50 protein-coding genes, 1 tRNA gene and 3 pseudogenes (1 of these 54 running past the window's edge) are annotated in these 57,671 nt (G+C 57.5%); 31 read left to right on the plus strand and 23 right to left on the minus strand.

Translation table 11 applies throughout. From position 1 onward, the window contains the following. Positions 1-72 precede the first annotated feature (72 nt). The 3 genes from ABD890_RS23245 to ABD890_RS23255 all read right to left on the minus strand — a co-directional run bounded on the left by ABD890_RS23245 (position 73) and on the right by ABD890_RS23255 (position 2,332). A tRNA-Ile gene (locus ABD890_RS23245) sits at positions 73-146 on the minus strand. Between the two features lie 858 nt (positions 147-1,004). After that, positions 1,005-1,400: a hypothetical protein gene (locus ABD890_RS23250; RefSeq protein ID WP_345095095.1), complete on the minus strand. Its 396-nt coding sequence runs from the start codon at positions 1,398-1,400 to the stop codon at positions 1,005-1,007. Positions 1,401-1,402: 2 nt separating this feature from the next. Further along, positions 1,403-2,332 carry a metal-dependent hydrolase gene (locus ABD890_RS23255; RefSeq protein WP_345095097.1) on the minus strand — a complete coding sequence of 310 codons (930 nt, stop codon included), beginning with the start codon at positions 2,330-2,332 and terminating at the stop codon, positions 1,403-1,405. A gap of 228 nt (positions 2,333-2,560) precedes the next feature. On the opposite strand from ABD890_RS23255, the gene ABD890_RS23260 reads away from it, so the two are divergent. After that, positions 2,561-3,274: a DUF6946 family protein gene (locus ABD890_RS23260; RefSeq protein WP_345095099.1), complete on the plus strand. Its 714-nt coding sequence runs from the start codon at positions 2,561-2,563 to the stop codon at positions 3,272-3,274. A gap of 479 nt (positions 3,275-3,753) precedes the next feature. Here the strand turns inward: ABD890_RS23260 and ABD890_RS23265 are convergent, their stop codons facing one another. The 5 genes from ABD890_RS23265 to ABD890_RS23285 form a co-directional block, all read right to left on the minus strand. Further along, positions 3,754-3,957 (minus strand): hypothetical protein, encoded by a 204-nt coding sequence (locus ABD890_RS23265; protein WP_345095101.1) that lies wholly within the window; start codon positions 3,955-3,957, stop codon positions 3,754-3,756. Between the two features lie 365 nt (positions 3,958-4,322). Further along, on the minus strand, positions 4,323-4,661 hold the full coding sequence (locus ABD890_RS23270) for a hypothetical protein (protein WP_345095102.1): 339 nt from the start codon (positions 4,659-4,661) through the stop codon (positions 4,323-4,325). 207 nt (positions 4,662-4,868) lie between these two features. Then, positions 4,869-6,245, minus strand: a complete 1,377-nt coding sequence (locus ABD890_RS23275) for a HEAT repeat domain-containing protein (RefSeq protein WP_345095104.1) — start codon at positions 6,243-6,245, stop codon at positions 4,869-4,871. A 184-nt stretch (positions 6,246-6,429) separates the two neighbouring features. Further along, complete coding sequence (locus ABD890_RS23280; RefSeq protein WP_345095107.1) at positions 6,430-6,669, minus strand: hypothetical protein; 240 nt, start codon at positions 6,667-6,669, stop codon at positions 6,430-6,432. Then, entirely contained in the window at positions 6,670-7,305 is a 636-nt protein-coding gene (locus ABD890_RS23285) for a hypothetical protein (RefSeq protein WP_345095108.1), read from the minus strand. 213 nt (positions 7,306-7,518) lie between these two features. Here ABD890_RS23285 and ABD890_RS23290 point away from each other — a divergent pair. The 6 genes and pseudogenes from ABD890_RS23290 to ABD890_RS23315 all read left to right on the plus strand — a co-directional run. Further along, a pseudogene (locus tag ABD890_RS23290) lies at positions 7,519-7,791 on the plus strand (integrase core domain-containing protein); the annotation flags it as partial. Beyond that, a complete protein-coding gene (locus ABD890_RS23295; protein ID WP_345095110.1) occupies positions 7,788-8,636 on the plus strand; it encodes a leucine-rich repeat domain-containing protein in 849 nt (282 codons plus the stop codon). The pseudogene ABD890_RS23290 and the gene ABD890_RS23295, both read left to right, overlap by 4 nt. A 297-nt stretch (positions 8,637-8,933) precedes the next feature. Next, positions 8,934-9,185 (plus strand): annotated as a pseudogene (locus tag ABD890_RS23300) (integrase core domain-containing protein); the annotation flags it as partial. A 115-nt stretch (positions 9,186-9,300) separates the two neighbouring features. Next, entirely contained in the window at positions 9,301-9,966 is a 666-nt protein-coding gene (locus ABD890_RS23305) for a toxin-antitoxin system YwqK family antitoxin (RefSeq protein ID WP_345095112.1), read from the plus strand. A 239-nt stretch (positions 9,967-10,205) separates the two neighbouring features. Beyond that, a pseudogene (locus ABD890_RS23310) lies at positions 10,206-10,451 on the plus strand (integrase core domain-containing protein); the annotation flags it as partial. 1,264 nt (positions 10,452-11,715) lie between these two features. Further along, positions 11,716-12,300 (plus strand): hypothetical protein, encoded by a 585-nt coding sequence (locus ABD890_RS23315; RefSeq protein ID WP_345095113.1) that lies wholly within the window; start codon positions 11,716-11,718, stop codon positions 12,298-12,300. A 160-nt stretch (positions 12,301-12,460) separates the two neighbouring features. Here ABD890_RS23315 and ABD890_RS23320 read toward each other — a convergent pair whose 3' ends face one another. From ABD890_RS23320 to ABD890_RS23335, 4 genes are all read right to left on the minus strand, one after another. Then, positions 12,461-13,135: an O-methyltransferase gene (locus tag ABD890_RS23320; RefSeq protein ID WP_345095115.1), complete on the minus strand. Its 675-nt coding sequence runs from the start codon at positions 13,133-13,135 to the stop codon at positions 12,461-12,463. A 150-nt stretch (positions 13,136-13,285) separates the two neighbouring features. Further along, positions 13,286-14,050, minus strand: a complete 765-nt coding sequence (locus tag ABD890_RS23325) for a hypothetical protein (RefSeq protein WP_345095117.1) — start codon at positions 14,048-14,050, stop codon at positions 13,286-13,288. A 32-nt stretch (positions 14,051-14,082) separates the two neighbouring features. After that, a complete protein-coding gene (locus tag ABD890_RS23330) occupies positions 14,083-17,256 on the minus strand; it encodes an efflux RND transporter permease subunit (RefSeq protein WP_345095118.1) in 3,174 nt (1,057 codons plus the stop codon). Between the two features lie 9 nt (positions 17,257-17,265). Further along, a complete protein-coding gene (locus ABD890_RS23335) occupies positions 17,266-18,510 on the minus strand; it encodes an efflux RND transporter periplasmic adaptor subunit (RefSeq protein WP_345095120.1) in 1,245 nt (414 codons plus the stop codon). Positions 18,511-18,949: 439 nt separating this feature from the next. On the opposite strand from ABD890_RS23335, the gene ABD890_RS23340 reads away from it, so the two are divergent. Then, a complete protein-coding gene (locus tag ABD890_RS23340) occupies positions 18,950-20,497 on the plus strand; it encodes an efflux transporter outer membrane subunit (protein ID WP_345095122.1) in 1,548 nt (515 codons plus the stop codon). 431 nt (positions 20,498-20,928) lie between these two features. On the opposite strand, the gene ABD890_RS23345 is transcribed toward ABD890_RS23340, so the two are convergent. Beyond that, the gene (locus tag ABD890_RS23345) at positions 20,929-21,366 is read right to left on the minus strand and encodes a hypothetical protein (protein WP_345095123.1); all 438 of its coding nucleotides are present in this window, start codon (positions 21,364-21,366) and stop codon (positions 20,929-20,931) included. A 79-nt stretch (positions 21,367-21,445) separates the two neighbouring features. Then, positions 21,446-22,513, minus strand: a complete 1,068-nt coding sequence (locus tag ABD890_RS23350; protein ID WP_345095126.1) for a DUF1559 family PulG-like putative transporter — start codon at positions 22,511-22,513, stop codon at positions 21,446-21,448. Between the two features lie 651 nt (positions 22,514-23,164). Between ABD890_RS23350 and ABD890_RS23355 the strand changes: the two genes are divergently transcribed. Together ABD890_RS23355 and ABD890_RS23360 are read left to right on the plus strand one after the other, a co-directional pair. Then, positions 23,165-24,262 (plus strand): DUF1559 family PulG-like putative transporter, encoded by a 1,098-nt coding sequence (locus ABD890_RS23355; protein ID WP_345095128.1) that lies wholly within the window; start codon positions 23,165-23,167, stop codon positions 24,260-24,262. 162 nt (positions 24,263-24,424) lie between these two features. Continuing rightward, complete coding sequence (locus ABD890_RS23360) at positions 24,425-24,922, plus strand: hypothetical protein (protein WP_345095130.1); 498 nt, start codon at positions 24,425-24,427, stop codon at positions 24,920-24,922. 104 nt (positions 24,923-25,026) lie between these two features. Here the strand turns inward: ABD890_RS23360 and ABD890_RS23365 are convergent, their stop codons facing one another. The 4 genes from ABD890_RS23365 to ABD890_RS23380 all read right to left on the minus strand — a co-directional run bounded on the left by ABD890_RS23365 (position 25,027) and on the right by ABD890_RS23380 (position 27,779). Next, positions 25,027-25,884 carry a zinc-binding metallopeptidase gene (locus tag ABD890_RS23365; protein WP_345095132.1) on the minus strand — a complete coding sequence of 286 codons (858 nt, stop codon included), beginning with the start codon at positions 25,882-25,884 and terminating at the stop codon, positions 25,027-25,029. A 135-nt stretch (positions 25,885-26,019) separates the two neighbouring features. Next, a complete protein-coding gene (locus tag ABD890_RS23370; RefSeq protein WP_345095134.1) occupies positions 26,020-26,223 on the minus strand; it encodes a hypothetical protein in 204 nt (67 codons plus the stop codon). Between the two features lie 157 nt (positions 26,224-26,380). Continuing rightward, complete coding sequence (locus tag ABD890_RS23375; protein WP_345095136.1) at positions 26,381-27,406, minus strand: DUF1559 family PulG-like putative transporter; 1,026 nt, start codon at positions 27,404-27,406, stop codon at positions 26,381-26,383. A gap of 142 nt (positions 27,407-27,548) precedes the next feature. Continuing rightward, complete coding sequence (locus ABD890_RS23380) at positions 27,549-27,779, minus strand: hypothetical protein (protein WP_345095138.1); 231 nt, start codon at positions 27,777-27,779, stop codon at positions 27,549-27,551. A gap of 214 nt (positions 27,780-27,993) precedes the next feature. Here ABD890_RS23380 and ABD890_RS23385 point away from each other — a divergent pair, with 214 nt between their 5' ends. Then, the gene (locus ABD890_RS23385; RefSeq protein WP_345095140.1) at positions 27,994-28,776 is read left to right on the plus strand and encodes an AraC family transcriptional regulator; all 783 of its coding nucleotides are present in this window, start codon (positions 27,994-27,996) and stop codon (positions 28,774-28,776) included. Between the two features lie 58 nt (positions 28,777-28,834). Here ABD890_RS23385 and ABD890_RS23390 read toward each other — a convergent pair whose 3' ends face one another. After that, positions 28,835-34,177, minus strand: coding sequence for a HEAT repeat domain-containing protein (locus ABD890_RS23390; RefSeq protein ID WP_345095141.1), 5,343 nt, complete (start codon positions 34,175-34,177; stop codon positions 28,835-28,837). 290 nt (positions 34,178-34,467) lie between these two features. Here ABD890_RS23390 and ABD890_RS23395 point away from each other — a divergent pair, with 290 nt between their 5' ends. The 6 genes from ABD890_RS23395 to ABD890_RS23420 are packed head-to-tail and all read left to right on the plus strand — an operon-like array spanning position 34,468 to position 39,844. Further along, positions 34,468-35,325 (plus strand): hypothetical protein, encoded by an 858-nt coding sequence (locus ABD890_RS23395; RefSeq protein ID WP_345095143.1) that lies wholly within the window; start codon positions 34,468-34,470, stop codon positions 35,323-35,325. Between the two features lie 51 nt (positions 35,326-35,376). Then, entirely contained in the window at positions 35,377-36,279 is a 903-nt protein-coding gene (locus ABD890_RS23400) for a hypothetical protein (protein WP_345095146.1), read from the plus strand. Then, the gene (locus tag ABD890_RS23405; protein WP_345095148.1) at positions 36,269-37,216 is read left to right on the plus strand and encodes a hypothetical protein; all 948 of its coding nucleotides are present in this window, start codon (positions 36,269-36,271) and stop codon (positions 37,214-37,216) included. The genes ABD890_RS23400 and ABD890_RS23405 overlap by 11 nt, the downstream gene beginning before the upstream one ends. Continuing rightward, entirely contained in the window at positions 37,206-38,066 is an 861-nt protein-coding gene (locus ABD890_RS23410; RefSeq protein WP_345095150.1) for a hypothetical protein, read from the plus strand. The genes ABD890_RS23405 and ABD890_RS23410 overlap by 11 nt, the downstream gene beginning before the upstream one ends. Further along, positions 38,056-38,940 (plus strand): hypothetical protein, encoded by an 885-nt coding sequence (locus ABD890_RS23415; protein WP_345095152.1) that lies wholly within the window; start codon positions 38,056-38,058, stop codon positions 38,938-38,940. The genes ABD890_RS23410 and ABD890_RS23415 overlap by 11 nt, the downstream gene beginning before the upstream one ends. Beyond that, complete coding sequence (locus tag ABD890_RS23420) at positions 38,924-39,844, plus strand: hypothetical protein (RefSeq protein WP_345095154.1); 921 nt, start codon at positions 38,924-38,926, stop codon at positions 39,842-39,844. Before ABD890_RS23415 ends, ABD890_RS23420 begins: the two co-directional genes overlap by 17 nt. Before the next feature lie 23 nt (positions 39,845-39,867). Here ABD890_RS23420 and ABD890_RS23425 read toward each other — a convergent pair whose 3' ends face one another. Continuing rightward, positions 39,868-41,226 carry a tetratricopeptide repeat protein gene (locus tag ABD890_RS23425; protein ID WP_345095156.1) on the minus strand — a complete coding sequence of 453 codons (1,359 nt, stop codon included), beginning with the start codon at positions 41,224-41,226 and terminating at the stop codon, positions 39,868-39,870. Between the two features lie 213 nt (positions 41,227-41,439). Here ABD890_RS23425 and ABD890_RS23430 point away from each other — a divergent pair, with 213 nt between their 5' ends. The 3 genes from ABD890_RS23430 to ABD890_RS23440 all read left to right on the plus strand — a co-directional run bounded on the left by ABD890_RS23430 (position 41,440) and on the right by ABD890_RS23440 (position 44,489). Further along, positions 41,440-42,495 carry a leucine-rich repeat domain-containing protein gene (locus ABD890_RS23430; protein ID WP_345095158.1) on the plus strand — a complete coding sequence of 352 codons (1,056 nt, stop codon included), beginning with the start codon at positions 41,440-41,442 and terminating at the stop codon, positions 42,493-42,495. Positions 42,496-42,896: 401 nt separating this feature from the next. Then, the gene (locus tag ABD890_RS23435) at positions 42,897-43,562 is read left to right on the plus strand and encodes an ankyrin repeat domain-containing protein (RefSeq protein WP_345095160.1); all 666 of its coding nucleotides are present in this window, start codon (positions 42,897-42,899) and stop codon (positions 43,560-43,562) included. Positions 43,563-43,826: 264 nt separating this feature from the next. Further along, positions 43,827-44,489: an ankyrin repeat domain-containing protein gene (locus tag ABD890_RS23440; protein WP_345095162.1), complete on the plus strand. Its 663-nt coding sequence runs from the start codon at positions 43,827-43,829 to the stop codon at positions 44,487-44,489. A gap of 143 nt (positions 44,490-44,632) precedes the next feature. Here ABD890_RS23440 and ABD890_RS23445 read toward each other — a convergent pair whose 3' ends face one another. Continuing rightward, positions 44,633-46,159: a hypothetical protein gene (locus tag ABD890_RS23445; protein WP_345095164.1), complete on the minus strand. Its 1,527-nt coding sequence runs from the start codon at positions 46,157-46,159 to the stop codon at positions 44,633-44,635. Positions 46,160-46,570: 411 nt separating this feature from the next. Here ABD890_RS23445 and ABD890_RS23450 point away from each other — a divergent pair, with 411 nt between their 5' ends. From ABD890_RS23450 to ABD890_RS23460, 3 genes are read left to right on the plus strand one after another with little or no spacing between them, the layout of a single operon-like run. After that, positions 46,571-47,968, plus strand: a complete 1,398-nt coding sequence (locus ABD890_RS23450) for a tetratricopeptide repeat protein (RefSeq protein WP_345095166.1) — start codon at positions 46,571-46,573, stop codon at positions 47,966-47,968. A 28-nt stretch (positions 47,969-47,996) separates the two neighbouring features. Beyond that, positions 47,997-48,431 carry a hypothetical protein gene (locus ABD890_RS23455; protein ID WP_345095168.1) on the plus strand — a complete coding sequence of 145 codons (435 nt, stop codon included), beginning with the start codon at positions 47,997-47,999 and terminating at the stop codon, positions 48,429-48,431. Positions 48,432-48,491: 60 nt separating this feature from the next. Then, positions 48,492-48,767, plus strand: coding sequence for a hypothetical protein (locus tag ABD890_RS23460; RefSeq protein ID WP_345095170.1), 276 nt, complete (start codon positions 48,492-48,494; stop codon positions 48,765-48,767). A gap of 34 nt (positions 48,768-48,801) precedes the next feature. Here the strand turns inward: ABD890_RS23460 and ABD890_RS23465 are convergent, their stop codons facing one another. Next, positions 48,802-49,242 (minus strand): hypothetical protein, encoded by a 441-nt coding sequence (locus tag ABD890_RS23465; protein ID WP_345095171.1) that lies wholly within the window; start codon positions 49,240-49,242, stop codon positions 48,802-48,804. Between the two features lie 216 nt (positions 49,243-49,458). On the opposite strand from ABD890_RS23465, the gene ABD890_RS23470 reads away from it, so the two are divergent. The 3 genes from ABD890_RS23470 to ABD890_RS23480 all read left to right on the plus strand — a co-directional run bounded on the left by ABD890_RS23470 (position 49,459) and on the right by ABD890_RS23480 (position 52,328). Then, a complete protein-coding gene (locus ABD890_RS23470; protein WP_345095173.1) occupies positions 49,459-49,926 on the plus strand; it encodes a hypothetical protein in 468 nt (155 codons plus the stop codon). A gap of 40 nt (positions 49,927-49,966) precedes the next feature. Further along, positions 49,967-51,643: a GMC oxidoreductase gene (locus ABD890_RS23475; protein ID WP_345095175.1), complete on the plus strand. Its 1,677-nt coding sequence runs from the start codon at positions 49,967-49,969 to the stop codon at positions 51,641-51,643. A gap of 181 nt (positions 51,644-51,824) precedes the next feature. After that, positions 51,825-52,328 (plus strand): hypothetical protein, encoded by a 504-nt coding sequence (locus ABD890_RS23480; protein ID WP_345095177.1) that lies wholly within the window; start codon positions 51,825-51,827, stop codon positions 52,326-52,328. A gap of 6 nt (positions 52,329-52,334) precedes the next feature. On the opposite strand, the gene ABD890_RS23485 is transcribed toward ABD890_RS23480, so the two are convergent. Beyond that, positions 52,335-52,850 (minus strand): hypothetical protein, encoded by a 516-nt coding sequence (locus tag ABD890_RS23485; protein WP_345095179.1) that lies wholly within the window; start codon positions 52,848-52,850, stop codon positions 52,335-52,337. Between the two features lie 247 nt (positions 52,851-53,097). Here ABD890_RS23485 and ABD890_RS23490 point away from each other — a divergent pair, with 247 nt between their 5' ends. From ABD890_RS23490 to ABD890_RS23510, 5 genes are all read left to right on the plus strand, one after another. Continuing rightward, entirely contained in the window at positions 53,098-54,399 is a 1,302-nt protein-coding gene (locus tag ABD890_RS23490) for a WG repeat-containing protein (protein WP_345095181.1), read from the plus strand. Continuing rightward, positions 54,399-55,208 (plus strand): hypothetical protein, encoded by an 810-nt coding sequence (locus ABD890_RS23495; RefSeq protein WP_345095183.1) that lies wholly within the window; start codon positions 54,399-54,401, stop codon positions 55,206-55,208. The genes ABD890_RS23490 and ABD890_RS23495 overlap by 1 nt, the downstream gene beginning before the upstream one ends. A 162-nt stretch (positions 55,209-55,370) precedes the next feature. Next, positions 55,371-56,219 (plus strand): leucine-rich repeat domain-containing protein, encoded by an 849-nt coding sequence (locus tag ABD890_RS23500; RefSeq protein ID WP_345095184.1) that lies wholly within the window; start codon positions 55,371-55,373, stop codon positions 56,217-56,219. Positions 56,220-56,249: 30 nt separating this feature from the next. Then, positions 56,250-57,101 (plus strand): leucine-rich repeat domain-containing protein, encoded by an 852-nt coding sequence (locus tag ABD890_RS23505; RefSeq protein WP_345095186.1) that lies wholly within the window; start codon positions 56,250-56,252, stop codon positions 57,099-57,101. Between the two features lie 19 nt (positions 57,102-57,120). Continuing rightward, positions 57,121-57,671, plus strand: the 5' portion of a protein-coding gene (locus ABD890_RS23510) for a leucine-rich repeat domain-containing protein (protein WP_345095188.1). It continues 292 nt past the right edge of the window; 551 of the gene's 843 nt are visible here — the first part of the coding sequence; its start codon is at positions 57,121-57,123; the stop codon falls past the right edge of the window.

Here is a 57,671-nt window from a genome sequence, read left to right on the forward strand (position 1 = left end):
ATCCCAGAACGCAAAACGCCCGCAAATTACCGGGCGAAGCGAAACTTAGCGAATCTACGCAAAATAGAAAGGTAGGCCAGGCAGGACTCGAACCCGCGACCAAGGGATTATGAGTCCCCTGCTCTAACCGACTGAGCTACTGGCCCAAGGTGTTTGACAGCAAGTGCTTATGACGACCGCCAGGTGACCTGGGAATCGCTTTCTACGCCCGATTTTACGCCTGTACACTATCTCCCTAAGTTGGGAAGTGGACAGAAACTGCTCTAAAATCGACCGAAAGTACTGCGTCAAGGTTCTAAGTCTACCGGCGAATTGCCATCTGAACCATACCCGGCTTTCCTTCTCGTTCTTCGTGTGCCTGGGCGATGGGGAAAGCAGATCGCCGCAGGTATTTTAGCTGCTTTGGAGGCTGGCGACGTTCGGATGCCGCACCATTCCAGGGCACTCGCGATTACACTCGATGAGAGAAAGATCCGGAAGAGAATGTTTCGTGGGAATGGTTGCCAGTTGGCACTATCTCAATCTGGACGGCTGAAAGGAAAGAGTGCCGCTGAAGTCCTTTCTTAAATCGATCGACCGCTCGTTCAACCAATAGAGTTATTGGAATCATGGCTATCGCACGGAACATCGTCGCTGGCAGGATAGGCCCCGATGACGAGCACATGATTTCATTCGTGAATACTCACGATGTCATGAAGAACAGACCTGAATCCCAACCAGGCAATGACGAAACTTCTGGTGGCAATCGTGCTGAGACACTCGAGAACGCTACTGATTTGAAATCGACTTCAGGCGACCAGGGTCACGCCTGATTTCATCCGCGTTTTTTAGTGCTGCTGCTATTTCTAAATCACAGCTAAGATTAACGCGAACATGAAGAAATCCAACGATTCACCTTCTTAGCAGACAGGCACGGATGTAAACGCCGTGCCAATCTTTCTCGCGCGGACGATCTTAATCGCTCGTACCTTCAACGTTCCCTTGATGCTCCACGGCAACTTCGTTTATTCGCGGCCGTGAAGCTGGTCCGGTGCTGGTCGTTCTGGATCGCGGCCGCGGCGACCGGTCCCGATGCCGTGGTACGAAGGTAGCCGAATCGAATAGACCAGCACGCCGATCGTCAGCGGCACGACCAGCCACATTGCGTGCAGCACATTCGTTCCGCTGATCAGGCATAGTCCGACCAGCGCGACGAAGCCGCCGGCCCACACCAGTTCCGGTTTGCGAGGAATGCGGAACACATTGCAAAACAGAAAGAAGTGCCCCAGCACAAACGGCATCAGCCACGCCAATGGGCCGATCAGGCCCAGCGCGAAGATGGTCGCCGCGGCGCAGATCGCGATCGCCAACGCATCGGTCATCGAAAAGCGAAATCCGTGGGTTGGCCAGTGCCGAGGCATCGCTACACTTCCCACTCGCTGCGAACGATCTGTCCGGCTGCATCGACCTGACAGGTCCACGTGCCGAACCGCGTCGCGTAGTTGCGGATCCGCAAGTCACGACAGACAAACGTCGTGTGCCCGTTTTCGGTTTGCTGTTCGACGGCATGATAAAACGTCGAAAGGTCGCGCATCGCTTGCCAGGGTGGAAGTTCTCCGACGGTGCCGGGCATGGCATCGTCGAGTAGCGGAATGCGTTGCACGTCTCGCTCTTCACCCCGCCACAGATCGAGCGTTGACGTCACGCAGGCCTCGCCCCAATCGCGGCAAACCAGAAACTGCCATGGAAGCCAGGTCGTCGGTATCACAGAAATGCGCGGAGGTGGCCGATCGCCCGATGGTTCCGACATCGATACGGCAAGTCGGCGTGCCCGCGCAGCGATCATTCCACGTACGGGGATCATCAGCAGCATGCCTGCGACATAGCCACCGGAGATCCATGCCAGCCAGGTTCCGTTCCCCCACGACCATGCTACGAGCGACAAGCCGATCAGCGTCCAGAGCAGCATCGGCAGATCGATGAAGAAGATCCAGTCGAGCGCCATCCTGCTTCGCTGGAACGGCCAAGCCCAGCGAACCCCGTACGAGTTCGTCAGGTCGAGCCCCACATGCATTACCATGCCGATTGCGATGCCCAGCAGCAGTAGGCTCCCCTCTGCCTGCGAGGCATTCCACAAACCAGCCGCCGCCAGACTAACAAACGCGACGGCTGCGACCGAATGGGTGTACGTTTGATGAAATCGAATGAATGCCTGTTTGCCGCCCAGCCGCGAGAACGCGTCGAGGTCTGGCGCGACATTCCCCAACACCACGCCGCAAGCCAGCTCTGGCTGCCAGGCCAATAGCCCCGCCGCCGAAGTCGCCCCAATCAAAGCATGCGTCACGATGTCCATCCCTGCATCGTACGCGAAAGATCTCGTTTGGGCGCCGGTTTGGTCAAAGTGGGACGCGATGGATGTGGGGCGATTTTTGTTGGTATGACGTTAACGCGGAACGTATGATCGGAACTTCTCGCCGTTGCGTTAGCATTCGTAGCATAGAAGCTATGTTCAACGACCGCAGCCCCTTCAAACCCCACAGGCCCCAGCATGCAAGTTCACGTCGGCTCGCCAAAACCATGCATGACTGTTCAGCAAGCGATTTCGAAACTCGCCCCAAGCGAACTGAATCGCCCGACCGTCTCGACGATCCCGATGCTCGACTTGATGATCCACCATGAAGACCAATTTCAAGAGATCATCGAAGAGCTAGGCATGGGCAAACCTGATTGCCTGACTCTGGAATACACAGCCGGGCCATTTGCTGGTCGTGGCACGGCATCCCACACTGATGTCATGCTGCAGAATGCTGAGCAGTCGCTGGCGATCGAAGCGAAGTGGACGGAATCGATGTATGAAACGGTTGAGAATTGGCTTACCGGCGCTAAAGGCGAAAACAAATCCAAAGTGCTGCAAGGCTGGTTTACGCAGCTACGCCACTACAGTTTTCCTGTTGACTACCAGAAACTCATTTACCAAATGGTGCATCGTGCAGCCTCAGCCGCCGAAGCCGGAGCTTCTCCAGGCATGGCCTATTTTCTCTTTGAGGTGGAAGGATTCAGCTCAGGGGCTTCTCAAGATGCAATTCAGTATGAGCTAAAACGCCTCCGCACGTTTTTACCTGCCTCGTTTCGACTCCATACGGTTAAGGTCCATTTAGAACCAGCGAAAGCTTACGAGACAATCCGCGGACTTGAACCTGGAGATAAAAAGACCTCTGAGTCAATAGTTTCAAGGCTGCAGCGCAAGGCAAAGCTATTCACACTTAAACATTACAACGTAACATCAGTTGAATAGTCATTTCGAGGCACGGACAGCGGCTTACAACGGACGTTGGAACGCATGTCCTCCTCTGATCGATAAGTTAAAAAAAGAGATTACCGTTCTCGCGACCAGCATGACAGCAATCGAGATGAAGAATGACATTCAAATCCGTCCAACACCAATACGATCAAGGGAGGTTAACCTCCCTTGACGCCATCTGCAAAATCCTTCGAACGCTCGATCCAGAGCGAGTCGACGAGTTGGCGGATCTCGGTAGCGAACTGGCTTCAAAGCTTCGTCAATTCACCCAGACCTTCGATCCGCACTTGCGGTCGACAGGAGAAATGCCAACCGAGGAACAAGTAACTCTTGTTAGACGTTGGTATCAACAACACGACAGAAACGAGATCGGCTGAAAGGGGAGAGAGAGCTGGCTGGTGTTCTCCAGCAATGACGAATACCAGCTTGGAATCTTGGGTATGCACTTTTTGGAAAGCCGCGTAGGTAAATCGCTAGCCAACAATAGCCCAATCTGTCCATGTCAGCAAAACGGCCGGGAATGATCGAACACGCTTGCCGACAAGTTCGGAGAGTCTCTTCTTGGCGTGCAGACCGCAGACAAATTCTTTGACGACATATTTCGCTCCGTCGTCGGACTGAATCACAAGCGTAAAGCAAGGGCCGGTGTTCGGAATGATAATACGCGCTTCTGGCATGACAGAGGGTTCGATTCTACAAATGACTCCTCGGAATTCGGGCACTTTGATGAATTCATCAAGGGTCATCACCTGCGCTACGGAATTGCCTCCACCTCTTGCCGATACTTCGCTTCTCGGCGTCTCGCGTAAACGCACCTTCGGTTCTGCGTTCCACCCAAGGAGCATTATGAAAGCTACACAGACAAAGCACAGTGATGTAGTCGCGAAAGAGAACCTCGCCAATTGATTAACTTTCACCGCTAGAACTCCCACGGAAATTCGCTGCGTAAGTCAGATCGAGCCGCGTTCGGCGATTCGGTAACCACGCACTGGCCACCATCGATATCGGGGTCGCATTTTAGATGTACCAGCCTGCCGGGGGCTTAGGCAATTCCAAGTGCTTTCTTCCATTCACCCAGCAAGCCAACTTGGATCATGCTGTCCGGTTTCCCGCCCTTGATCCGTCCGACGTACGTTTGGTCCAGAGTAAAGCTAATTTCCAAGTCGGTTTGTCCGGACAATTTCGTCATTGCATCCACGATCGCGGTCACTTCTTCCAGATGCCGTCGATCGACGTCCTTGGGTAAATCGGCTCCGAATGGTGGAAGTGCCGTGTAGATCTCCAAACTGCCGCCAATCCATCGTACTTCGCCATCATTTTCGTCTGCCAGCGTCGGTGGCCCGATCACCCATGTCCGACTTTTAGACAGCGTGGTGACCACGGTTCGCATTTGATGCCACAGGTCATCGCTCAAATTCCGTCCGCTTGCATAGAAGCAAAACGTCGATCTGGGGTGATTTGTCTTTACGCGTTGCTCCATGTCCTATCGATACCTTCTGACGATGAACACTAAAGGTTATCCCGCTTCAAGGACCGGGCCGCTAAGGGGACGCACCTGAAGCTAGTGCATCGTGGTTGTTCTGGTTTCTCACTTCCTTCCATCCTCTTCCGCTTCCCCTTGCGAAATCTGCTGAACCGCAGCCTCCGCAGCTTCTCTCACCCAGTCGTTTTCTTCCTCTTGGGCTATTTCCTTCAGGCGGGGAAGGGCAGTGGACGCTTGCTCTTTCAGGTTGCCCAGCGCGACGGCGGCGGCGTGTCGTACGAAGATGCCGAACGCGATATCGTTGTCATCCAACGCAGCGATGTAGGCATTCAGGAGCTGGGGTGAAGGATTGGGGAGTGCTCCTAAGCTTTCAATGACACACGACCGTACCAGCGCGTCTTCGTCTTTCAACGACTTTAGCAATCGCGATTTGGCCGTCTCTGGGGAAATCGAGACGATTGCTTTCACAGCTTGAAAACGAACCATGGTTTCTGGATGCCGGAGCGCGTCGTCCAGGACAGGCAGCGCTGCTTCCGCCTGGGGCCCCAACTTGCCTAACGCCTCCGCGGCTTCCTCTGGGACATCGGTGGCACTTTCGTCATCTTGAACGGCCGCGATCAAATGGTCGACCGCTCCCTTTGAATCGCCGTCGAGCCTGGCAATGGCAAACGCCGCAGCGACGCGGACGAGCGGGTCCGAATCGCCGCTCATCATCGGGCGAAGCTTCACCAGGGCAACCTCTGCTTCTTTGCCCATGCCTGCCAGGGCCAGCGCGCTGTCGTATCGGACCGGGCGTGTACCCGCCGCATCGGGTGCATAGTAATGCCAACGGTTCTCCTTGTCGTCCAGCAGTTCGACCAGGCGAGGAACGTTCCGCGAGCCTGCTTCGCCGAGCTCTCCGAGTGCCTGGATCGCCGCCGCGCGGACATCGGGCGATGCGTCGTTCAGGGTAGTCCCCAGTACCAAAGCCAAGGCCTGCGGATCTTTCTGAACGGAAACGATCGCCGCGACCGCTTCCAATCGAATCGCTTTGTCCGGGTCACCGAGAAGTCGCTCGAGTGTCGGCAGGGCGTCCGCCGCGTCCTCTTCCATTTTCGATAGCGAGCGAATCGCAAGTTTGCGGACGTCTGGGTCCTGGCTGCGATTCAGGCATTCGCAAATCGGCACCACCGCAGGCTTGCCGATCTCGGCCAACGCCTCGACTGCCGTTGTTCCCACCGTGTCGACTGGGAACGTAATCGGGACGTAATCAGGGATAAAAACCGCGCGGCGGTCATCGGCCAAAGAATCGACCACCGTCTGAATGGCGAGATCGGAAGTTGGTTTCCGCAGCCCAATCGCGCTGATGGCTTCGGCGCTCTTGATCGCGTCTTCGCCTTGCACGATCGCAACGAGATCTTCCAGCGAAGGCTGCGGGGCCTGGGCGAAAGTCTCGACACGGCATGCCAGGATGACAACGACAAGGATCAGCAGGAATCGCATTGGGGATCGACGACCTTGGCGACGGAACGGCGACGTTCGACGCGCCGCTGAAGTGATGGGGCTAATGAGTCAGACGAGCCTATTGTTGTCCAATTTTCGGTCGCGGACAAATATTTAGGAGGGTTCGAGAAACCAGCCGACGAGCGGACGCTTCCGATCGAAATGCAGTCGTTGCCGAAATGCGTTACTCGCTGTGATCGTCCGTCCATCCTTGGATTGCCAATTCGACATGCGACCGGAAGCTGGCGATGTCGTACGACAACTTGCGTTTCTTCAGTTTCACCGCCAAGGCATCGACCGCCGCCAGCAGTTGCTTGCCAAGGAATGCACGCTGCTCGGCCACCGGCAGCTCGGCGAAGTCGCGGTGGAGGTAGAGGTCTGCGTAGAACGCCTTCTGTTTTGCGTTGAACGCCCCGACCTTCAATCACGAATGCGCTTCTTCCGCGGAATCGGGACGGTGGAGGGTGAAGTAGAACTTCTCGATCGCGTCACCATAGGCCTCCGGCGTCATCGTCGCGCGAAGATGCTCGGCCAGTTCCTTCCGCAACGAAACAACCGATCGCGCGGCGTCCGAACGGCCGCAGGAGACTCCCATCACGATCGGCATTTGGCGCCGATAGTTTCTCTGCGACGGAAGCGAGTCACGGTCCACAATCGGATATTCTTTTCCGGCGTTCTGCTGCCAGTCGATGGCAGGCCGATCGGGAAAATCGGGACTGGGGCGAAATTCTGGATTCCAAATCGTCCAGCCTGCTTTCCGCTTGGACCATCTTGCGAGCTGGAAGCGATATTCGTTTTGAGCGGTAACGAATCTCGTTTCCCAGCAGTCGCCATTGAAGTGGCTGATGGCGTCAACAGGCTCGCGATCGTCCCATCCGATAATCGCAAGGGCCTCACAAACTCGAACGGCCGCGGCCCACTGGTCGGCGTCCGAATATTCGATCAGTTGATCGAATCTCGCCAGCAACTCCGCCCGAACTTCGTCCCCGTTCCGCGATTCCAGAAACGCCGATAGCTCGTCGATCGTTTCCAACGCCAGGATTGTTTCGACAATGCTCATGAATTCGTTTCGATTCGCCCAACGATGTAGAGGTTCCTGCGCACAACCAGTGCATAACACCAGCTTCGCATCTTACGTGTGCCACTGGCCAGTGAGAAGAGAGCAGAAGCTTCACCGCCTAGTGGCGTTTCACCACGATGCTCTACGGCAAGCAGGAAGAAGCCGCGTTGCCTAGCTCACTCGCCCAGCGTGCGGTACGTGATTTCGTGACAGCTGGGGGGAGTCGAGGTGAACACGTTGTACATAGAGCCTGGCTGCCCGTGGAAGATTGGCTACATCGAATTTTTTAACGGGAAGCAGCGAGATGAGTTGCTCGAGGCAGCTGAGTTGATCGAACAGTGGCGCGTCGAGTACAACACGGTACGCCCGCACAGTTCGCTGGGGTACCGTCCACCAGCACCGGAGGCAGTTCTTCCAGGGGAAGATCGTGGAAGACGATCACTTAACGACTGGTTTCATGCGTGGGAACAGGTCAGGAGTGCATGATGTTGCATATTTCGCTTAGAAGTAAAGTTGTGTTGTTCATTTTGCTTTCTGTTTTAGGATGCATCTGTGCTGTATTGAGTGCCAATGTTGTCAAGCATGATGACCATGACGCCGCTCAAATGCTTAAGGAGGATGGGTTTCTTGTGATGTACACAACTTCAACAGATGCATTCGGATTTTCCAGAACCCGAATCACGGGACTTGAGCTGCATTTGCCGGACTTTCGTGGGAAGATCGAAAATGGTCGAGCCCTAATTAACGGTACGCCAGCTATGGAGGCAATCCAGCTCTGCCAACATCTGTATACTTGTGATTTAAGTAATTCCGATGTGACTTCCAATACAATTGGCAAGATGACGTCAATCTCCAAGCTGCGATTGCTGGATCTCACCAGCACATTAGTTGATGACGAGTTATTGGCGTCCCTGCGGTCAAACGAAGTGCTTAATGAGTTGCACTTGGATTACACATTGATAACAGATGAAGGGCTTGCCCAGCTCCAGAACAGTCAAACGCTTGAAAAGCTAATTGTTGGGGGCCAGTTTGTATCCGGGAGATTCCTTGCAGCATTGAAGGGCAACCAATCGATTCGGATATTGATCGTGTACGATTCCCAAATAGATCCGGAACTCCTCAAAATACTTCCGGACACCGCAATCGAGACACTTGTTCTCAGTTGCAAGCCTTCGGAGATACCAGTGTCGGCTATTGTCAAGTCGAGTGTGACATGGATTAACATAAATTGGGATGAGCCACTTGATTCTGCAGACAAAGCTGCCAAAGCAAAAATGAAGAGTGCCAAGCCTGGATTAGAGGTCTTCGCTGGCCCACGCAACACGACCTAACTCATGGTGGCCTGCTATCAAATTCCTGATCCATTCGTCATGAAGTCTTCCAGCCGATTTCGGCAAGGAGATTTCGACGATGTCAATCAAGAGACGGCTGGCTGCCTGGCACTGGCAACACCTCACACCAGCATCGCATCTTACGTGTGCCACTGGCCTCTGGCCAGTGAGAAGTGGGCAGATGCTTTACCGCCCAGTGGCGTTTCACGACGATGCTCTACGGCAAGCAGGAAGAAGCCGCGTTGCCTAGCTCACTCGCCCAGCGTGCGGTACGTGATTTCGTGGCCGCTGGGGGGAGTCGAGGTGAACACGTTGTACATAGAGCCTGGCTGCCCGTTGAAGATTGGCTACATCGAATCTTTCAACGGGAAGCAGCGAGATGCGCTGCTCGATCGAGAGATCTTCGCCACGCTGCTCGTGGCAAGAGTGTTGATCGTACAGTTGCGAGTCGAGTACAACACGGTACGCCCGCACAGTTCGCTGGGGTACCGTCCACCGGCCCCGGAGGCCATTCTTCCAGGGGAAGCTTCCTTGAAGACGATCACTTAACGACTGGTTTCATGCGTGGGGGCAGGTCACACTGTTTCGCTCGCAGGAGTAACATACAATGATTTCAAGGCGCCGCTGGGCATCGTCCTGTGGCATGTTAATCGTAGCCCTAGCGATGTCCTGCGATTATCCTGCGGGACATTCACAAAATCAATTTAGCGTGTCTGCTGATGCAGAAGGACATGAATCGTATTTTCCCGCCACGATTGTCTATGCTGGAGAGTTATGGGAACGCCGGGACAGTACATTGCGTCGGTGTGAGTATGGCATTGAGTGCTATTATGGCAGTGTCCGAGAATCTACGCGCTCCTTGCGCGTGCTATCTGGGGATGATAGGTCGTATATTCGGTGGAGCTATAGAGTATACTCGCGGCAATCGCAAACGGGCATTAGGATCCGGGAAAAGATACTGTTTGTCGACAGAGATGATCAAGGAACTGAGATTGCTTGCACGGACGGCGAATTGATTGGCCCCATGCGCAGATTTTATTGTGATGGCACAGTCAAGTATGAAGGCGAGGCATGTTTCGGCGAGAAGAATGGGATTGGGCGTGGTTTTTATCCAGATGGCACACTTTGGTGGGTTGGCATCCATAACCGAGGAGAGTTTGTGGTGGAGTCTCGTGATCCTCCTGTGTTTTACACTGAGGATGGATTGATCGATGACCAAGTAGACACTGCTGAGGAGATGCTTGAAGAATTAAAACGATGGCACAATCTGCGATCAGAAGGAACGTGTGAATCGATGCAAGAGTTTGCGATGCGGATCGAGAAACAATAGTTATTTATATTACGCCGGAGTTCGACGGCTTGAGCGGCTGGCTGGCACTGGCAACACCTCACACCAGCATCGCATCTTACGTGTGCCACTGGCCTCTGGCCAGTAAGAAGCGGGCAGAAGCTTCGCCTCCCAGTGGCGTTTCACGACCATGCTCAACGCATTGCAGGAAGAAGCCGCGTTGCCTAGCTCACTCGCCCCGCGTGCGGCAGGTGATTTCGTGGCCGCTGGGGGGAGTCTAGGTGAACACGTTGTACATAGAGCCTGGCTGCCCGTTGAAGATTGGCTACATCGAATCTTTCAACGGGAAGCAGCGAGATGAGCTGCTCGATCGAGAGCCCTTCGATACGCTGCTCGAGGCAAATGTGTTGATCGAACAGGGGCGCGTCGAGTACAACACGTTATGCCCGCACAGTTCGCTGGGGTACCGTCCACCGGCTCCGGAGGCAGTTTTTCCAGGGGAAGCATCCTTGAAGACGATCACTTAACGACTCGTTTCACTCGTGGGGGCAGGTCACGATTGGCAGCGACAACATTGCATATGGCACAACCAAGTGAGTGATATTAGATCACGCAACAGTGTGGGTAAGGATTTACCCTGGACTAAGGCCTGTGCTGTATATCACAGGTGGGTGCCGGATCTAACAAAAGGCGCGGTCGCGTTTTGAATATGCAATATATACCGTGGGCATGCACGTCAGTCGTTACTCTGTGGGGTGTTTATGCGTAGCGCGCATATCCTTCATGGTATCCTGTCCAGCGACTGGAGTAGCAATATTGATGCACACATTGGCGAACTTGCGGACGTTCTAGAAATCGAAGGGGAGTGCCTTGATCACAGCCTTCCTAGCCTAAACCTTGTTGAGCAACGGATAGTTAACAATTGGTCGGGTAGGAGTTTCTACGATCAGCGGAAATACCTGTTTTCGCCATTGCTGGCCTACACGGGAGAAATCGTACGTCGAGCATTGGACGGAGAGTGGTTGATTGAGAACGATAGTGAAACCAACACGCTAGTGCCTTGGGTGGTTGATAAATTTTCGCGTAGATATTATTTGCTCGGAATTCTGGACCCATTCGATCCTTCTGGGCCTAACATCCAGTACTTGGGATTGGGGGCAATGGTTAGACTCATTCCCAAGTGTCCCGTGGAGGATTGTTAGTACTGACGTAGTTCCCAGCTTTCGACTGGGAACTATAAATAACCAGTAGCAATGGTGGCCTGCTATCAAATTCCTGATCCATTCGTCATGAAGTCTTTCAGCCGATTTCGGCAAGGAGATTTCGACGATATCAATCAAGAGACGGCTGGCTGGCACTGGCAACACCCCACACCAGCTTCGCATCTTACGTGTGCCACTGGCCTCTTGCCAGGGAGAAGTGGGCAGATGCTTCGCCTCCCAGTGGCGTTTCACGACGATGCTCAACGCATTGCAGGAAGAAGCCGCGTAGCCACACTCACACTCCCAGGGTGCGGTACGTGATTTCGTGGCCGCTGGGGTGGCCGTCCCGGGCCATCGGTTGGCTCAAAGAATCTCGCCGTGTCTTCGTTGGGTACGACAAACGAACGTCGTCCTAACTAGACTTTGTGCAGGTCGCTGCCATGCGTCGACTGTTGCTGTATGTTTAAGGGAAAGTGCCTAGTGGCACGCATGGAACGATTCGCCTTTTTAGCAGCGCGGATCTAGAACGCGTTCTTCCGTCCTAGTGTCGATTTGCGCTGCACCTCCTGTTTAGTGATTATCAACAGACATGAATACCACTGATTTCTATGGTGATGCTGACAGGTGTTTTGACATGCAAGACTATTCAGGCGCGGTTGCATTCCTTCGACGGGCCATGATGAGTTCAGAGCCTAGTCTTGAAAGCGTTGCGAAGTATTCCAGTGTTGCCCAGGAGGAGCGGGTTGCATTTATCCATTCCCTGACTTTGCAGTTTCCCGATTCGTTTGAATGTCACTATGCATATGCAAACGCGCTTTCGAGGACCTATCGTCGAGAACAAGCGAGCGATTTTATTACAGCACTCATGGCATCTGATCAGTGGCCTGACTTGCGATGTCAAATCATGCTTAGATCACTCCGTTTTGAATGTTCAATTCGTCTCAAGGATGCTAATCTGGCAATTGAAGATTTTCAAAGCATCCTTCAGCTTGCAAGCAGTCGCAAAGCTCTTGCTGGTTTTCGAAAGATTCTTTTCAAGCGCATCGCATCTATGGGGCATGTCGCGGACTCTACTATTATTTTTGAACTTTCAAAATCAGAGGATCTTCATGACGGGGAATCAGAGTTTCTTCGCGTTAAATCGCGAGAGCTAGAACTGCTTTCCCAATTCTAGAGGCACAGTGCCGAGGTGAAGCACCTGGCCAGACTCAAAGTCCTGTACCGCTAGGACGCCACTGGCCTCTGGCCAGTAAGAAGCGGGCAGAAGCGTCACCTCCCAGTGGCGTTTCACGACCATGCTGTAAGGGAAGCAGGCAGAAGCCGCGTTGCCAAGCTCACTCGCCCAGGGTGCGGTACGAAATTTCGTGGCCGCTGGGGTGGCCGTCGCGGGTTGTTTGGATGGCGGACGACGCGTAGCCGTGGGCTGGGTTGCGGACGTAGCTCAGGTACGTTTCGATGCCGTCGTGATCGGTGTTGTCGGCGGCGATGATCGCGCCGGGGCGGAGGTGCGGTTCGACCACTTTCAGCACGTCCAGGTACATCTCTTTCGCCCCGTCCAAGAACAGAAAGTCGACCGACTGGGGCATATCGTTCTGCAGCGTCTCGTAGGCGTCGCCAATGCGGAACTGCACCAGTTCCACCAGGCCGGCGTCGCTCAGGTTTTGCCGGGCCCGGGTAATCTTCTCAGGCTCGAACTCGGTCGTGATCAGTTGCCCGCCGCCGTTGTCTTGCAGCCCGGCCGCCAGGAAGATCGTGCTGATTCCCATGCTGGTGCCGAACTCGACGATGTTACGCGATCGCGATGTGCGGACCAGCGTGTACAGCAGCTTGCCGAACTCAGGACCGATCGCCATGTAAACGTGCCGCAAGGCATGGAACAGCTCGCGTGATCCGCGCGGGTAAGGTGGCTGCGGTCCGCCAGCGCGCGGCGAAAGAGGCGACTTTTCGGCGTCGGCATACAAGTCGTTCAGCAACCGTTGGATGCGAGGGGAAGTGATCGTACAGGTCACGAAGTTGGCTCCTGGCTGGCGCGTCGTGGGCGTGGCGTGGAAGGTTATCCCTTCTATTCTTGCAATGCGTATTCCCGCGGTGAACCAGACCATCGGGTGTCCCATTTTTCGCCAGAACCACCCTAAAGAGGAGCGATGGATCGGCTGTGCTCACTCCGGCTTGGTCCGGTGCAACTTTTCCCACGAATGGGCCGCTTCGTCGCGGACCACGGTGTCGACGTGCGTGCTTAGAGATTGCAGCATCTCGCGGGAAGCGTCGGTGTCGATCTCGCCCAGTGCTTCGGCGACGTTCGCCATCGGACTGGGAACCAGACGCGCTTCCGTCCAGAACTTCGCAGTCCAATCCCAGGCAATCGCCGGGGACCAGCGGGCCACGACCGGCAACAGTTGGCTGGCCAGGTAAACCTTGTCGGCAGCCAGGGCTCGCTCGATCGCCGCGACGACCTCAGGCAGCAACTGGGTATAGCCGCTACGGGCCAACGCGTTTTTCAGGTCCGAGCGAAAGTCGCATTCGCCGTACAACGCCAGCAACTTGGAATAGATCCGCCGCTGGTCTTCTTCACGGCGGGGTGATTCCCCGAGCATTTGAAACAGGTGAACCGCTTCGGTCAATTGATCGAAGACGTCGTTGTCGCCGTAGATTGAATGCCGCACTTCGACGCCATGCTGGTCGATCCGCTGATCAATGAGTTGCTCGAGCGTTTCGAGCCCTGCGTCGAAGCCCCACGCCGCCAATACCCGGGCCGCTTGCTTGCGGGCTTCCCAGTCTTCGTGCGAGAGCGTCTTGAGCAAGATCTCGACCCGCGTTTCCGACGGCGCATCGAGCAGTTGCACTTCCTCCAGGCCGATGACTTCGCCCTCGTCGTCGCAGTACAAGGCCGCGTAGATCAGGCTTTCAGGATCGTCCCATTGCATCAGCTGAAAACCTTCCGTCGCGGCGGGGGCGACTAGTGATCCGACTTCGGCTCGTCGTCCGATTCGGAAACGAACGGGCGGAAGTACCAGCGTTTGATCGCTCCGAGCGTCTGCCCCACGTCGTCGGCGGCAAGTTGGGCACATGGGATGAGGAACAATGTTACCACCGTGGCGAACATCACCCCGAACGCCAGCGACGCCGCCATCGGAATCAGGAACTGAGCTTGCAGCGACTTGTCCATCAGCAGCGGAACGAGCCCGACAAAGGTGGTCACCGAGGTGAGCATGATCGGGCGGAAACGACGGGCGCCCGCTTGTAGCGCCGCTTCTTTCAAGCTGGCTCCTTCCGCACGCTTCTGGTTCACGTAGTCGACCATCACCAAGGTATCGTTCACGGCGACGCCTGCCAGGGCCAGCATACCAAACACCGACAGATACGACGGCGTGATATCCATGAAGATATGGCCGAGCAGGGCACCGATGATCGCGAACGGCACCGCCAGCAACACGAAGAAAGGCTGCCCCATCGACTTGAGCGCGATCGCCAGCAAACCATACAGCACGAAGGCCAACAGCCCTGAGCCGATCAGCGTCATCCGCTGGGCGTCTTCTGCTTCGGCGACATAGCCGACGTATTGATAACTGAGGTGATGTTCCTGGCACAGCTCGTGGATCTTGGGGGAAAGCTGATCGGCGATCGCCAAGATATCGACCGCCGCGTCGACCGGAGCGGCACCGACGCGGAGGATCTCGGCACCGTTCTTCCGTTCGACCGAAGAAGGGGCCTGGGTGAAGACGACGTCGGCGATTGTCGACAGCGGAACATCCGCCCCGCGCGGGGTGCGGACACGCATCTGTTCGAGCGTGTGCAACGTTTCGCGCTGCTCTTGCGGCAGACGGACCATCACGCGGATGCTGTCGATACCGCGCTGCATTCGCTGCGCTTCCGCCCCAAAGAACGACTGGCGAACTTGCTGGGCGAGCAACTGCTGCGTCAAATCGAGCTCGGCCGCTTGTGGCTTTAACCGCAGTTCCAGTTCGTCTTGGCCGTAGTTGATGTTGGCCCAAACGGTGCCGAACTCTTTGTATTCCTGCAGCATCGCTTTGATCTGCCGGGCCACCTCGGCCTTCTCAGGCGACATCGGACCGCGGAGCTCGATGTTGAGGTTCTCGTTGTCGATGTTCCGATCGCGGCTGATGCTCGAATCAGATCGAATGCGGAACTCGGTCGCTTCCGGGATCGGGCCAATCAGTTCGTTCCAACGTGCCGAGAGATCGCTGTTCTTCGGACCGCTCGCACTTCGCAGCGACGGGGCGAGGACTTCAAAGGTGATCGCCCCGCGCGACTTGTCGAAGCTTTGATGGATCCGCGCGGCGCCGACGATCTTCGAGATATTCAGCACCAGCGACTTGCCGGTCCCTTCGTCGATGAATTCGCGCTGGACCTGCAGCAAGGCGTCTTCGATCCGCTTCATGTAGCGGGCGGTCGTCTCGATCGAGGTATCGTCCGGCATGTCGAGTTCGGCCGAGATCCGCTGCTTTTCAACCGACGGATACGCGACGAACTCCATCCGGCCGCTCAGGCAATAGCCGGCCATCAGCATCATGCAAGTCGCGAACAACGCCAGCACCGACATGCGATGCCGCACGGCAAACACCAGGGCTGGCTGATAGGCATGCTCGATAAAGTATTCCAGACCGTCGGCGATCTTGGTTTGCACCCGGGTGATCGGGTTGTCGTGCGGGATCGGCCGGAGATGCTTCAAGTGAGCCGGCAAGATCAGCTTCGATTCGATCAGCGAAAAGAAGAGGACTGGCGCCACGATCGGAGGCACCTGCGAGGCGAAGTCGCCCCAGCTTCCCTCGAAGAACAACAACGGTATGAACGCGACCATCGTCGTCAACGCACCGAAGGTGACCGGAATGGCGACTTCGTGGGTACCTTCGATGGCCGCTTCGAGTGGAGGGAGCCCCTCCTTCATTTTCAGATAGACGTTTTCGCCGGTGACGATGGCATCGTCGACCACGATCCCCACCACGATGATGAAGCCGAACAAGCTCATCACGTTGGCGGTCACGCCGAAAAACGGCATCAGCAGCACCCCCCCCGCAAAGCCAACCGGAATGCCTGCCACGATCCAGAACGCCAGGCCTGGCCGTAGAAATAAACCGAGCAGCAGCATCACCAGCAGGCTACCTTGGACCATCGATTCGATGAGGGTCGACAAGCGGCCGCGGATTTCGACCGACTCGTCATCCCAAATGAACAGCTCGATCCCTTCGGGGAAGCGTGTTCGCGCGTTGGCGACGTACTCGTGCACTTTGTCCGAAATGTCGATCGCGCTTTCCTTGCCGGTGCGCAGCACTTCGACAAACAGGGCAGGGCGGCCATTGAATTCGACGATCTTCTCGCCTTCCTCGAAACCATCGTTGATGGTTGCCACATCCCCCAGCAGCACGTCGGAACCATTCGACGCACGGATCGGAATGGCGGCGAACTCGGATTCAGAATAGGCCTGACCGCGCGTTCGCACGATGAACGTTCCGCTGGCACTTTCAATCGAACCGGCGGGCATATCGACCGAGAACTGCTGAATAGCGCTGGTCAAATCTTGCAGGCTCAAGCCGTACGCCAACAGCTTGGCAGTATCGACTTCAACGCCGATCTCGTATTCGCGATCGCCTTGAACCTGGGCGCGGCTGACGCCTGGTAGGGTGATGACATCTTCTTGCACTTGGCGAGCCACCTCGCGCAGCTCGTGCGGGGAAAGGTGCCCGGTCACGGCGATGCTCAGCACTTCCCACCAGTTGGAAGAGTCAGGAATCGAGATCTGCGGACGTTCGGTTTCGTCAGGGAAGGTGGTGATGGTGTCGATGCGGGCCGAGATGTCTTCCATCAACTCCCGCAGGTCGCTGCCCGGTTCCGCTTCGACCCAGATGCTGCCGTTCCCCTGGCGACCATGGGCATTGATGTTCTTGATCCCCTCGGTCCCTTCGAGCGCTTCTTCGATCGGAATCAGGATCGCTTGTTCGACGTCTTTCGCGGTACCACCACGATACGTCATTTCGATCCGGACATATTCCATCGTCCGCTCCGGCGAGACTTCCAGCGGGATGCGAAAGTAAGCCGTGTAGACGCCTGCGACCAGCAGCGCAAGCATCATGAAGTTGGCGGCAATTCCGTTAGTGGCAAACCAGCGAATCATAAGGGCGCGTTAGTTGGTGGCTTTGGTATCGTTTTCGTTCGAAGTCGACTCGGCGATAGAAATCGACGGATCGGCCGACGGGATAATCTCGATCTTGGCACCTTTCGGCGTGAAGGCCATCGGCGTCGTGGCCAGCCACATGCCAGGCGGGATCACCGAGGCCGGCACGATCACCTTCTCGGCGTCGGACCAGACTGCGTCGATCTTCATCGGCAGCAAGGTTTGATCTTCCTGGTTCACCAGAACGATCTGATCGAGTTGTCGCACCGCCCCGCGCGGCAGTGCCACCACATCTTTCAACGTTTTGCCGGTAATCGAAGCGATCACCGGCTGTCCAACCCGCAGGGGGCGTTTCTTGGCTAGTCGGCCGAAGGGATCTTCGACCCGGGCAATCGCGAACAAGTCGCGCGAGTTCTCGTCGAGCACCCCTTCGGTCCGGACGATCTTCCCTTCCCAAACGGTGTCGCTCCCTTGCAGGATGCCATCGCGAAGCTCGACCACCAGGGGAGCATCTTCGGAAAACTCCGGCAACTCGAGGAAGGCTCGCTGCTCGCCTGAGATCGGCAAACGGATCTCGACGTAATCGACCGCGAAGACTTCGCCCAGCGGCGTGTTGGCACCAGCCAACTGACCGATACCGATTTGCTTGGTCATCACGCGTCCGTCGAACGGAGCGATGATCTTCGTCCGCCTCAAATTCAACTTGGCGGCTTCCACGGAGATCTCGGCGAGCGAGACGTTGGCTTCGGCCTGATCTTTACTGGCGGAAGCCGTTTCGACTTCGCCTTGCGAGACGGCGTTCGATTCAACCAGCCTTAACTTGCGTTCGTGCACCAGCCGGGCCAGTTTCAGGTTCGACTTGGCGGCGTCCAGTTCCGACTCGGCGACGGCCAGGGCGGTTTCGTAATCGGTCGGGTCGATTTCAACCAGCACGTCACCTTTCGAGAAGTACGCTCCCACCTCGAACGACGGACTGATCTGCGCCACGGTTCCTGAGACCTGGGCGGTCAGGGTCACCTGGTTGTGGGCCTGCACAACCGCGTGCGTGTGAACCACGACCGGATAGTCGGTGCTGTGCATCTCTTCGACGCGCGACCGCAGCAAGACCTTCTTCGGTTCTTGTCGGGGTGGCTGTTCGATCTTGGCCGAAAGGAGCTGAAAACCGACGACACCAGCCGCCAGAATCACGCACGGAATCGCCAGCCGCAGCAGCAGTCCTAGAAGGGAGAAAGATTTGTGTGAGGACGTTGTCATATATCAAGAACCAGGTTGGATCGCTAACAGCAGGATATCGTCTGAAGGAGGGGAGCCGTCAGTCAGGCAGCCTCCCCAAAAATTATGATTCATCGGGGCGGCGGGTGGGTATTAAATCTGTGGAAGTTGGGTAGGTGTTCTTCGATCGGAAAGCTTGATCTCCCCTGCGTTCGGGCCAGCGGTTGCCCACAGCAAGTGCCAGCGACGACTCTGCCGGTCGTTCGGGTCGTATCAAGTGTAAGGAGCCATCGGCCAGTGTCGCGTTAAGCTGTTCCGGCATACCGGGATTGATTGTACCACTCGCACCGGATCCTCCGATGGCTTGGCAAGTGCGGTCTGTTCCTGTGTTGATGGTTTTCCGAGAAATATGATGCGAAGAGTTCGAAGCCAATCCGCAAGCCGCTTCCACCTTTGGGGGTTGTCGCTGGCTTTTGCGTCGATGGGATTCGCCGCCTCGGGATGCACCACGAGTCCGCGACAATGGATCGCCAACGGATTCAAGGTGGGTCCCAACTACTGCACACCGGTCGCCGATGTCGCCCCTGACTGGATCGATGCCAACGACAAACGAGTGATCAGCGACCCGGTCGACGCCACCGCCTGGTGGGCGACATCGTTCAACGACCCGGTGCTGAACCAACTGGTGACCGAGGCCTATTCGCAGAACCTGACCGTGCAGCAGGCAGGCGCGCGTATTATGCAGGCCCGCGCCCTGCGTCAAATCGCGGTCGGCAATGTCTTTCCGCAGCAACAAGCGGTCGGTGCCGATTACTCGCATAACTTGACCACGGGAAGCGGTTTCGACCGGCACTTCAGTTCGTGGCGAGGGCAGTTCAGCCTGGCGTGGGAAATCGACTTCTGGGGGCGTTATCGCCGCGCGGTCGAAGCAGCCGACGCCGACCTCGACGCCGAGATGTACAACTACGGCGATGTGGTCGTGACGCTGGTGGCTGACGTCGCTTCGAACTACATCGATATCCGCACGCTGCAAACGCGGTTGGAATTGGTCAAGTTGAATGTTGAGAACCAACGCAAAACCTACGAGCTAACTGAAATTCGTTTCCGCAACGGCGAATCGAGCGAAGTCGACGTCCAGCAGGCCAAGTCGAGCCTCGTGCAAACCGAAGCTTTGGTGCCCCAAGTTGAAATCACGTTGCGGCAAACGCAAAACCAACTGTGCGTCCTGCTGGGCAGGCCACCGGAAGACATCGACGCGATGCTCGGCGTCGGGATCATCCCGGACGTCGCCCCGGAAATCGTTCTGGGCATTCCAGCCACCACGCTGCTGCAGCGTCCAGACGTTCGTCGTGCCGAACGTGATCTGGCCGCACAAAGCGCGTTGATTGGTGTCGCCGAATCGGAACTGTATCCACACATTACTCTGTCAGGAACCGTCGGCCGCAGCGCGAACCAGTTCAAGGACTTGTTCCGCGCTGGGTCTGGGTTCGGATCGGTCGGGCCTTCGGTCGACTGGAACATCTTGAACTACGGCCGCATCAGCGGACGCATCGAGTTCGAGGATGCTCGTTTCCAGGAATTGTTGGCCATCTATCGCCAGTCGGTGCTCGATGCCAACCTGGAAGCCGAAAACGCGATCGTTCAGTTTCTCAAATCGCAGGAACAACTTCGTCTGCAGTTGGAAGCCGCCGAGGCCGCCGACGAGACCAACCGGTTGATCACCTTGCAATTCGAGGAAGGGGAGGAAATCGACTTCAACCGTGTCTTTAGTGTTCAAAACACCAAGACCCAGCAGGAAGTTGCGGCCGCCCAGGCAAAAGGTACCGTCGCCCAAGGGGTGGTCTCGATCTATCGAGCCCTGGGTGGTGGCTGGCCGTCGCCTTACCTGACGCAGCCTTATCCATATGTGCCGGAGCCAGTCGACCCGCCCATGGTTCCGGAACCAATCGACGCGCCGCAGCCTAACGAGCCGCTGCCGATGATCGATGCCGTGCTAGAGCAACCGGTCGATAACGGAACCGATAACTAACGGTCTCGCTACGACTTCCGTCGCGTCGTCACCATTCCGGCGCGCGTGCGCATCATTTCATCGTCACACGAAATTCTGGCCGGTTCAAGCCTTTTCGTTTCTGGACCTGCCCCCCAACGCAAGGGAACTTTGGGCAAGCCCTAGAGGGCAATGCGCATTCCGCCGTGACGAGGGCCATTCGTTCTCGCCTTAGGGGCAAAAACTTCGGAAAAAGAATATTCCAAGCGATTTCGCGCTGCCCCCCAACTGCATGGTCAAGCCGCCGCGAAAAGGACTTCACATCGAAGCCCTTCAATGCGTTGGACCGAAGCGGCCAACGCTGCCCCAAGAATGCATGAAGGCGATCGCAGTCCAGTGGGGGCTACGATCGCCTCGGGAGTGTGTCGCGAAAGGGCTTTTCGAGTGGGGGAAGCGTTCGCTTCTGGGTCGGGTTAGTCGACCAGGTCGAGCGTCAGTTCGTGCGGACCATCTTCAGTCACTTCGGCCGTCAGTCCCGACTTGATGAAGTCGGAGTACTTGGCCGGAACGTGGAAGATCGCCTCGCTTCGAAGGATGCGGTTGCCGGTCGGATCGTTGGGGTCACTTTCCGAGATCAACTCGCTTTTGTCGACCGCCACTTGGTAACTGCCAGCGAACACGCCGTCGCCAGCTTCCAGCGTTCCCATGTTGGCAACGCCGTTGCTGTCGGTCAGACCATTGGCGTAGGTTCCTCCGTCACTGACGAAGATCACCACCGCTTCCGAAATCGGAGCACCGTTGTAATTCACGGTGACATGAAAGGGAATCTTGCCTGGTTCCAGCGATCGGCCACAGCCCACCAACGAAACCAACAGCACCACCGCCATCCCCACACACGTTTGTCGCATCATGGAATTCTCCTTGCCAGCTTGCCATGGCCGAAAAGCGACCGGCCAGCGAACGCCAACCGGTCGAGGGTAGGGGGAAGGCTTAGTTGTTATAACTCACCGCTTCGCCGGCCGACTTCGTGCTCATGGCACCCCACACACCGTAAGGGCTGGCCGATCCGGTGTCGGGATAGCCGCGATAGCCGGAACCCTGGTTACCGGTGTCGACCGTTTCGGAAATGAACCGCACCGAGCCATCCATCAGGCCAACATTGACGCCGCCTGGGTGATAACTGGTTGGCGACAGCAGATACTGGCTGCCACCATGGCTGGTTCCGTCCGAGATCAGCACCGAGTTCGGAGGCGTGGCGGCCATCACGGCGGTGAAGAGGATCGCCCCATCCCATGCCCGGAAGCCACGCAGCGGCTGGCTGCTGAAGACGCCGACCGTCGAGATGTATTCCTTGGTTTGCTTGTTCAGCAGCGGCGTCAGGGCGACTGGGTACCAACTGGTCGAACCAGGCTTGGTCACCACCGCGCCGTAGCTGCGATTGCTTTGCGGACGAACCCCTTCCGAGATCCCCATCGTATTGCTGGTGCCGTCGGTGATCGACGACATCTTCGACCAGGCGTCGTTCAGGAACACGCCCGAGTTCATCGTGCCGGAGGTATAGGTACCGCCTGGGTACGAACGGTAAGGACGATCACCCACAAAGAAGTAATAGTCCGCGATCCCTGCGGTCTGGGTCGGAGCTTCGGGCGACTGTTCTGGGCCGGCGTTGCTGGGGCACAAGTACGAGCTGACGGTGCTTTGCCAGACCGGGTCGCTGGAATCATACGAGCCGACAGCCGAAGCCATTCCCTTGTCGTACAGCGCGGACTGTTCCATAAACGGAAGCAGCGCGAAGCGGGCATTCAAACGATTGTTACCGGCGTACGACGAAGCCCCTTGAGGGTTGCCGGCACGCAGCGCTGGAAACGCGTTGTGGGTGTCGTGATAGTTGTGCAGTGCGATGCCCAACTGCTTTTGATGGTTGGTGCATTGCATCCGGCGAGCTGCTTCGCGTGCTTGTTGCACGGCGGGCAGCAGCAAGGCGATCAACACCCCGATAATGGCAATCACCACAAGTAACTCGACCAGCGTGAAACCGGATCGGCTTGAGATTCTCATAAGTTGACCCTGCGAAGCGATGAGCTATGGAAGAGATAAAGCTGCAGGATTCTAAAGATTTGTTGAAATCGATGTCAATAATTTATCAACCCACTAACTCGGGGTAATGAGGCGAGATCGTCTATTGTCTTGTGTCGACCAGAAAGCCGGAATCTTTTGTTTGGCGCCGTTAATGGAACCGAGGTTGCCACTAACCCCGAAAGCCTGGATCGCGATCGTAACTATTTTTCCGGCAATTTGATAAATTTTCCAAACGCGAATTCTATGGGTTTGCGGGAAGCGTGCTTTAGGTCAGGTTCGGGCGTCTGGCAGACTCGCCGCGACATCGCTTCACCTGGTGCGCTCTCGCTTCAGTTCAGACAGTGTTTGTGGTCAGCAAACCGTAACAGTACCAGGCCCTATCCTGAGACTGTGCATCCTATGCTGACCCTGCATTCTGCGTGTTCTACCTAAATCAAAAAGGGGCGGTTTGCTGTTTAAGGGAACTGAGATTTGCCTAAGCAAGATCGCCTGCGGGGTAGAGCAAGAAAACACAGTAAAAATGAGTAATAGATTGTTTTTTGATGTTTTCATCCCATTACAGAGGGGCTATGAAAAGGGAATCCGAATATTCCCCCTCTTAGATCATGCCTTTCAGAGAACCCCCACCTCATGTCTAAATCACGCGGATTTACGCTCGTCGAGCTGTTGGTTGTCATCGCGATTATTGGCGTCTTGATTGCCTTGCTGTTGCCGGCCGTGCAACAGGCCCGCGAGGCTGCTCGCCGGATGCAGTGCAACAACCAGTTGAAGCAGTTGGGTCTGGCCCTGCACAACTATCACGATACCTTCGGTTCGCTCGTCTATCGCAAAGGGGGCACCGAGAGCCCGTCCGGCACGACCGACTACAACCTCTCGAATTTCGGACGACGCAGCGGCTTCGTTTCGCTGTTGCCGTTCTTCGAGCAGAACGCCCTCTGGGAACAGATCAAGTCAGGCGGCACCAATCTGTCGAACACCGGCGATCACCGTAATCCGGAAGGTCCTTCCGGTTGGCAGTCGGGCTGGGCTGGCTGGCGGAACGCTCCCGACATGCTCGTGTGTCCTTCCGATGCGGGCGTTCCTGACAATACCGGACCTTACAACAGCTATGGCTTTGTGATCGGCGACCGGATGGATGGTGCCACCAACGACATGAACCCACGCGGGATCTTCGGTCGGGCACGCACGACCCGCTTCGCCGAAATCACCGACGGTACCAGCAACACGCTGATGATGAGCGAACGCCTTTGCGAAGCTGCCACGCCACGTCCTTCCGCAGGGCACACGGCCGGCAACGACGAAATCCAGTACAAGCTGGCCGTCGCCGTCGGTGTCTCCGGCACGAAGGCTTCGCCCAATGTTTGTTACACGGCGGTCAGTGGTCGCTACTACACTTCCGGCACGCTTGTCCAAGGACGCTGGGGTGTCGCTTGGACCGATGCTCAGCCGATGTATGTCGGCCTGACCACCATCCTGCCACCAAACGGTCCGGCATGCACCGATGACTCGGGCAACAACGGCGATCGTAACGACGTCTGCATTCCGCCGAACAGCGAACACCCAGGCGGTGTGAACGCACTTTACGCCGACGGTTCGGTTCACTTCATTACCGAAACGATCGATACCGGCAACCTGAGTGTCTCGCAGCCTGCCAGCGGTCCGAGCAACTACGGCGTCTGGGGTGCCCTCGGCTCGAAGTCGGGCGGCGAACCCCTGAGCGCTCCATAGTTCGCTTGGCTTGTCCTTGCGGACGAACTTCCTTCCCACCTTGGCTGGCCGGCCGATCGATCGCCGGCCAGCTTGCCGCCCGCCAATCTTTCGCGCCGGCCCAGCCCGGCGGCGACTTCGTTGCGAACACCTTCCTTCCGACCTTGATTAGGTTCCTTCCAGATGAACGTTCTTGAATCTCGCCTCGCCCGTGTTGTGCTTTGCTTTGTCGCCAGCTTGCCACTCTGGTCGGGCTGCAGCTTTGGCCCCGCCGGTCCTGGCACGGTGCCGGTCTCGGGCAAGGTGACTTACGACGGCAAGCCGGTCGACGCGGCCATCGTGCAGTTCAAGCCCAACGGTGGCGTAAAGGCGGAAGGGGCAGTGGGGCGAACCAACGCCGATGGCCAGTTCGAGATGACCACGCGGGAGTTCTCCGGCGTTATGCCAGGCAAGTACCAGGTCACCGTCTTCAAGTACGAGTCGACCAAACCTGCCGCCAAGCAGCCAGCCGCCAGCGAAAACGAAGAAGAGGCATACACCCCGCCGAACGACAACGCCCGACCAGCCCCAGGTCCGAAGAACTTGCTTCCAGCCAAGTATGCTCAGCCTGACAAATCGGGCCTGACGGCCGAAGTCACCGTGGACGGCGCGAACGAGTTCCACCTGGAACTGGTCGACTAATCAGACGGTATGGGAAAGAAGAGTCCAACGACAATCGCATGCGTTGGGCTCGCTAAGCGCGGGTGACGAATCACCGCGTGAGAATCACTTCCCGGCGTCGCTTCTTATGGGTCGTCGGGGCGCGAAACGGCTTCGACCTGCGTCCAGAAATCGGTTCCCATTTCGCTCGAGATCGTCGAGAGCAGCCGCCGCATCTGGTGCATCTTCGCGTCGAGCAAGCCTTCCTGTTCGGCTCGGCGGGCCATGTACCGCGGGTGCAGCAGCATGTGGGCGAAGGTTTCAGCTTTGTCTTCTTCGACGCCGGTGGTCGCGTACTTGGAAACGAACCCAGGCACGGCGTCGGTCAGCAGCGACATCGTGTTGTCGCCTTGGGCGTTCTTGCCGCCGCTTCCGTAACGGAAGCTTTCTGGCAGCAGGCCCGACCAGGCATCGTCGGCGTACAGCTTGCCGTCGTCGTGGACATCGACCATGTGAAACAGTTCGTGATGGATCACCAACTGCTTGTAGCTGGCCAGCTTGCCCGGTACGACGTCGTAATAGAGTGTGTTGTTTTCCCAGCTCGGGATCGCACTACGTTTCTGCCCGGCAAACTTCAGCCCGTTGCATAGCACGACATGCTGAATCTTCGCCTTGCGGAGAAACTCGGAGGGATAGAGCGTGATCTCAGGGACGAACAGCTTGAGGTAGTCGTCTAGCTCTTTCGCAGATACCGCTTCGCCGGTGACCGCTCCGTACGAGCAATCGACCTGAAACGTGTCGTTGGCCACCTTCAGCGTGAAGGGGACTTTGCCATCCAGCTCGGCCGGGAAGAGGGGTTCGAGGAAAACAACCTCTTCCGCAGCGGCCGGAAATGCAAAAAGACTTGCCGCGATCATCACCATCCACCACGTCAGCCCCTGCTGGCCCCAGCCCGGATTGCGCTTGCGATCCATCAAAGCGTCGGCGTGGTTGGTGATTTTCAAACGGACAAGTCCTTGGGTTTTCTTGGGTGTTGGCTTCCAACCCGCTGGCAGCGTTGCAGGTCTTTGTCCGACATCCCCATTCAAAAGAGGCAGCAGCCAAAATTCAACGCTCATCTCCGAACGCTGAAGCAAGGCTTATCGACTGGAAGGTCGGCCAGATGGTTTAGGGGGCACCTGGCTTGGCGTGGCAGCTGGCGGGGCCAGCATCTGAGGGCCACTTCCTGCGGCGTCACCGCTACCGCTGCTGGAGGTCGAATGTGGCGTCGAGGCAGAGCCAGAGCATCCGATACCGCCGATCAGCAGTACAGTCATCAACATCGAGAAAGCAATTCGAGTCATTTTATAGTCGAGGTCTAAAGGAAGTCAGTTTAAAGGGCACAAAGGCCGGGAGGACGATAGAGACGACGGCCTCCCGACCTTCGTACTTTCAACAACGCCGGAAGAAATCTCGCACGCCACGTTGGATCGGCGCGACGTGCGAGGGTTTCAGGCTTGCTTAATAATCGCCAATCACGCGGCCATCGGCACATGCCGACAGGTAGACGTAGGTGCTGAAGTCGATCGTCAGCGGAATGAACTGAACCGAACCGTCAGCCATTGCGAACTGAACGCCACCTGGGTGTTCCGAGGTGTTGTGGTACCAGGAAGCTTCGCGTGGCCCCTTCAAACCCCAGCCGGTTGGCAGTGGGCCGGCACCGAGCCAGAAGTAGTTGTTGCCGTCGCCGCCGGTGGCTTCACCGTACAGGAACGTGTTGCTCGAACCGTCGGTCACGTCACGCAGACCAACTTTGGTCCAGCTACCGAAGATACCAGCGAACTGGTTTTGCTGGTTTTCCAGACGACCCAGGTAACCGCCCGTTGGCAGGTAGCTGGTGAACTGGTAGTCGCCGTTGCCGGTGACATAACCCGAGAAGCCATAGCCGGAACCGGTCGACGAACACTTGGCACCTTCACCACCACCATCTTCGCAGTTGGCTTGCAGGTTCAAGAAGGACGAGTCACCGCGGAAGGTATCCGAAGGACAAGTGAATGCGTTGACCTTGATCTTGGCGGCAGCATTGGTACCGGGATCGTAGTTGTAGAACCAGTGGTACATCCAGTCGCCGTCGTTGCCGTAGCACCACGAGGCCGTACCCTTCGCACCAGCGCGACGCTGTTCCATGGACTTCCAAGAATCCATCTGGTTGTAGAGAGCGTCTTGTTCGACGTAAGGCAACAACAGACCGAGCGAGCTCACACCGCTGTTGTACGTGAACGAATTTGCGTTGCCACAGTTGGCATCAGCCGAAATATCACCGGCTTGGAATGAACCGAACGTGTCGTGGAACGTAAGCGAAGCCAAGGCGAGCTGCTTAAGATTGTTCCGGCACTCCGTTCGACGAGCTGCTTCACGAGCCTGTTGTACCGCAGGCAAGAGAAGAGCGATCAACACGCCAATAATGGCGATCACCACCAGAAGTTCGACCAGCGTAAAAGCAGATCGGCGCACACCGGCAGTAGGTCCTGATTGAGGCAAAATCATGACATCATCCTAACAATTAGAGAGAAAAAGATAACGAGTCGGAATGATGGGGCGGATTGCAGATGGGTGTGCCCGCCACCCAACGATTTGGTCGCTGCCTGGGGGCGGACTCCACAAAGTGTTTAACTAGTTTGTGCTTGTTTTAAGAAAAAGTCGTGGCGATTTTTGTTATCCACGATGCGGAATTTGTACAATTGGGGCGTAGTGGATTTTGTCTCCCCAATGTTGCCCCTCTTTCATCGAAGCATTTCTTCGCCTTGCCTCCAATCGCAGCACGCTCTTGATCAACAAGCTTCCATCCGGGCAATTTTGTTTTGGGCGGGTTGCCTGAAAACCCAGCAATTCCGCTGATTTCGCAAGCAATCATGGTCAAACTTAGATTCTTCGATGCGTTTTGCGGTGGATATCCGCAAGAAATTTTGGCTCGCGTTTTGCTGTGATTAGGATGAACACACCTCGCTGCGAACCTCAATTTTTGCCCCACCTTTGGTGTACCGCTTAGCGGAAATACGAACCAGAAGTGCGGAATTCATACAATTTGCCCTAGCGCTCTTTTGCGCATACGGCATTTGCCTTATCAAACACGCATGCGAACCTCTAAGCCTCACGGGCTGCGATCCCGTGAATTCATCTTCCAGAAATTGCCTGGGATCGCCGAAGCGGAAAAGCTCTTCGACGCGCTTGACGACGTCCTGTTCTGCGTCAAGGATCGCAATCTCCAATACATCGGCGCCAACGACGCATTTATCCGTTCGGCCGGCGTTCGTTCACGGTCCGAGCTGCTCGGGAGGTCAGCATTTGATCTCTTTCCCCAAGAACTAGCGGCATGCTACGAGCAGCAGGACGAAGAGATCCTGGCCAATGGCAACGGCCTGAGCGACCGCTTAGAGATGGTTACCCGTCGTGACGGCGACATCGGCTGGTTCGTTTCGCAGAAGACCTTGGTTTGCGATAACAACGGCGAATTCCTCGCGATCTGCGGCATCTCACGCGACCTTTCGCTGACGGCGTCGGCCCCGAAAGAAAAGAAGCTCGACGCGATCGCCGAAACGATTTCGCTGCTGCACGAGAACTACGCCCAACCTTTGCGGGTGATGGAACTAGCCAGCAAGGCGGGACTGTCGGCGAGCCAGTTTGCCCGTCGCGTTCGCGTAATGACGGGACTCACACCGCGGCAGATTTTGACGAAGGCCCGAGTCGAAGCCGCAGCGGTTGCCTTACGTGATACGAATGACGCCCTTGGCGTGATCGCATCGAATTGTGGCTTCTACGACCAGGCCTCGCTGACGCGGCACTTCAAAGCGGCGACCGGCACGACCCCGGCCCAGTACCGCACGACCTATCGGCATTCGAGCCGTAATCGCCACTAACCTGCCGCAAAGTTCCCCTGACCGCTAGCGTTTGTCAGGGGAACGCTCTTCCGGACGGTTACTCTTTAGGCAACTCGATGCCGGCCTGTTTGGCCGCTTCGGTATCGATCTTCGCGATCGCTTCGCTCAGGGAACGCTTCCGATAGTCGGTCAAACTTCCATAGAGCGTCAGCAGCCGAGGCAGTGCGACCTTGGCGGGCGGACCAATCTTGCCGAGCGCTTCGATCGCGGCCACTTGCGTCTGCTCGCTTTCATTTAGCAGCGCAACCAATCTCGGTACGAGGTCGACGATCTGCTCGGGATAGTTCGCCAGGCCCGCGATCGCTGCGCGTTGTACGCTGGCGCTAGGATCGTCGAGCTTCGCCTTGAGGGCGGTTAAAACCTGCTCATCGGCCTCTTTCTGGGTGGAAAGCGCACCGATTGCCGCGACGCGCTGTTCGTCAATCTTCGAATCGAGCAGCTTCATCAGTGGTGGTGTGTACGCTGGATCGTAATGGTCCAGCGAACGAATCGTTCTCGCAGCCGCCAATTGCCACTCTGGATCCTCTGAGGCCAGCGCTTCTACTACGATTGGGGTGACCTTGAACTGCTCTTCGATGACAAAAGCCTCGGAAAGTGCTTCATATTTAAGCACGGGGTCATCAAGACGGCGTTGAAACTCGGCGACAAGCGCGTCGGTGGGGGCTTCGATCTTGATAATCGTCTGGGCGATCTCGACCAGCGATTCCGTTTGGGGCAACATCGCATCGATTTTTGGTCCCGCACCTTTCGCGGCAGGTCCGATCAGACGCAATGCTTCCATCGCGTCGTAGTTCATTTCCTGATCTTCGAGCGCTGCGACGATGTCGTCGACCGCTGGTTCCGCGGCCGGTCCAATCCCGTGCAACATGCCCATGGCCATCGCCGCCTCATCGGTCTTCGACTGCAACACTTCTTGCAGCCGAGGCACAACCGGCGCGGCATGTTCTTTCATTTCCCCCAGTACCCGCGACAGACGCCAGTCCCAGTTTTCAGGCGGCTGCTTCAGCATCGCTTGCAGCGGTGGAAGCAGTTCCGGGGCATCCGGCTTCAACACGGCCAACAAGAAGAGCGATTCGCGTTTCACCGCTTCGTCTGGCGATTGAAGTCCCTTCGTCAGGGCCGGCACCAGCTCTTGCGTGAAAGGCTCGTCCTTCCGGGCCTGGTGGGTGATGCCGGTCATATACGAATTGATGAGGCGAGCTTTCACCGTGGAATCTTCTTCGGTGTCGATCCGTTTGGCCAGTTCGGTCAACTGAGCCGCGTTGAAATGCCGCGCGATCGGACTTCGCGAATAGTCCTCTTCCATCTTGGCGAGCGTGTCGATCAACACGACCGTCAGTTCCTGCGAATCGTTATCCGATTCCGCCAGCAGACGGCCTACCTGGGACTGGGTTTGCTCCGGCATGTCAGGCAGTTGCTTGATCAATGCCGGGACGATGACATCGGCTTCCTGTTTCCGCAGCAACATGCTTTCGACCAGCACGTCGGTGAAGTCGTATCGTTCGAGGGGCAATCCTGCCAACAGCTTCGGTGCCAGCTCGATATCGGCGGCGTCCCCCAAGGCCAATAGCATGGCTGCCGTCGTGGCAATCGCCAGGTCGTCGCTTTCCAGTAGCGGTTTCAGCGCCGCTTGAACGGCCGGGTCGAGCGGTTCGAGTTCCTGGCCTCCGTAGCGGTTCTGAATGTTCGCGGTCAGCGCGGCCAATCGCAGTTCTTCGGAAAGCTCCGACTCGCGGATCCCTTCGACCAGCTTCTCGACACCGGTTGGGCCTGCCAGGAATAGGCACTTGCCGATGGCACGAATGTTCTCGCGGCGCTGGTACCGGCCAACCTCGTCGTCGGAGGTTCCGAGCTGCGAGGCGAGCGTTTCCACCGCTTTCGGGCTGAAGACGAAGTCTTTCAGCTTGGCACTCACGATATGAGCAGCCGGAACGACTGTCTCTTCCTTTTCCAGCATCACGGCCAATGCCTCGCGCGTGGCAGGGCTTTCCAGGCTGCTTCGCTGCAGCGTCTGACGGGCCGCGCCGGCAATCTCGGGGCTGCCGGTGTTCATCACCATCAGCATGGCGGCGTCGACCTTGGCTTGCGTTTCGGGCGAGATCAGTTCGTAATACGGCATCTGGTAAATCGCACTCAACTGCGCCGGGCCTTCTTCGCTGGCCGCTTGCACCAAGATGTCCATCACCTTGTCGCTTCGATCGCCAAGTTGACTCAGGGCGATCGCACTCCAGGTTCGCTGCACTGCGTCTTCCGATGCCAGGGCGTCGTACAGTTTCTGGAAGCGATCGGTGTACTGCGGAGGCACGGTCGAATCGAGCCAGCCCATCGCATCGCTTCGCTGATGGTCTTCGATATCGGCCGACAGCAGATAGTCGATGGCCTGTGGCGTGACCGCGCGACGCAGCATCCACAGTTTCTGGTTCTGGCGCCCACTCTGATCGTCCATCTCGGCGATGAAGGCCAGGCTCAGGATCTTTTCAGAGCGATCCCCCAAGGCAAACAACTGCTGGGCCGCCTTGGCGCGGACCGATTCGTCTTCGTCGTCGAGCAAGGTCTGGCTGATCTCCCGTTTCTGATCGTCCGAGATCTCGATCTTGTCCAGCAGGGCAAGCGAGTTCGCTTTGACCTTCGGGCTTTCGCTTTGCAGGCCTTGCTTCAGCACGGCTGGCGCGTTCTCGCCCAGGTTCGTCAGGAACTTCTCGACCGCTTCATCGTTTTCCAAATCGAGCAGCCCCAGGCCCAGTTCCACCACGGCTGGGTTGGCGGGGTCAATCTTCGCCAGCGCGGCGACCGCCGTATCAGGGATGCCGTAAGCGTCGTTCTCTTGGGCGGTCTTGATCAACTGCGGAACGGTCGACTTCGCTTCTGCCCCCATCGCTCCGAGCGCGATGATCGCGTTCTCGACATCGCTGTTATCGGTGCTCGACAGCAGCGGCGTGATCGCCGGGATCGCATCTTTGGCGGCAGGTCCCAGCTTGGCGATCGTATTGAGCACGACAAACCGGTTGTCGATGTTTTCCAGCAGCTTCGGCGCAAGCTTGGCGAACTCTGGACCGCCTGCCTCGATCGCGCCTAGGGCTTGGATCGGGGCGGAAGGGTACTCCCACGTCTTGATACATTCGATAAGCTGCGGAACCGCTTCCTTCGCCGCCGGGCCGAAGGCGACCAACGCGTCGACCGAATCGGTTTTCAGGTCATAGTCTTCCGACTGTAAGTAACTGGCCACCAGCGGCGTGAGCGAAGCTGCTTTCGGGCCAAGCTTGACTAGCGTCGGAATCCAACGGGCTCGCTTCTGATCGGAAGGTGCTTCTTCCAGTTGCTTCTTGATCGCGGCGACCAGGTCGTCGGCCGGCAGATCGAACTTGGCGATCAGCGCGGCGTTCTGCTCCATCACTCGGGCATAGAAATAGCTTTCAGGATTGACCTCGGCCATCACCTTCTTGGCGAACGGCTCGATCAAGTCGCGCTGGGTGCCGATCGCGGCCAACGTTTCTAGCTGTACGGTCCGAATGCTTTCGGTCTCGTCGAACACCTTAGGATCGAGTTCCACGTTGATGATCGCCGGCACCAGGCTGTTGGCGTTGTCTTCGTAGACGCGGACTTGTCGCAAGATCGTTTCCAGTAGCTTCGGATTGCCATTCTCGATCAAGGCCTGAAGCTTGGGCAGGGCTTCCGGTTTGCGAGCGCTGCATAGCATGTCGATCGCTTCGCGGTAAGTCACCACCGGACCGTCGGTCGAGACCGCTTCCAGATAGACGTCGTAATCGGGGTTCGCGCCGCGTACCCGCATCAGCAGGTCGATCGCGGCGATATAGAGGTGCGGCTCGTCTTTCTCTAGCGCCACCTTGCGGGCCAGATCGGCCAGTTGCTCGCCGTCGTCTCCGTCGAGATTCAAGTCGAGTTCGCCTGCCAGAAGTTCTAGTCCGATCAAAGCACTGATGCGGCGACGCACCGGCAGTTCCGGATCGACTGCCATCTTCTTCAGCATTGGGAAGAAGGTCGGGCCACCGTCTCCGAAGATGCCGAAGTAGCTACCGTCGCGTTCTTCCACATCTTTCAGCAGCAAGTTCAAGCGAATCTCGTCCGCACCATCACAGTTCGCGAGGGCATCCTTCGCTTTGTTTTTGCTGTACCCAGGCTCTTCGTTTCCGGCCGCATCGACCAACGCGCTCAACAGCTCGGGCGGAAGCGGTTTCATGTTGGGCAGGTTCTCGTACACTTCGGCCCGCACAAAGCTGTCTTTATCTTTCATGAGCGTCAACAACGCCTGCGTCACCTCTTCGGTTGGCGGCTGAATACTGCAGAGCCCTGGCACGGCGTACTTCTTGGCCGAGTTGCTTTCCGACTTGGTCGCTTCAATCAACGCGTTGACGACCCAAGGGCTTTTCGCCGGCAGTTCCGACAAACCACGAATGGCCCGGTCCGAGAACCAACTATCTTTGTGCTTGGTCGCTTCGAGGAGCGGCTTCTCTTCCCCCAGCTTGCCGAGCGCGAGCGCAGCCGCCTCGCTGCGGCCGTAGCTGGTGACGGCGATCTTGCTGAGCTGTTTGGTCGCTTGCCGGCCATAGTCCCCCATCCCGCCGATGGTCTCGATTACCAGATCCCCGTGGATAAAGTCGTCGTCTTCGAGAAGCTGCATCAGCATCGGCATCGTCTCTCCGGCATCGGGGCCCGAAGCCTTGATAATGGTCAGGGCCCGATGCGAGTGATCGCTCTGGAGAAACGGAACGACTTCCCCCATGGCCGAGCTGATATCCCATTGCCGCTCTTCGCTGGTCTGCACATCCCACAACAAATCGAGCGACGCACCGCGGACCAGGTCGCTTGGATCTTGCGTGCCGGTTCGCAGCAGCGAGACAATGTCTGCGTCGTGCCCCTTCACCCAGTGCACCATGTGCCAGAGGGCATCTTTACGCGACTCGGCGTGCGGGTAGGTAAGGAAGATCTCTTTCAGCTTGTCGAAGTCCGCCTCGTCGTATTGTTCCAGCGCCCGCTGAACCTCTTCGCTGACCGATTGGTCGGCCGGCATCTCTTCGCCCGAGAACGCGGCGGCGATTGGCGGGGCGTCGGCGACCTTCAGCACGAAGGGGACCTTGCCGTCCGCCTTGGTTTCCGTTGGCGGCTGTTCGGCCTCCATCGCTTCGATGCCGCTGGGGTCGGCAGGCTCGGTCGTTGATGGGGTTGTCATCGACGGCTCCGCATCCTCTTTCAAGGCGCCTTGGCCATCTTGCTGTTGCTGCAGATCTTCGGCCCGTTCGGTCCAGACACCGCTGGGACGATCCCTGGGCGGATCGCTATCATTACTCGCGATATCGTTCTGACTTGAGCAACCAACCAGTAGAGCCAACCAACCGAAGCGAACCAGAGTAGAACGATCCATCACGAGACCTCAAAAGCGGGGCAGGGGAGAAGTTTCGAGGGCAACCTGCTGGCTAAGGTTGGGCCCCCCAAATAAGGAAGTGTGCATTGTTCCTGATTTTGCTGGGGCCTGCAAACACCTGGCCTCTTTTTTCCAACGAAACGGCCTGAAGGTCGAACGTCGGGAAAGCGTCGTTTTTCTGGCGTTCGTGTTGGAAATGGGGTACAGTCACCTCCGCCTGGCCCCCGGCAACCCCCTCTCCTGAATGCCAGGATGGAAAACCCAGTCGAAATGGATTCGAACGGCACAACATGGCAACCGAGCTGAAGCCAACTCAAACCAACGAACCAGGCAGAGCGATGTCGCACGAAGCGTACTCGCACACGGCTCCCACGTGGTTACGGCATACGGCGGCCACGAGTTGGTTGGGGTTTGTGTTGTTTCTGATTCCGCTCGCGCTGGGCATGTTTGAAGACCCCCACGCGCTGATCCCCTGGGGCGGACTACTCATCGTGTTGCTGGCGATCGGGCTGGCGGTTTGCGCCGCGGATCTGTTTCGATTGGGGGTTCGCCTGATGGGGCTGGCCGCGCTGCTTTGTTCGACGCCGACTTTGCTGACGAAGTTCGACAACTCGCATCTGCTCGTTGGCACCGTGCTGCTGATGGTGGCGACGTTCGGGCTGACCTATGGATTCCGGACGCTGCTGTCGTTGGCCGGCTTTACCGATCACCTGCCGAAACAGCTCTCCATTCAAACGTTGCTGTTAACCACCGCCGGTTTCGCGGTGCTGGCCGCCAGCGGCACGTATGTCTTTCAACAGTTCGGCAATGCCTTCGCCTTTCATCGCTTGCCCCAACTGGTCCCGATCTCGCTGCTGGTGTTCGGGGTGTCGTGGCAATCGGCCAGCAGTTCGGTCGTGCTCTTCGCCAAAGGTTCGTTGAAGGAAGCCTTTTTGATCAGCCTGGCGTTGTCGGTGACCGGGTCGTGGCTGTTGATGTTGGGCATCCTGCTGGAAGATGCCGACTTCCATCTGATCACCATGATGCGGATGGCGTTCGATGAACACATGCTGCTTGCCGCCTTCCCATTTGCCATGGGCGCGACGTTCTATTGGGTCTTCATGCTGCTCACCCTCGGATCGTTCCGCACCCTGGCTCGCGCGATGTAATTGGATTCGATGAATGACATCGTTACCGGCAACCTCTTAGAACACTCTTCCATGTCCACCGACACCCAACCTGACGACTCGCTGGATCGCCGCGCTGGGGCACGCCGTGACCGTTCGTGGGTCACGGTTGCGACCTGGGTTCTGGCGGGCGGCTGGTTGTTGGCGGTGTTCGTCGTGGCGCCGATCGTCCGGCCAGAACTGTTTCATCCCTCGTATCTTCTGCTGCTTTGCACCATGGCGGCCTTGTTGGCGGTAGGGCGTCAGGGAAGGTTTTCACTCGGCGGGCGTTTGGTGTGCCTGGTCGCGGTAATGTTCTTGGCGCCGTGGGTCTTTCGCTGGCTGAACTCGTTGTACGAGAAGCCTCCGGTGCTGATCGACTCTGGGCGTCCCTATGCGTTCGAGATGACCTGGGTCGCGACCTTTGCTTTCGCCTGCAGTTGGTTTCTGGCAGAGCTTCGTCGCTGGAACCAAAACCGCGAGGAACACCGTTGGCAGATATCGATGGCGAACTTGTTCTGGCTGACCGCGGCCATCGCTGGCTGGATTGGCCTGATCATTCACTTCTATCACCAGGAAGGCTTTGCCGACGTGTTTCTCTCAGGAGGCGCGGTGATTTGGTTCCCCCTCTTTTATTTGTCGGTTGTCGCGATCACCGGCTTGCAGTTCGGCTTCGCCAGCGTCGTGCTCGAACCGTACGGTCGCCCGACAAAAACACTCTACGATTCGGGACTGTTGCTGCTGGCTTCGCTCCCGTTGAATATCTTGAACGGCGTCCTTTTGGATTTGGATAGGGGAACCGCCGGCGGAAGCGTCCTGCAGTCGAACTTCGCGTTCTATTGGATCTGGGAGTCGATCCTCGTTCAAATTCAATGGTGGTCGGTGGCCGTGATTACCCTCGGATCGCTTCGCAACCTATTTCTTCTTTTCAAACGGGCAGAACCCGATGAGCCGTGAATCGCAAGACGTAACTCGTTCGTTGGAGGTCGCCCCTCACGCCGAGCAAACCATCCCAATCGCGCCGCCAGTGGAACCCACTTCCACGCAGCCACAGTTATGCTCGACCGTAGCGTTGCTGTTGGCGATCGCCTGGCTGCCGATCTTTTATATCGCCACGCCGCTGCTGTTTCCGGACCTGCGCGCTCGCTGGATCGTCGTCGCGTCAGGCATCGTCATGGCGACGATCGCGGCCGCGCGGGTCGGCTGGCTTTCGATCGGGGTGCGGCTGACGTTTGGCTGTTTGCTACTGCTGGCGGCAATCCCGGCGCCATACCTATTGAACGAGTATTTCGACGTGCCGTACTTCTTCCCGAAGTACCTCGCCTGGACGAAGCTGGAGATGGTGTACAAGGTCTTCGTAGCGCTGGTCGCGGCCTGGATCATTGAACAAGCACGGCAGCTCTGGCACCGCGATCCGATCCGAGGCTGGCGGTTCACCAACGTCGACCTCGTGTGGCTTGTTGTCGGCATCGCCTGTGCGATCTGGGCGAGCTATTTGATCGGGCTACTCATTCACGAAGGGATGAAATCTTTCTGGCGTCCCTTGGTGGTCGGCCGCAAACTGGTCCCCACGTTCATGCTCGAAGCCACCGCGATTGGCGTTCAATTGGGGCTAGCCAGCATGATGCTTAACCCGCGTGGCAAACCGCTGCGAACACTCCTCTGGTCGGCTGGGCTGCTCGTACCGACATTCGCGCTGACGCTTTACCAGACGGGCTACTACGTCGAGCGAAAAGAGCCGTACTATCAATTTATTGCGCTGCCCGATGGTCAACACTGGTTTCTGGTGCAGATCGGGACGCAAGCTGCCTGGTGGTTAGCCGCTGTGCTGACCTTGGCTTCGCTCGGGACGATCATTCGCTGCTGTTCACGAAAGCCTAAGAATGTCACTTGATTTAAAAGCAGAATTGCCCCCCAAGCAAGAAGCCTCGCCCGCCGAGGTACGGCCTCGGATCTGGGCGCTGCTGGTCGCGGTAATCTGGCTGGCGTTTTTCGTGAGCCAACTGGTCCAGTTCGAGGTTTGGGGCGAACTGTGTTGGTACCTGATTACCTGCGTTGTGGCCGTAATGCTGGGGGCGTTACCGAAAAGCGGTGGCTACGTTCAGCGTCGCCTGGGCCTATTTGCCCTGATGTTGCTGATCATTCCAACCATCTTCAGCAAAATGGTGAAATTGAGCGTGCCAGACCGCGACTATCTTGTTCAGTCGATGACCTGGGCCGCGCTGGTTTCGTTTCTCAGTGCGTGGCTGCTGCATGCCGTGCGGCGCTGGTGGCGCGGCGAGCCAGCCTTCGGTCAGAAGATCTCGCTGGCGCATCTGTTTCTCGCGATAGCCTGGATTGCGGTAGCGATGCTGTGGGGGAAATATATTGTCCAAGGCTACCACGAAGGCTGGCAAGATTCGAGCCGCGATACGATTGTCGAGATGCTGGTTGGCAGCGGGGTGGCAACGCTTTCGGCCAGCATCGCTTCACTGGTAATCGACTGCCGACGAAAGTGGTGGCAGGCCATCCTTGGTTCCGGCCTGCTGCTGCTGTTGACGTGGCAGGGGCTCTTCATGCTGCTGGCATTGGGGGGTCCGCTGATATTCGATGAACCGGAGCTTTCAGGTCCGCAGTTTACGCTGCAGTCGTGGATTGATAGCTCGCTGGCCGCCATGATCTTGTGGGCGTTGAGTGTCGCCACCATCCTGGCACTGCATACGCTTTATCGCCTCTGCGTGGGGAGACCAAAGCATGCCAACTGAACCTCTGCCTAACCAACCTCTGCCCGACGAATTACCTCCCGCAGAATCGCAGCCGACGGAAGAGTGCCCCGATGAACTGGTTGGCTGCGGTCCGCCGTTCTGCGCGGCTGCCTGGTTGGCGATCTTGACAGTCAGCCTCATAAATACGCCCCCCTCTGTGGTTGCCGTGGGCGTTTTGACCATCGTTGTCTTTCTGGCGGCCTGGCCTCCGATGCATCGCTATTTTCAGCTTCGGCTTGTGGGGCTGGCCCTACTCGTGATTTCTCTTCCGCTCCCGGCCGCGTCATTACGAACCCGTTCGGCGTACCAGGGCCATCTCGAAATCCAATGGATGACGTGCACCACGATTCTGATCTTTGCCATGGTTTTGCTCGTGCAGCGCTACTGCAACTGGTGGCAGGGCGATCGGTTCTTCCCGGGTCACCTTTCGCTGTCCAAGCTCTTCCTGTTGGTTGCGTGGCTGGCGGCGTCATTTGCCTGGGGGAACTATATCCTCACCGAGTTCCACCAGGCCTGGGGCGAAATAGCGGCAGACAAGATCGTTGTGATCTGGTGCTGGGCGATCCGCGTGAGCGTTTGCGTTTCGATCGCCTCGCTGATCCTGAACGATCGGACACCGCGCTGGAAGCTGACGCTCATCTCGCTGGTGACTTGTATGGTCACGTCCCAGGTTCTGTTGCTACTCGAGCTGGTAATCATCTGGGTCGTCACCGATCCGACGTTGCCATCGGCTGGTGCGTTGTACCAAGTCGGATGGATGCCTATGGCCCTGGTGCAGTTCGCGCTTTGGGGAAGCATCTTCTTGACGATTCTGTCGGTTCGGACCTTACTAGATTTTTTCCGTATCTGGCCCACGCATGTCCCACAACCTTGAACCGTCCGAACCTGAATCGGATCTCGCTGCGACACCGCTCGAAGAATTGGGCGAAGGTCCCGAGATGGAGCCGGCGCCACCTTCCGCGCTCCGGCCCACCGATGCAACGACATCGCTCGGCTGCATGCTGGCGGCACTCCTGGCGACAGCGCCAGCAACGATTCTGATCTTTGGTTCCTTCATCAACTTCGGGCTGCTGATCGCGCTCGTCCTGTTTTCGGTCGTCATGGCGACCAGCCAGTTGCGTGGAATGTCGCTAGGTGCTCGCACCATCATATGGTGCGTACCCGTTTGCGGGGCATGGCTCCTTTTGCACGGCAGCGGCGGCATAACGCCTGACATGACTCTCTTGATCTTGGTCCTCACATTCGGAACCTACTTCGACACGCAGATCTTGAAAACCGTGGTCTCTTGGCGAGAGTCGTCCCAGAATTTCTCGTCACAGCTTTCGATCTTCGACATGCTGATGCTTGTCGCAGCGATCGCGATCTGGATCGCCATCCTTCGCTTCGAATGCATGGAAATGACCGTCTTCCACCTAGGGGCCCGTTATAGCCAACGAAACAGCTTCTACGTTTATCGCGACATGATCGAGCTGACTATTAGTTCGCTGGCAATCGGTGCTCAAGTCGCTTTAGCCGCGTGGCCATTGGTCTCGCGAGAACCGATCGGCAAAGTTTGGATTCGTTCCGGCATTGCCAGCGTGATGTTTGCGATGGTGTTCGCGTTAGTCTTTGCATACGTCGATGGTCTGCAGCTGGAGCAAGGTTTCGTATCGTTGCCAGAGTTAATGCTGGTGTTCTATGTGACAATTGCGCTCGTAATCTTATGGTTTTTCGTCTTCTGGATCATGGTACTCGTCCGCCAGGTTCTTAAACTGATCGGCGAAGTCCCCACTTCGTAGCAAGCCGGGGCGAGCGATCTACACTAGCGATCCCAAGGTTCCAGCGCGTCGAAGATTGCTTTCGACTGCGCCGAGTGCTCGGCGGCCCGGTCGGCCTGACCTAGCTGCGAATAGACTTCGGCCAGGTCACGATGGGCTTCCCATTCCACGTCAGGCACCGCTTCGATCAGGGCCAACAGGTCAGCCTTGGCTTCTTCCCAGCGGTTGAGTTTCATCAGGTATTCGGCCCGCACCCGCCGCGCGATCCAGGCACTGGCCATTTCCGACTCGTCCCCTTCGATCGTCGCTTGCACTTCGTCCCAGCGTCCCATTCGCAGCCAGATGCGATATCGTAAGAAGACCGCGCTGGTGATCTGCTGCGGCTCGACTTGTAACAAGCGTTCGACGTCGTCGAGTGCCTCTTGAAACTTGCCCAGCTCGAGGTAGCACTCGGCCCGGTCGAGCAGTTGCAGCGAGCGCGCCGTCGAATAGGCATCTTCCTGCATCACCACCAACAGCGAGCGTGCTTCGACCGCTTCGGCGTACTGACCGCTGCGCTGCAGGGCGTCGGCCTGAATCGCGAGCCACGCTTCGACGTCGTCTGGTTCCAACTCCATCGGATTGGTCGGAACGAGGTGCATCACCTCATCAAGCTGGTTGGTATGCAGCAAGGCCCGGGCCAGGTCGAGATCGTACGCGCCTCCTGGCGGAATGTCGCACGCGATCGCCTGACGGACGTCTGCCACTTCATGCTGATAACAACGCAGGTCGAATTCTTCAAAGCCAGCCCACAGCTGCGGACGCGAAGACCAGCAGGTCGAGCGCTGGATATAGCAGCCTTCCTTCGCGCTCGGATCGTCGGCCGCCAGGATCGCCGCAGTGGCGTCGCACAGGATGAAGTCTTGGCGGATTCCGCTCTCGGTCACCAGGGCCAGCGATTCTTCTTCCGCTTCGCCGTAGATCTCGGTATCGATCTGTCCCAGTTCGAGCGACCGATCGACGTACCCTTGATAATCGGTCGGCTCTTGCAGAATCGTCCGATGCAGTTCTTCCAGCCGATCGACTTCGGCCTGTTGAATGGCCAGCTCGCTCAAATCTTCCGTCGGGGGAAAGATGCGGGTCGGGAAGAGCCGCCGCGAGATCTGCGCGTACGCGCCGAGCATGTGCTCCGAGTCGGCGGCATGGGCCGCTTCCAACGACGAGACCGCCCCAAACGGATCGCCCGCATGGACGCACCCCATCGCCTTCACGATCAGCGCAACCGCGACCTGCTGCTTGTCGCCATGGATCTGGCCGAGATCGAAGGCTTCCTTGGCAACTGCCATCGCCCGGTTGCTATCGCCCCCTTTCAAGAGCCCAATCGCCGTCTCGACAAACGACCGCCCCTGCCAAGCACTTTCCACCACAAGCATCCTTCCGTAATTGCACCGCGCCACAGATCTGCCCTATATCATCCCCCAACAACCGCCGCCCGCCAACCATGCCACACCCGCAGCGAAGCCCACCGGGGGAAAAGTCTGCCGCTGGAAGAGGGACACTTGCGTTTTGATCCGCTACAATTCGGTTCCCCGTCGCTGCTTAAGGCGAGGGGCAGTTGGCAGAAGGATAGGTTTGACATGCGTTCAACTTGGCGATGGTCTTTACGGGGATTGATGCTTTTCGTGCTGCCGGTTGCCTGCGCTTCGGGGTGGCTGGTTTCGCTGCGGAGTGCTTACCATGCCGAGAACGAAGCGGCGAAGGCGCTCTTTTCCGAGTATCAGGCTTTTTTGCAGGCCGCACCGGCGTGGGGCTCACACGGCAGCTACGTCGACATCCCGTTTCCTGACGGGAGCCAGCTTCAGCAGGGGCGGCTTCACGTTCCGGTTCATACCGTCCGGTTCAACGGCGTTCATCTCGATGATCGGGCCTGGGAACTTCTTTCGAAACTGGAGGGGCTGCAGTCGCTGGTCTTGTGGGAATGCACCATCGACGCGACCGGACCGAGTTTCTCGCGCCTGCCCAACGTCACGAAGGTCGCCATGCACCACACGCCTCTGCCAGCAGATCCGAAGCGTGAGCTGTGGACCGGGCTCACGCTTCAACAGCTTGAACTAAACGACGTTGGCGACCACCCGCTGGCTGGCTACAACCCGGCACAGCCGCAACGACAACTTCAAGCGTTGGTTCTCACGCGGGGTCAACTCGATTCGACCGAGCTCGCCGCGATCTGGCAAATGCACCAACTCAAGAGGCTGGAGATGAACTTCGTGGAAGTCGATCCAACCGAGATGGCAGGGCTGCGAGAGCTGGCGCGCGTCGAGTCGCTCACGCTGCGTGGCATCCACCTGCCGCCGGAATCACTGCCGAACACGGCCGACAACTTCTCGCTAAGAGAATTGGCTTTGCTGCAGTCCCCAATCGATGACGAAGATATCGCCACGATCGTCCGTACGGGAGGGCTGTTGACCACACTCCGTTTCGACCGCACGCAAATCACCGACCAAGGAGTCCGCCGCCTGCTCGACTTGATGGACCTGCGTTCGCTGGCCTTCTATTCAGACGAACTCACCCAGAAATCAGTCGACACGCTGAAAATGATGTATTGGCTCAACTGGTCGGAAGTCACCATCCAATCGCCCCCAATTCAGAACGAACTCGACGAGCTGCAGAGCAAGCGGCCTGGCCGACGGTAGTGTGTCGCCGCGTTTCAGGTTCAACGATCGACGACCACCATCCACCCACTGGTCGCCCGGCGAACATCTATCTTCTTGCTGGCATGTTGAAGGAACGCAACGTGGTGGGCTGGTGGGCGGTGCTGGGGCGGGATAACCGTTCTGTTTGGCTGACTGCCAGGCGGTCGTTGCGGTTGGGGAAATGAGGTTTGGCCCATCGGTTTCGCGGTTCTCCGCGAGTTCGCTTCCTTCGGCTGCCGACCGGCACATTGGTGTTAGACTCTCAACTAGACGAGGGGTATCACGGTCCAGGTCGGCATAAGCCACCCACGCTGGCATCGACTCCATCGATGCGGGGCACAGCGAAGGGGCAGGGTGGTTTGTGCGGGACCGTTCTTTAACCAACAGGAGCTTGAAGTTCGATGGTTCGGGGGCATGGGATCGCAACGCGAAATGTGCTGGTGATGCTGGTGCTGTTGTTTTCGGTGCCAGCGGCTGGTTACCTTTATGCCCACCGTTCCGACACGGTGCAGTACGCCATTCTCCATGGCGACATGTTGCTGCTGAAGCAACTCGTTCGTTCGAAAGCCGATGCCACACAGCGTATTCATTTGACTGGCCCTGAAGGACAATGGGGACAGCCGATTCACCTGGCAGCGGCGGCTCGTCAGCCGGAAATCGTCCAGTACCTGTTAGACCTCGGGGCCGACCCCAACGCATTAACCGACGACGGCCTGACACCGCTCTTCTATTGCCACACCACCGAGAAGTTGCTGGTCAACGATCCGGCCAATCAGGCCTTTCCCAATCAAGCCGTCCTGGTGCAAGAGGTGCTGCTGCATGCCGGCGCCGACATCAACTATCGCTACAACGGCATTACGCCCCTGATGTGGGCGGTAAAGAATTGCGACTTGCCGGTGACCCGCTCGCTGCTGGAACATGGCGCGGCGATCAATCTTATCGATTGCAACGTACGAACGGCGCTCGATCACGCGCTCGAGATCGAACCACAAGTCACTCGGCATCTGTTGGTCACCTTGCTCACAGACCAAGGTGCGTTCTCGGCCCAGGCCCCCTCCAGGCAATAAGTCGGGAGCGCGTCGCGAAGATTGCAGGTTGCGGTGATGCATCGGCGCTGACTTCGCGGGACGAAGTTGCCGCGTTCGCCGCGACAGAAGAACGACGCCCACCAGCGGAAGCAGACCGACGCGATGGTGCTTCTCCCAGTTCGTTGGCGGGTGACCGCGACTCTGGAAATGGTTTCGGTCGCAGGCAACGCAAGTAGTAGGCTCTTATTGTTACCTTCCGAAAGGACCGTCCTTTCGGCACGCACGCTTACGCGGAGACGTTTCATGCTTACGCGACGTAACGGACTGACGACGCAAATTGTCGTTTTTGTGATGCTACTGATCGGTATTGCGATTGGTGGTTTCAAATATGCGCAATCGCGGTATTCCGTTCACCACGCACTGATAAGCGGTGATATGCCGTTGGTCAAACGCCAGATCCGTAACCGGCTGGAAGCATCGCATCATCTGCGAATGAATCACAACCACGAGCAATGGGGCCTGCCGCTGCATATGGCGACCAGTGGCAGCCAGCCCGAAGTGGTCGCGTACCTGATCGAACTGGGGGCCGATGCCAACGGCGAAACGCACGACGGCATGACCCCATTATTCTTCTGCCGATCTCCCGAAGAAGTGCGGCGGGTGGCGAGCGATCAGCGTTCGCATCCCAATCCGGCCGTCGGCGTGCTATTGATTCTGATCGATGCCGGGGCCGATGTGAACAAGCCTTGGGGAGGCATCACGCCGCTGATGTGGGCCGTGCAAAACCAAGACCTGCCGGTCGCCGAAGCGTTGATCCACCACGGCGCCAGCGTCAACGCCACCGACCACTCGTTCCGAACCGCACTCGACTACGCCCTAGCCATCGAACCCCCGATCACGCGGCACCGCATGGTGACGCTGCTCACCAAAAGCGGCGGCTGGTCCGGGGAAGACTATCGCCCGTAAGAACTCGTTGCGAACGGCTCGAAGGAACCTGGTTCCTGGCCGGCGTCCCCTGCGAAGCTCGTTCGATGCACGACGCTCACCTTCGGGGCGAATCGTCGATCAACAACGCATACGAGCAACATTTCAACGGCAGGTTCTCTGCTTTATCGAACAAGATCGCTAAATTCGATGATCGTTTGCGGGTTGTTTAACTCTTCGTGAACGGCGAGCAACGCCAGGAGTAATGTGTCCGAGCCAGATACAACGTCGTAGTATCCGGTTCGCGAACTAGCCCGCGGCAGAGGCTTGCTTTCGTCCCAGAAGACTGCAATCGCCTCGTCCGCCAATTTGCGAGCGCGATCCAGGTAGCGTTCTTCCTGAGTGATGCGGTGCGCTGCAAGCAGGGTAAAAATGACCGTCCCGTATTCACCAGCCCACAGATCATCCTGTCGAGGATCGGGATGTTCCTCGAGATAGAGTGTTCCTGCTTCGACGACCAGCTTTCGATACTTGTCACCCATTTCGGACTTGCCGAGTTGCTGTTGGCGCGTGTTGCACTGCAAAGCAATCATGGCCGTCGAGTGGACGCCATATCCCAGTCCCCAATGGCGTGAATATCCGTTGGACTGTTTCGCCTCGACAGTTTTCGGCTGACCGGTCTCTGTATCGGCATAGCTGACAAAGCCAAACTCAGGATCCGCAGGCTTGTGCGGCATGGAAAGGAACGCTTGGTCCTGAGAGCTGGCCAATTGTCGTAATAATGTTGCCGATTGATCATCCATCCGTTGTGCGGCATCGGTACATTCGGCCGCCAGGGCGACGGCATACAACGAAGGTGATGTCTGAAACCACGCTTCGCGGTCGGAACTGTCGAGCGACAGATGCCCCAGGCGACTCATCCGGTCAAGGTATCTTTGTGTAAGCACGCGAACCGCTTTGGCAAACTGCTCGTCATGATTTGCGGCGTAGGCACGGGACCAGGTATCGATAAAATACCCGCCTTCTTTCGCAAAGTCATAGTCTCGCCCAGGGCCATGACGGTGATACTTCGCATGCCGACTGAAGTTCCCTGTCTTCTGGTCCGCAATTTGATGTTCCCAAAGCCCATAGGCATACTTTAGCGTTCGTTCAGGTTCGGCATCGTAAACCAAATCGAAGACGACAAATTTCTCTTTCGGCTCGTGCGTTTGATTCGGGTCCAAGTCCCCCAGCCGATCGTCGACGCAGTTCCAGTAAAGATGCTCGCCCCAAGCGAGCAGGCCTGTTTCGGGATGCTGCGTGATACGTACGAAGTCGACCAATGCCGTTTGGGCTGCCTGTTCGTACCGTTCTTCCCCCGTCATTCGGCTAAGATGCAACATCGTGCGGTAGAGGTCTTGCTGAAGATTCGCATTGGAACCGCCTGGCCCAGTTCGATCGCTGTGCCGGACACCAGCCGGGGCCTTGGGCAATGACCGCAATGGCTTTCCGGTCTTTCGATCCAGAACGGAAAGAATCATTCCGGATTGTTGTTCCCCGTAGGTATCTCGCCCGTTCTCTAAGATCTTGTCGACCGTGTTGCGGACGACTTCCAAGTATTTCGTATCGGAAGATGCGGGCTCCGCCGCCGATACCGCATGACTAACGTTAAGCGCGAGGAAGAACATTAAGCCGATAAGTTGTACACGACTACTTAGAATGGAAATGTTCATCTGCGCGTGTTGCCTCACATGCGTTGATTGAAATCGCGACCAGGGTTACTCAAGGGTCAGGTTAGATCTTTGGAAGTCGGTACGCAATCAATGAGACCATTTTTATGGCGAAGAAGTCAAAAGCCCTGGACGAACCTGCCTGAAAAGCTCTGGTACCTAACCGGTGTTTGTCGTCCTTCGTTCCGTGAACGATCTTTGCTAGACGGCCTGATGCGAAGCCGCGGCAGGAAAGCCTGATATCCGCCTGTTTCAGCTGATTCGAAGGCTCGTGAATCAGCGACTCTTCGGACAGGTAGTTGCGGCCTAGGCGGATTCTCTTTCCCAGCGCACCCTACCATTCCGCCCCCCAGCGCGCTACCATGAACCGCTCGCGTTCTCTTCACTTCTTCGCTCTTCCCAAGGCGGTTTGCGATGGACGATTCTTCGGCGGGCCGCGCCTCGGCGGGGGATGGGAATTGGGCTGCGGGGGACGTGGCTTCGGGGCGGGTCGAGTTCTTTTTGGAACTCAACCGATTGGACGAAGCCCTGATCGAGGCGCAGCGGTGGGCTTCGCTCGAGCCGCACAACCCTTACGCGCTCGCTCAGCTTGGCTACTGCTATTCGCGGAAGTTCAAATTTCGAGAGGCGATCGAGAACGCTCAGGCCGCCCTGGCCATCTCTCCCGGTTCGCACTTTATGCAGGTCAATCTGGGCGTTTGCTATCACAACACGGCTCAGCCTGAGAAAGCGATCGAGGCGCTGCTGCCGACGCTGGCCATCGACCCGAACGATACCTACGTGCATGAAATTCTGGCCGAGTGTTATCTGCATACCGAAGAGTACGACACCGCCTTGAAGCATTGCGAAAGCGTGATCGCACTGAACCCTGCGGCGGCCAGTCCGTGGAATTTGAAGGGTCGGCTGCTGATCGAGAAGTTGCAGCCAGAGCCGGCGCTGGCGGCGCTGCGTGAAGCCCTCCGCCGCGAACCGAACCACGCCAACACGCACTATCAGATGGGCGTCTGCTTCTTCATGCAAGGGAAGCGGGAGCAGGCCCGTCATCAGTTTCAAGAGACACTGCGACTCGACCCGCCCGACGTGCTGGCCAAGTGGCAATTGGGAAGGCTCGATTCGATTCTGTTCCCGAGTGTGTACTCGCCGTTTGAATGGTACGCGACCGGCTTGCGGCTTTATTCCAAAGGGCTGCAGGCCGTGCTCAACGACAACGCCACCATCTGGCTGGTGTTGCTGCTGACGGTCGTTTACCTCGCCATGTGGTTCTGGCATCGCGACAACGACGTGGTGGCTTGGATCTTAAGCATCGCGCCGCTGATCATTCCTTACGCCGTGCTGCCGATTTGGATCATGCCGATTTCGCACACGCTGTTTCCGTTTGAAACGAACATGCAGAAGTTCGTCTGGCAGAAGCGGCTCGGGCTGCGGCTGTTGGCGGCGTCGCTCTTGGCGATCGTCGTGACCGGCGTGTGGGGATTGGTGACCTGGGATGGCCTGGTGTTCGGTTCGGCTTTGACCGCCGCGTACGTTTATCTGGCCGCGGCCCAGTTCGTGTTGAAAGATACCTGGGCCGAGTCCCTTCCGGTCGCCAAGTACCTGGTCACTTCCTTCGTGCTGGCCATCGTGGTCGGCGTGAAAGTATTCTTCGTCGACCACACCACCGAAACAATCGCCACGCACGTGATGTTGAACGTGATCGGCTGGCTAGGCATGCTGACCTTCTTCCGAGAAATCCGCTACGACCCGCCCGACGAAACCGAGCCCGCAACCGAAGCCACCGAAGAAGTCGTTCAGGCCGAAGTGATCGAGGATTGAACGACCGGGGAACCAAGAAGATCGCACCATGATCGCAGAGATCTACGACGCCAATCGCCCGTTGTTCAAGTTGCCAGCCTCCCACCCGGCTCGGCAATTTCTGGAAGCATTTGTCGCTTGCCGGCAAGCATGTAGCGGCCGTGAACTTCCGCCACCGCTAGGCGAAGCCATCGATCAGACCTGGTGGTCCAAGCTCGACCAGCGACAATGGACGTTCTCTGGCTTCGTCTACATGTACGTCTCGTTCACCGTCGTGCTCGATGGCTGGTTGACCGATGCGACTGAGCGTACCGAGACGGAACGCCTCACGCTGGAGAAGCTGCCACACCTTGAGCAGTTGCTTTCGGAATGCCGTGCCGCTTGCCACGCCCACGGCAACTTCCGCGTTCTTGCCATGGTCGACCAGGTCGGCAACATGCTAACCCTCTGGAGAGATTGCCTGGTATCCCGTCGCGACTCGTGAGTTCGCTGGCGAAGCGTTCTCAGTGCGTCCTCTATTTCTCAACACCTGGCGATTACCGTAATGAACGAGACCTCACCGGCAGGTTTCCTGCAGAAGATCGTTCGGGCACATGATGCCGGCATCATCTGCCCAGCCGAGGTTTGGAATCAGGTCGCCGATTGCCTGAACGATCGCGACGTGGAAACGGTTCTGAACAACTGTCCCGAACCAACACGGCAATCGCTCGTCCGAATCTACGCCGACCGCCCACACTCGCTGCAACCGGAACAAGGCCCTGCAAACACCCGCGCAAGAATCGAGACCTGGCTGCAAAGACAGCGCTCGGACGAATTTTAATCGGTGGGCACATCTGTCGCTATGGGAGCTCGTTTCATCCGATCGCATACGCGGCGCCGGTGACGACTACGTCGTTCTCGGTGAAGGCAATCGCTTCCAGGCTGTTGATGGCGAACTGGCATTCCGTCGGCAGCGAGTTGCCGAGCAGGCCGTCGAGCAGTTCCAGGAACAAGAAGTCCTGCACGATCGTGCATAGATCCGCTGGGCTGGCGTCGTAGAGCACATCGAAAGAAGGATAGCCGTGACGCTTCAGCGCAGGAATCTCTAACGATCCATTCGTGAGCCGATCGTCGCGCTGGGTCTCCTCTACGAACACATCAAATGCCTGCTGAATCGCGGACTGAAACTCCGCCACGGAAAGCTCGATGCGATAAGGGAGCAACTCGAACGCGCCCGCCGTCGCCTCGCCAAAGCCAAGTCCGCGATAGGTAACCCGACCAGGCTCGCTTTCGATATCGCCCATCGTGATTTTCAATTCATGTCTCGTCGCTAGCCGGATTGTTCGGGGTTGATGCCCAGTGTTACGGGCTAGGTTTGGGATGCATATTCTTCCATCATCCGTTGCACTCCGCTTTCTTTACTTTTTTTAGAAGATTCAATGTTGCCGATGTCTACTTGTCTGTATATTGCGTATGCCCATCAGCATGCATGACTTCACACCCCAGTGCTACCCACACGGAAGGTCAATGGCATGTTTCCTCTTGACGAAGCGTTTCTGGCGGCAATTCATCCGAGCGATGTCCATGGCGGGATTAATCTCCGTGAAAAGGAGATGGTCCTCACCACGCTCCGTTTCTATTTTGGTCCCGCTCAAGGCTGGGGAGCGGTTCACGATGTGTCTGATCCTGGTTCCCTGAATCAGTTGAATCATACGCTTCGACAGCCTGGCGAGCGTTACGATCTCTTGGAAAGTCAAACACCCCTGGCTGCAGGGCATTTTTCACAAGGACATGCCCCGACCGGCATGGTGACGCTGTACGTCGCTAAAAAGGACAACCCTGGCTTGTCACCGAGCTACTTCGTATACGAGCTGGAAACTAATCTCACGCTTTATATCGGACCTGATCTTCTTCACAACATGCCTGGGCATTTAGTTCTCAATTGCCTGGTGCTCGCCCCCGACCATCGCCCCACCCAGTCGTTAACATTACGTACTTGATGGATCATCGCGTTTTACCATCCGTATAAGGGCATGCCGAATGACATTCAACGCGTCGAAGTATGTGAATTTCGTATCCGCTGATACTGCCGCACGCGAGCGGTTAACGTTGCAGTACATGGGGCCACGCGATGACTTTGACTTAATCGTGATCGGCTCAGGCATCGGAGGTGGCGTGCTTGCCGATGACCTGGCCGAACGATTGGGACGTCATCAGCGCATTCTCGTGTTGGAAGCGGGATCGTTTCTGTATCCCACACATGTCTACAACTTCTGCCGGTTTCCCAACGCCAGCGTTGCGAAACACTTCGGTTGCGATACATTCTGGCAAGACAGCAACTCTTCCGACGCCGATCAGTTTATCGGCGAAAAGCCTCAACTAAACTTTGGCGGTCGATCGATCTTTTGGTCTGGTTTGATTCCCACACTGCAAGGTTGGGAACTTGATTTCTTTCCCCATCGCGTACGACAAGATCTCGTTTCCGGCCTATTGAATCGTGCTGGTGACGTGATGAATGAGTCACGCTCGTTGGGGTCCGCCGCCGAAGCCGTGGTCACTCGGTTGCGTGCTTCCAGCCTGGCGGCAGATTTTTCGATCCAGCAGACGCCCCGTGCACTTCACCAGCCTTACCTCGAACCCAACGGCACCCCCAAAGATGAGTTCTTTACGGAACCGACCGGCGTCTTCAACACGGCCGAACTGTTGGTGAACCAATTGGGCCTAAGCCCTGGGGTTAGTCATGGTGATGGTCCTGGGCTTCACATTTTGCTTCGTCATTTTGTGGAGGATATCCAAAACCATGGGGGTCACATGGAAGTGGTTGCCAGAAATTTGGCGACGGGGGATATCCGCACACTGAAAGCTGGCCGCGTTATCCTGGCGGCTGGTTCAATCGAAAGCCCTAAGCTTCTGCGGCGATCAAGCTTGTTTCCGAATCTTCCCAATGAAGTGAAGTGGCTTGTTGGTCGTGGCCTGACCGACCATCCGACCACCGATGGAACGCATACATTCGTCGACGGAATTGGTGATGTGAATCTCGACCCAACCGACCACGCCAAGATCGTTTTCTATTCTCGTGGACTGCGTGATGGCAATCGTATTCGCTATCCGTTCAATGTTGAGATGAACTTGAACCACGAACGCTGGCATCTTCGCGACAACGATCCGTCGGAGTCGGTGCCACCTTCTCCAGAAGGTTTGGCCCGCATCGATATTAAATTCAGCTTCGGCAATTGCCTTGATGACGACAATTTGATCGAGCCCGCGCCACCTTTCGAGTACGTCCCGAAGATTAACTTCCATAATCAAAAGAAGGCCGATCGCCTCGCCCATTCAAGATTGCCGGCATTGGCCAATTGGCACGGAGGTACCAATCAGATCTGGGACATCCTGAACGATGTCACGCATCGGATCTTTTCCCAGTTTCGTGTTCACGGGCAGAGTGCTCGACCTGCAGATGAGGCCTGGTACGGTCAGAACTGGAAAGGCTTCGGTTATGGCACGGTGCATCATGCGGCAGGTTCGCTACGCATGCCTTCACGACCAGCGGTGGACCAGCCTTTCTCACCGCACTCCGTGGTTGATGAAGACTTGAGGGTCGTTGGTGCGGATCGCTTGTATGTGTGCGACATGTCGGTGATGCCAATCAGCACCGCAGCCAATCCGGTACGTACACTCGTCGGACTCGCGCTCCGTCTGTCGAAACATCTTGGCTAGGCACACCAATCCCAACGGAAATCTGACAACCATTCACCAACAGTTCGCCTGCCCCCATACGATTCCACAATACTGGCTTCTCTTCTACAGGGACGCTACCTTGGTGGCAATGGCTCACGTCATCGAATGGTCATTGCACATCTGATGCGTTCATTCCATTCGCTTTCCAATCGGAGGCAGGTTGATTAAGACTTTCAAGTCGTTCTCGATGCGGCAGATGTTGTTGGCGATTGGCGTGGTGGCGGTGTTGGCTTTCCTGGTGACGCGCTGGGGGCCGTTGCTGACTGGCGAGACGCAGCCCCATTTCTGGTTCATCCGCGATGCTGCGGATGGTGAGTATCCTTTGATTCGCTCTGGCTTCCTGCACGACAAGGATGGTGTCCATGTGATTGTGTTGTCGCAGATTCATTCGGAAGCGATGCTTCCTGAAGATCATTTCCCCGCCTGGTTTGCTTTGGTTAAGTCGTCGCGGGAGGGCCCGACGGTCCTGATCAATGGCCAGCCGCTGATTCCGCCTGAGCAAGGAATCGTGGTCGTTTCCTCGATCGACGATGGGGAGCCTTTGACGCAGACGATCGCCGTTTCGGATCTTCCCCACGCACCAGGCCTTATCATGCCGACCGACGCGCCGGTGATCTGGAAACTGGTCGCTGCAAGTCACGAGGCATCGGACACCGCACCTTAGCCCACGTCAACCAAAGTTCCACATCGCCGGCAGGGCGCAGCCGCAGAGGTCGCAGGCGTAGTGGTCGTCTTTCACGACGTTGCGTTCGTGGCAGGCGGGGCAGCGGCGGAAAGTGACTTCGGTGGTGAACTTCCCAGGGTGGGGCAGGCCGATCTGGTCGAGCACCTGTTGGCATGTCGGCCACGACCACTTCGCTTCCGGGCAGAAGCCGGTCGAGTAGTTGCTGATCGCCACCACCTTGCCCGACGCGTCGAAGGTCACTTCGCCGGCTCCCCAAACCGGTCCTCCAGCAGCGCACGCGACATGCTCGGACCGCCTTGATGCCAGCCGCAGCCGCTCGTCCAGGCCAATCGTGAAGGTCGCCGTCAGGTTCCCTTCGGCATCGATCTCGGCTGTCTGCGAGCTTCTCCAATTTACCAGGTCTACCGGCGTAACGATCGGGAAGCCTGGATCCGATTGGCGGGCAGCGGCGGCGATTTCGGCCGGTCCGACATACGAAAATGGGTGATTTCGAAAAGGCATGCGTTTCTAAAGGTGTTAACAAACGGCCTGAAAGGGGTAAACTTGTCGCCTTAACTTGGGAGACGCCAGTCAGTTACGATTGGTTCAAAAAAGATACCCGCATCCTTTTTGCACATTTCCACATATTCTGCTCGAATATTGATCGTGCCAGGGCGAACGACACCACAGGCGGAACCGATCGTCCGGCCACCTATCTTTGAAATTCGATGGATCTTAGAACGAACGCCAGTCGAGGGAAGCGAGCGAGATGAAACCGTTTTGGCGAACCGTAACCATGCGGCGATTGTGCCTGTCAGTCGCCATGGTAATGTTTGGTGTGATCGCGATCTTTGGCTGCGGATTTTCGGTCAGTCCGCCAGAGTCGGCTGCTTCGAGCCCAGCCAAACCGGTCGCCGTGAACGTGCCAGCGCCCCAGCCGGCGCCGACGTCGATTCGCTCGGTCAAGCACATCCATCCGCACGCGGCTATCGAAGACAAGCAGCAGCGGTTCGATTGGATCTATCCCATTCCGACGGCCCGGCCCGATGGCAAGAACGTCCAGTGGCAGGCCATCAACAGCCAAGGTGTGCTGCAGGTCGGACTTCCTTACCCGAACGTTTCCTGGGGAATCCATGGTCCCACGTCGACCTGGGGTCAGGGGCAATCGCTTGGTCAGCAAGGGTTGCTGCTGCACTCGCCAGAGCGCTGGGTGATGTTGTCGGGATCGCAACTCATTTCGTTCGATCCCCCGGCCAGCCGTGTCGAAGGGGTCACGAACCTCGGCCAGTCGCTGTTCGCCATCCACCAGTTCGAGCGATCTGACCCGAAGCTGCCATTCGGTGGTGGCGAGAGTCACCGTTCTCCGTTTTGCCCCGACATGCTGTACGATCCTTACGAGATGTGGCATGCCCCGGCCGACATCGTGCCGCGTGACTTCTTTCAGGAAGGCCTGATCGTCGTGTCGCGCGGTTCCAAGTTTGGCTATGCCGATCGCCAGGGTCAGTTGGTGATCGAACCGATTTACGAGAACGCGCTTCACTTCAGTAATGGCATGGCCGCCGTGATGCTCAATGGTTCGTGGGGCTATATCGATGCGACCGGAACCATGCGAATCGAGCCGCAGTACACCGAGGCCCATCCGTTTGACGAAGGGATCGCGATGGTGGTCGGCGAGGGTCAGGACCAACGCTTCCTGATCGATATCGATGGCACCCATCTGCGAGATGTTGACCACGGCGGCTACAGTCTGATGCACGAAGGCCGGGCCCCGTGCCGCGTCGATGACAAGCTCGGCTTTGTGAATCCCGAGGGAGAATGGAGCATCGAGCCGGCCTACCGCTACGTCGGTGCCTTCCAAAATGGGATCGCGTTTGTCACCCACACCGACCCGCACCTTTCGGGTATCATCAATCGTACCGGGCATCTGTTACAGCCGCTGCCTGACCTGGCCAAGTCGACCTACTTCCAAGGCAACCTGGCATGGGTCGAAATCAACAACGGGCCGATCGGTTACCTTCGCCGCGATGGCTTCTGGATCTGGCAACTTCCCCATACGGCACATCTCAACTGATGGACCCTTCCAATCCAGACGCCCCACCGGCAAGCCCTCGGCGGAAAGAGCAGGTCGGATGGTCACGGCTGATTCTGGGAGTGGTGATCAACCTCTTGTTGGCGTTGACCGTCTCTATCCCTTGGATGAGAACCCTGCTCTCGATCGGCCAGGCCTGCTTTCTGGGTGTGCTGCTGACTAACTTTTCCTCGCCACGTTGGCTACGGTGGGGCCTGCCGGCCGTGGTCTTGCTGCTGTGGAAGTTTGGTCTCACGCAAACCCTAGCTCCTTCCTTCGACCTCGCACGCTGGTCCCTGTTGGCGAGCCTGATGCTGGCTGTGGCGTTGATGGGACTGGTGATTCAGTCGGCCCAAGGACGCTTTCGCCGCAGCCGGTGGACGCTGGCGACCGGACTGTACGAGATGGCTGGCCTTTCGCTGCTGCTGGCCGCGTTCGCGGCGGCCTTGCGACCCGCGCCCATTCTGCAGGAAGTCTCTCCCCCGACGCTGTCTCAGTTATCGAGGTTCGTGCCGCTATTCACCCTCGCGATCCTCGCGCCGGTGGCCTGGTCCGAGCGCTCCACGCACACAACCCAGATCTTGCTCGTCGGGAACTTTATCCTCAGCATCGTGATGTGCCTCGTCGTGGCCGGAAGTCGCAACTGGCCCTCTGGTCATCTCATGCAGGTCTTCTTTCTCAACGTCACCATCGTCATCTGCAGCCGCTTGTTGCTGTCGCCTCACGGCCGATCGCAATGGTTCTATCGTGAAGCCGACGCCGCCGAGGGGATCGTCGCCGAGCAACGGGCCGACGCGCCTGCCGCCAACTGAATCGCGGCTGCCGTGGCGAACGATTGGTTCACGCTTCCTCCGTGAAGACCACTCATCTGAAATCATCATTTCTTAATGCCACGGGGCTTTATCGCCTCGCCAGATAGGGTAGGATACCCCCCGCTTGAATCCATTGTGTGCATTGCTTGCCTGGCCAGGTTTATGCTGTCGTTTCGTCTTCTGTCAGTCCGATGGTCGCTGAGGACTTTGCTGCTGTTGGTGGCGTTGGTCGCTGGCGCGTGTGCCTTGGTGATCGCGACGACGCCGCGTGACGATTCGGCGCAGATCGAACTTCTTGAGAAGCATGGCATCTCCGTCTTCTACGAATGGAAGTCGTCCCGCTTGTGGCCTTGGTCCAAGTCAATGGTCGCCAGTGCGGTGACCATGCAGCACACCGAATTTCAAGGCGATATCGTCGACGGACAAGCTCAGTTGCCTCCTGCGGTGGTCGCCGCGATGCAGCAGTGCCACGGCTTAAAGGTGATGGCGTTGGAAAGCTGTTCGCTCCGCTCGGAAGACCTGCTGGCGATGCCGTTTCTCAGCGAGCTAACCGTGATTTCACTCCCCGGTAGCAACGTGGACGATCGCCCGCTGCAAGCGCTGCAGCAGAACGAAGCGCTGGACGAACTCAACCTCAGCAACACTTCAATCACCGACGCGGGCACCCGGCATTTCGCCCGGTTGCCGAACCTGACTTTTCTGACGATCGGTGGTCCGCATATCACCACTGCCTGCCTGGCGGACCTGGTCGACCTGAAGCGTTTGAAGGCATTGTATCTGGTAAGCGGCCCATTCCATGCTGACGATCTGGCCGTCTTGACTCAGATGCCGAACCTCACGCTGACGGTGGCCTGCAAACCGTCGGCATTTCCAGCCGAGGCGATGCCGAACCCTTCCGGCCTTCAGTTGTATTTCATTGATGATCAACCGCTCGACGAAGCCGATCAGGCCGCACTCGAAACACTTCGTTCCCGTGGCATCACCGTCCATGTCACGGCTTCGTGGTATTAACCTCACCCTTTGCAACTTAGGATTACTCCCGTGAGCCAGTCCCGTTATTTTGGTCGTACGTTACCGATTGTTTTGGCCCTGATCGTTTCGATTCCGCTGATCATCTTCGTGGTGTTCTTCTTTCGCACACCCCGCAGCGAGGCCCATTTGTTTAAGGCGATTCAGCCTTACAACGTCCAGGTCGACATGAAGACGCACGCCGGCATTGACTCGGGGCAGCTTCCTCATAGCGTGGTCGATGGGATCATGCTCGATCTGAAAAACTTCCCGACCGATCCGGTCGACGGCAAGGTGGTGCTCGATCAGCCCTTTATCGACCTGCTGCTGCAATGCGGTCACTTGAAGGAACTGAGCCTGGCCGGCAGTTCGCTTTCGACCGACACCTTGCTGCAGCTACCGAACCTCGATCAGTTTCGCGTGATCCAAGTGGGCCGAACGAACGTCGACGACCGCTTGCTCGAGGCGATCGAGGGAAGCGAAACGATCGAGTCGCTTGGCGTCGACAGCACCCAGGTCACGCCTGATGGAGTGCGAAGGATTGCCACACTGCCGAATCTGCGCCGCCTGCAGATTGGTGGGCCGAACGTGACGAGCGCTTGCCTGAAAGACCTGACCGGACTGAAGTCGCTGGAAGAACTGCACCTCTACAACTGCCAGGTCGATCCGCAAGATCTGGCCGCCTTGCAAGAGATGAACGTGCTGTTTCTGAGCGTTTCGATGAAGCCGTCCGACGTGCCGGTCGACATCTTGGGTCCCACCTCGCTGCAGCAGATTTCGATCATCTGGGATGGTCGCTGGGACGAACAAGACCGAGCCAATCGCGACGCCCTGACGCGTTCCGGCAGCGGCCGCCAGGTTCAAATCTTGCCGAGCTTCCACTAACCGCAAACGGCTTCCCCCCATGAACGCACGCCCCATAGCCTTTCGCTGGTCTTTGGTGACCCTGATGCTGACCATCGCCCTGATCGGCGTCGGGCTGGGATTGTACGTCTGGATGCCCCCGCCTGATGAGGGCGCCGCGCGGGCTGCCTGGCTGAAGGAGCATGGCTTCGTCGTAGGTACCATCCAGGGACCAAACGGCCAGACCGTTGTTCATCGTCTTCAGTTTCCTACGAAGGACTTCCCAAAATTGGGACCCGGCGGCAAGGTTGTGCTGACGCCCGAGATGCTCGCGAAGATCCAGCAGTGCGAACACCTGGAGTTCTTGGACTTGCCCCACAGCTCGATCACGAGCGCCGACCTGTTGCGGATACCCAACTTCGCCGAACTGGAAGTGCTGAAGGTGTCGCACACCGCGATCGACGATCGCGCGCTGCCGCCGCTGGCCGACAGCGCGGACCTGTTCATCCTCGAGGCGAGAAAGAGCGACATCACCGATGCGGGCGTCGCTCATCTGGCGACATGCACTCGGCTGACCCATCTCGATCTCAGCGGCACGAAGGCAACTTCGGC

It is taken from the genome of Bremerella cremea (assembly GCF_039541315.1).
GTDB lineage: Bacteria > Planctomycetota > Planctomycetia > Pirellulales > Pirellulaceae > Bremerella > Bremerella cremea.

Coding starts and splice junctions, on each gene's coding strand:
- ABD890_RS23495 (WP_345095183.1), top strand. CDS start 54,399: ATGGACCCTTCCAATCCAGACGCCCCACCGGCAAGCCCTCGGCGGAAA.
- ABD890_RS23315 (WP_345095113.1), top strand. CDS start 11,716: ATGAATACCACTGATTTCTATGGTGATGCTGACAGGTGTTTTGACATG.
- ABD890_RS23420 (WP_345095154.1), top strand. CDS start 38,924: ATGTCCCACAACCTTGAACCGTCCGAACCTGAATCGGATCTCGCTGCG.
- ABD890_RS23430 (WP_345095158.1), top strand. CDS start 41,440: ATGCGTTCAACTTGGCGATGGTCTTTACGGGGATTGATGCTTTTCGTG.
- ABD890_RS23400 (WP_345095146.1), top strand. CDS start 35,377: ATGTCCACCGACACCCAACCTGACGACTCGCTGGATCGCCGCGCTGGG.
- ABD890_RS23455 (WP_345095168.1), top strand. CDS start 47,997: ATGATCGCAGAGATCTACGACGCCAATCGCCCGTTGTTCAAGTTGCCA.
- ABD890_RS23285 (WP_345095108.1), bottom strand. CDS start 7,305: ATGAGCATTGTCGAAACAATCCTGGCGTTGGAAACGATCGACGAGCTA.
- ABD890_RS23375 (WP_345095136.1), bottom strand. CDS start 27,406: ATGATTTTGCCTCAATCAGGACCTACTGCCGGTGTGCGCCGATCTGCT.
- ABD890_RS23410 (WP_345095150.1), top strand. CDS start 37,206: ATGTCACTTGATTTAAAAGCAGAATTGCCCCCCAAGCAAGAAGCCTCG.
- ABD890_RS23335 (WP_345095120.1), bottom strand. CDS start 18,510: ATGACAACGTCCTCACACAAATCTTTCTCCCTTCTAGGACTGCTGCTG.
- ABD890_RS23360 (WP_345095130.1), top strand. CDS start 24,425: ATGAACGTTCTTGAATCTCGCCTCGCCCGTGTTGTGCTTTGCTTTGTC.
- ABD890_RS23345 (WP_345095123.1), bottom strand. CDS start 21,366: ATGATGCGACAAACGTGTGTGGGGATGGCGGTGGTGCTGTTGGTTTCG.
- ABD890_RS23445 (WP_345095164.1), bottom strand. CDS start 46,159: ATGAACATTTCCATTCTAAGTAGTCGTGTACAACTTATCGGCTTAATG.
- ABD890_RS23485 (WP_345095179.1), bottom strand. CDS start 52,850: ATGCCTTTTCGAAATCACCCATTTTCGTATGTCGGACCGGCCGAAATC.
- ABD890_RS23475 (WP_345095175.1), top strand. CDS start 49,967: ATGACATTCAACGCGTCGAAGTATGTGAATTTCGTATCCGCTGATACT.
- ABD890_RS23340 (WP_345095122.1), top strand. CDS start 18,950: ATGGGATTCGCCGCCTCGGGATGCACCACGAGTCCGCGACAATGGATC.
- ABD890_RS23470 (WP_345095173.1), top strand. CDS start 49,459: ATGTTTCCTCTTGACGAAGCGTTTCTGGCGGCAATTCATCCGAGCGAT.
- ABD890_RS23295 (WP_345095110.1), top strand. CDS start 7,788: ATGATGTTGCATATTTCGCTTAGAAGTAAAGTTGTGTTGTTCATTTTG.
- ABD890_RS23350 (WP_345095126.1), bottom strand. CDS start 22,513: ATGAGAATCTCAAGCCGATCCGGTTTCACGCTGGTCGAGTTACTTGTG.
- ABD890_RS23460 (WP_345095170.1), top strand. CDS start 48,492: ATGAACGAGACCTCACCGGCAGGTTTCCTGCAGAAGATCGTTCGGGCA.
- ABD890_RS23250 (WP_345095095.1), bottom strand. CDS start 1,400: ATGCCTCGGCACTGGCCAACCCACGGATTTCGCTTTTCGATGACCGAT.
- ABD890_RS23440 (WP_345095162.1), top strand. CDS start 43,827: ATGCTTACGCGACGTAACGGACTGACGACGCAAATTGTCGTTTTTGTG.
- ABD890_RS23415 (WP_345095152.1), top strand. CDS start 38,056: ATGCCAACTGAACCTCTGCCTAACCAACCTCTGCCCGACGAATTACCT.
- ABD890_RS23330 (WP_345095118.1), bottom strand. CDS start 17,256: ATGATTCGCTGGTTTGCCACTAACGGAATTGCCGCCAACTTCATGATG.
- ABD890_RS23325 (WP_345095117.1), bottom strand. CDS start 14,050: ATGCAATGGGACGATCCTGAAAGCCTGATCTACGCGGCCTTGTACTGC.
- ABD890_RS23405 (WP_345095148.1), top strand. CDS start 36,269: ATGAGCCGTGAATCGCAAGACGTAACTCGTTCGTTGGAGGTCGCCCCT.
- ABD890_RS23260 (WP_345095099.1), top strand. CDS start 2,561: ATGACTGTTCAGCAAGCGATTTCGAAACTCGCCCCAAGCGAACTGAAT.
- ABD890_RS23305 (WP_345095112.1), top strand. CDS start 9,301: ATGTCCTGCGATTATCCTGCGGGACATTCACAAAATCAATTTAGCGTG.
- ABD890_RS23450 (WP_345095166.1), top strand. CDS start 46,571: ATGGACGATTCTTCGGCGGGCCGCGCCTCGGCGGGGGATGGGAATTGG.
- ABD890_RS23390 (WP_345095141.1), bottom strand. CDS start 34,177: ATGGATCGTTCTACTCTGGTTCGCTTCGGTTGGTTGGCTCTACTGGTT.
- ABD890_RS23275 (WP_345095104.1), bottom strand. CDS start 6,245: ATGCGATTCCTGCTGATCCTTGTCGTTGTCATCCTGGCATGCCGTGTC.
- ABD890_RS23265 (WP_345095101.1), bottom strand. CDS start 3,957: ATGCCAGAAGCGCGTATTATCATTCCGAACACCGGCCCTTGCTTTACG.
- ABD890_RS23395 (WP_345095143.1), top strand. CDS start 34,468: ATGGCAACCGAGCTGAAGCCAACTCAAACCAACGAACCAGGCAGAGCG.
- ABD890_RS23370 (WP_345095134.1), bottom strand. CDS start 26,223: ATGACTCGAATTGCTTTCTCGATGTTGATGACTGTACTGCTGATCGGC.
- ABD890_RS23385 (WP_345095140.1), top strand. CDS start 27,994: ATGCGAACCTCTAAGCCTCACGGGCTGCGATCCCGTGAATTCATCTTC.
- ABD890_RS23490 (WP_345095181.1), top strand. CDS start 53,098: ATGAAACCGTTTTGGCGAACCGTAACCATGCGGCGATTGTGCCTGTCA.
- ABD890_RS23255 (WP_345095097.1), bottom strand. CDS start 2,332: ATGGACATCGTGACGCATGCTTTGATTGGGGCGACTTCGGCGGCGGGG.
- ABD890_RS23355 (WP_345095128.1), top strand. CDS start 23,165: ATGTCTAAATCACGCGGATTTACGCTCGTCGAGCTGTTGGTTGTCATC.
- ABD890_RS23435 (WP_345095160.1), top strand. CDS start 42,897: ATGGTTCGGGGGCATGGGATCGCAACGCGAAATGTGCTGGTGATGCTG.
- ABD890_RS23500 (WP_345095184.1), top strand. CDS start 55,371: ATGCTGTCGTTTCGTCTTCTGTCAGTCCGATGGTCGCTGAGGACTTTG.